Annotated in this window: 59 protein-coding genes and 3 pseudogenes (2 of these 62 only partly in view); 31 read left to right on the top strand and 31 right to left on the bottom strand. The window is 68.8% G+C overall.

From position 1 onward, the window contains the following. Positions 1-759 (bottom strand): annotated as a pseudogene (locus TthTMY_RS09325) (IS4 family transposase); it reaches 337 nt to the left of the window's first position. A 125-nt stretch (positions 760-884) separates the two neighbouring features. Between TthTMY_RS09325 and TthTMY_RS09320 the strand changes: the two are divergent. From TthTMY_RS09320 to TthTMY_RS09310, 3 genes are all read left to right on the top strand, one after another. Continuing rightward, positions 885-1,091: a transposase gene (locus TthTMY_RS09320; RefSeq protein ID WP_096411067.1), complete on the top strand. Its 207-nt coding sequence runs from the start codon at positions 885-887 to the stop codon at positions 1,089-1,091. Positions 1,092-1,423: 332 nt separating this feature from the next. Further along, a complete protein-coding gene (locus tag TthTMY_RS11970) occupies positions 1,424-1,888 on the top strand; it encodes an IS3 family transposase (protein ID WP_418952558.1) in 465 nt (154 codons plus the stop codon). After that, complete coding sequence (locus TthTMY_RS09310; protein WP_223903543.1) at positions 1,770-2,204, top strand: integrase core domain-containing protein; 435 nt, start codon at positions 1,770-1,772, stop codon at positions 2,202-2,204. The genes TthTMY_RS11970 and TthTMY_RS09310 overlap by 119 nt, the downstream gene beginning before the upstream one ends. A gap of 25 nt (positions 2,205-2,229) precedes the next feature. Here the strand turns inward: TthTMY_RS09310 and trmB are convergent, their stop codons facing one another. Next, positions 2,230-3,066, bottom strand: coding sequence for a tRNA (guanosine(46)-N7)-methyltransferase TrmB (trmB, locus tag TthTMY_RS09305; protein WP_096411064.1), 837 nt, complete (start codon positions 3,064-3,066; stop codon positions 2,230-2,232). Positions 3,067-3,140: 74 nt separating this feature from the next. Between trmB and TthTMY_RS09300 the strand changes: the two genes are divergently transcribed. From TthTMY_RS09300 to TthTMY_RS09280, 5 genes are all read left to right on the top strand, one after another. Further along, positions 3,141-3,761, top strand: coding sequence for a DUF4388 domain-containing protein (locus tag TthTMY_RS09300; RefSeq protein WP_096411063.1), 621 nt, complete (start codon positions 3,141-3,143; stop codon positions 3,759-3,761). A 120-nt stretch (positions 3,762-3,881) separates the two neighbouring features. Next, positions 3,882-4,268, top strand: a complete 387-nt coding sequence (locus tag TthTMY_RS09295; protein ID WP_223903208.1) for an ATP/GTP-binding protein — start codon at positions 3,882-3,884, stop codon at positions 4,266-4,268. Then, positions 4,261-4,575, top strand: coding sequence for a CZB domain-containing protein (locus TthTMY_RS09290; RefSeq protein ID WP_096411062.1), 315 nt, complete (start codon positions 4,261-4,263; stop codon positions 4,573-4,575). The genes TthTMY_RS09295 and TthTMY_RS09290 overlap by 8 nt, the downstream gene beginning before the upstream one ends. A 15-nt stretch (positions 4,576-4,590) precedes the next feature. Then, positions 4,591-4,953 carry a roadblock/LC7 domain-containing protein gene (locus TthTMY_RS09285; RefSeq protein WP_096411061.1) on the top strand — a complete coding sequence of 121 codons (363 nt, stop codon included), beginning with the start codon at positions 4,591-4,593 and terminating at the stop codon, positions 4,951-4,953. A 10-nt stretch (positions 4,954-4,963) separates the two neighbouring features. Further along, positions 4,964-5,908: an HD-GYP domain-containing protein gene (locus TthTMY_RS09280; protein ID WP_096411060.1), complete on the top strand. Its 945-nt coding sequence runs from the start codon at positions 4,964-4,966 to the stop codon at positions 5,906-5,908. On the opposite strand, the gene TthTMY_RS09275 is transcribed toward TthTMY_RS09280, so the two are convergent. Genes TthTMY_RS09275 through TthTMY_RS09265 form a run of 3 tightly spaced genes read right to left on the bottom strand, consistent with a single transcriptional unit; the run spans position 5,898 to position 9,351 of the window. Continuing rightward, positions 5,898-7,691, bottom strand: coding sequence for a menaquinone biosynthesis decarboxylase (locus TthTMY_RS09275; protein ID WP_223903207.1), 1,794 nt, complete (start codon positions 7,689-7,691; stop codon positions 5,898-5,900). The two genes, TthTMY_RS09280 and TthTMY_RS09275, sit on opposite strands and share 11 nt — an antisense overlap. 14 nt (positions 7,692-7,705) lie before the next feature. Next, positions 7,706-8,044: a YraN family protein gene (locus tag TthTMY_RS09270; protein ID WP_096411059.1), complete on the bottom strand. Its 339-nt coding sequence runs from the start codon at positions 8,042-8,044 to the stop codon at positions 7,706-7,708. Next, on the bottom strand, positions 8,032-9,351 hold the full coding sequence (locus TthTMY_RS09265; protein WP_096411058.1) for a PASTA domain-containing protein: 1,320 nt from the start codon (positions 9,349-9,351) through the stop codon (positions 8,032-8,034). Before TthTMY_RS09265 ends, TthTMY_RS09270 begins: the two co-directional genes overlap by 13 nt. A 26-nt stretch (positions 9,352-9,377) precedes the next feature. Here TthTMY_RS09265 and TthTMY_RS09260 point away from each other — a divergent pair, with 26 nt between their 5' ends. After that, a complete protein-coding gene (locus TthTMY_RS09260) occupies positions 9,378-9,920 on the top strand; it encodes an NAD(P)/FAD-dependent oxidoreductase (protein WP_096411057.1) in 543 nt (180 codons plus the stop codon). A 66-nt stretch (positions 9,921-9,986) separates the two neighbouring features. Here the strand turns inward: TthTMY_RS09260 and TthTMY_RS09255 are convergent, their stop codons facing one another. Continuing rightward, positions 9,987-10,757: an SDR family NAD(P)-dependent oxidoreductase gene (locus TthTMY_RS09255; protein ID WP_223903206.1), complete on the bottom strand. Its 771-nt coding sequence runs from the start codon at positions 10,755-10,757 to the stop codon at positions 9,987-9,989. A 123-nt stretch (positions 10,758-10,880) separates the two neighbouring features. Between TthTMY_RS09255 and TthTMY_RS09250 the strand changes: the two are divergent. Together TthTMY_RS09250 and TthTMY_RS09245 are read left to right on the top strand one after the other, a co-directional pair. Further along, positions 10,881-11,087, top strand: a pseudogene (locus TthTMY_RS09250) (helix-turn-helix domain-containing protein); the annotation flags it as partial. A 179-nt stretch (positions 11,088-11,266) separates the two neighbouring features. Beyond that, positions 11,267-11,917, top strand: coding sequence for a flavodoxin family protein (locus tag TthTMY_RS09245; protein WP_096411056.1), 651 nt, complete (start codon positions 11,267-11,269; stop codon positions 11,915-11,917). A gap of 42 nt (positions 11,918-11,959) precedes the next feature. Here TthTMY_RS09245 and tsaB read toward each other — a convergent pair whose 3' ends face one another. Further along, positions 11,960-12,508: a tRNA (adenosine(37)-N6)-threonylcarbamoyltransferase complex dimerization subunit type 1 TsaB gene (gene tsaB, locus TthTMY_RS09240; RefSeq protein ID WP_096411055.1), complete on the bottom strand. Its 549-nt coding sequence runs from the start codon at positions 12,506-12,508 to the stop codon at positions 11,960-11,962. A gap of 31 nt (positions 12,509-12,539) precedes the next feature. Between tsaB and TthTMY_RS09235 the strand changes: the two genes are divergently transcribed. The 4 genes from TthTMY_RS09235 to TthTMY_RS09220 are packed head-to-tail and all read left to right on the top strand — an operon-like array spanning position 12,540 to position 18,148. Further along, a complete protein-coding gene (locus TthTMY_RS09235) occupies positions 12,540-13,736 on the top strand; it encodes a carbohydrate ABC transporter permease (RefSeq protein WP_096411054.1) in 1,197 nt (398 codons plus the stop codon). Continuing rightward, complete coding sequence (locus TthTMY_RS09230; protein ID WP_223903205.1) at positions 13,726-14,919, top strand: carbohydrate ABC transporter permease; 1,194 nt, start codon at positions 13,726-13,728, stop codon at positions 14,917-14,919. The genes TthTMY_RS09235 and TthTMY_RS09230 overlap by 11 nt, the downstream gene beginning before the upstream one ends. Positions 14,920-14,974: 55 nt before the next feature. Next, positions 14,975-16,228, top strand: a complete 1,254-nt coding sequence (locus tag TthTMY_RS09225) for an ABC transporter substrate-binding protein (RefSeq protein WP_096411053.1) — start codon at positions 14,975-14,977, stop codon at positions 16,226-16,228. 57 nt (positions 16,229-16,285) lie between these two features. Next, positions 16,286-18,148: an aldehyde ferredoxin oxidoreductase family protein gene (locus TthTMY_RS09220; RefSeq protein WP_096411052.1), complete on the top strand. Its 1,863-nt coding sequence runs from the start codon at positions 16,286-16,288 to the stop codon at positions 18,146-18,148. On the opposite strand, the gene TthTMY_RS09215 is transcribed toward TthTMY_RS09220, so the two are convergent. Then, positions 18,119-18,793, bottom strand: a complete 675-nt coding sequence (locus TthTMY_RS09215) for a DUF58 domain-containing protein (RefSeq protein WP_096411051.1) — start codon at positions 18,791-18,793, stop codon at positions 18,119-18,121. The genes TthTMY_RS09220 and TthTMY_RS09215 overlap by 30 nt on opposite strands. 63 nt (positions 18,794-18,856) lie before the next feature. Between TthTMY_RS09215 and TthTMY_RS09210 the strand changes: the two genes are divergently transcribed. Genes TthTMY_RS09210 through TthTMY_RS09160 form a run of 11 tightly spaced genes read left to right on the top strand, consistent with a single transcriptional unit; the run spans position 18,857 to position 27,246 of the window. Further along, positions 18,857-19,333 carry a DUF456 domain-containing protein gene (locus TthTMY_RS09210; RefSeq protein ID WP_096411050.1) on the top strand — a complete coding sequence of 159 codons (477 nt, stop codon included), beginning with the start codon at positions 18,857-18,859 and terminating at the stop codon, positions 19,331-19,333. A 3-nt stretch (positions 19,334-19,336) separates the two neighbouring features. Further along, positions 19,337-19,594: a glutaredoxin family protein gene (locus TthTMY_RS09205; protein WP_096411049.1), complete on the top strand. Its 258-nt coding sequence runs from the start codon at positions 19,337-19,339 to the stop codon at positions 19,592-19,594. Continuing rightward, entirely contained in the window at positions 19,594-20,430 is an 837-nt protein-coding gene (lgt, locus tag TthTMY_RS09200; protein ID WP_096412997.1) for a prolipoprotein diacylglyceryl transferase, read from the top strand. Before TthTMY_RS09205 ends, lgt begins: the two co-directional genes overlap by 1 nt. Positions 20,431-20,440: 10 nt before the next feature. Continuing rightward, the gene (gene glmU / locus TthTMY_RS09195) at positions 20,441-21,802 is read left to right on the top strand and encodes a bifunctional UDP-N-acetylglucosamine diphosphorylase/glucosamine-1-phosphate N-acetyltransferase GlmU (RefSeq protein ID WP_223903204.1); all 1,362 of its coding nucleotides are present in this window, start codon (positions 20,441-20,443) and stop codon (positions 21,800-21,802) included. Positions 21,803-21,846: 44 nt separating this feature from the next. Next, on the top strand, positions 21,847-22,068 hold the full coding sequence (gene tatA / locus TthTMY_RS09190; protein ID WP_014630132.1) for a twin-arginine translocase TatA/TatE family subunit: 222 nt from the start codon (positions 21,847-21,849) through the stop codon (positions 22,066-22,068). Continuing rightward, positions 22,065-22,805, top strand: coding sequence for a twin-arginine translocase subunit TatC (tatC, locus tag TthTMY_RS09185; protein ID WP_096411048.1), 741 nt, complete (start codon positions 22,065-22,067; stop codon positions 22,803-22,805). The genes tatA and tatC overlap by 4 nt, the downstream gene beginning before the upstream one ends. Before the next feature lie 33 nt (positions 22,806-22,838). Beyond that, positions 22,839-23,906: a bifunctional 3-deoxy-7-phosphoheptulonate synthase/chorismate mutase gene (locus TthTMY_RS09180; RefSeq protein ID WP_096411047.1), complete on the top strand. Its 1,068-nt coding sequence runs from the start codon at positions 22,839-22,841 to the stop codon at positions 23,904-23,906. Continuing rightward, on the top strand, positions 23,906-24,850 hold the full coding sequence (locus TthTMY_RS09175; RefSeq protein ID WP_096411046.1) for a 4Fe-4S binding protein: 945 nt from the start codon (positions 23,906-23,908) through the stop codon (positions 24,848-24,850). Before TthTMY_RS09180 ends, TthTMY_RS09175 begins: the two co-directional genes overlap by 1 nt. Before the next feature lie 23 nt (positions 24,851-24,873). Beyond that, a complete protein-coding gene (locus tag TthTMY_RS09170; protein WP_223903203.1) occupies positions 24,874-26,511 on the top strand; it encodes an FAD-binding dehydrogenase in 1,638 nt (545 codons plus the stop codon). Between the two features lie 4 nt (positions 26,512-26,515). Beyond that, entirely contained in the window at positions 26,516-26,908 is a 393-nt protein-coding gene (mce, locus tag TthTMY_RS09165; protein ID WP_093006576.1) for a methylmalonyl-CoA epimerase, read from the top strand. Beyond that, positions 26,908-27,246, top strand: coding sequence for a VanZ family protein (locus TthTMY_RS09160; RefSeq protein WP_096411045.1), 339 nt, complete (start codon positions 26,908-26,910; stop codon positions 27,244-27,246). The genes mce and TthTMY_RS09160 overlap by 1 nt, the downstream gene beginning before the upstream one ends. Here TthTMY_RS09160 and TthTMY_RS09155 read toward each other — a convergent pair. From TthTMY_RS09155 to TthTMY_RS09120, 8 genes are all read right to left on the bottom strand, one after another. After that, positions 27,200-27,883, bottom strand: coding sequence for an SDR family NAD(P)-dependent oxidoreductase (locus TthTMY_RS09155; protein WP_096411044.1), 684 nt, complete (start codon positions 27,881-27,883; stop codon positions 27,200-27,202). The two genes, TthTMY_RS09160 and TthTMY_RS09155, sit on opposite strands and share 47 nt — an antisense overlap. Positions 27,884-27,887: 4 nt before the next feature. Then, complete coding sequence (locus TthTMY_RS09150) at positions 27,888-28,877, bottom strand: hypothetical protein (RefSeq protein WP_096411043.1); 990 nt, start codon at positions 28,875-28,877, stop codon at positions 27,888-27,890. Beyond that, positions 28,874-31,348 (bottom strand): hypothetical protein, encoded by a 2,475-nt coding sequence (locus TthTMY_RS09145; RefSeq protein ID WP_096411042.1) that lies wholly within the window; start codon positions 31,346-31,348, stop codon positions 28,874-28,876. Before TthTMY_RS09145 ends, TthTMY_RS09150 begins: the two co-directional genes overlap by 4 nt. Further along, on the bottom strand, positions 31,345-32,388 hold the full coding sequence (locus TthTMY_RS09140; protein ID WP_096411041.1) for an LptF/LptG family permease: 1,044 nt from the start codon (positions 32,386-32,388) through the stop codon (positions 31,345-31,347). Before TthTMY_RS09140 ends, TthTMY_RS09145 begins: the two co-directional genes overlap by 4 nt. Further along, on the bottom strand, positions 32,385-33,395 hold the full coding sequence (locus tag TthTMY_RS09135) for an LptF/LptG family permease (protein ID WP_096411040.1): 1,011 nt from the start codon (positions 33,393-33,395) through the stop codon (positions 32,385-32,387). Before TthTMY_RS09135 ends, TthTMY_RS09140 begins: the two co-directional genes overlap by 4 nt. A 55-nt stretch (positions 33,396-33,450) precedes the next feature. Continuing rightward, positions 33,451-33,867 (bottom strand): hypothetical protein, encoded by a 417-nt coding sequence (locus TthTMY_RS09130; RefSeq protein ID WP_096411039.1) that lies wholly within the window; start codon positions 33,865-33,867, stop codon positions 33,451-33,453. 168 nt (positions 33,868-34,035) lie between these two features. Continuing rightward, positions 34,036-35,070, bottom strand: a complete 1,035-nt coding sequence (locus tag TthTMY_RS09125) for an alcohol dehydrogenase family protein (protein ID WP_096411038.1) — start codon at positions 35,068-35,070, stop codon at positions 34,036-34,038. Beyond that, a complete protein-coding gene (locus TthTMY_RS09120) occupies positions 35,067-35,459 on the bottom strand; it encodes an SCP2 sterol-binding domain-containing protein (RefSeq protein WP_096411037.1) in 393 nt (130 codons plus the stop codon). Before TthTMY_RS09120 ends, TthTMY_RS09125 begins: the two co-directional genes overlap by 4 nt. A gap of 45 nt (positions 35,460-35,504) precedes the next feature. Here TthTMY_RS09120 and TthTMY_RS09115 point away from each other — a divergent pair, with 45 nt between their 5' ends. Next, positions 35,505-35,933 carry a hypothetical protein gene (locus tag TthTMY_RS09115; RefSeq protein ID WP_096411036.1) on the top strand — a complete coding sequence of 143 codons (429 nt, stop codon included), beginning with the start codon at positions 35,505-35,507 and terminating at the stop codon, positions 35,931-35,933. Here the strand turns inward: TthTMY_RS09115 and ftsH are convergent. After that, on the bottom strand, positions 35,919-37,775 hold the full coding sequence (gene ftsH, locus TthTMY_RS09110; RefSeq protein ID WP_223903202.1) for an ATP-dependent zinc metalloprotease FtsH: 1,857 nt from the start codon (positions 37,773-37,775) through the stop codon (positions 35,919-35,921). The genes TthTMY_RS09115 and ftsH overlap by 15 nt on opposite strands. A gap of 73 nt (positions 37,776-37,848) precedes the next feature. Between ftsH and TthTMY_RS09105 the strand changes: the two genes are divergently transcribed. Continuing rightward, positions 37,849-39,201 carry a tetratricopeptide repeat protein gene (locus TthTMY_RS09105; protein WP_223903201.1) on the top strand — a complete coding sequence of 451 codons (1,353 nt, stop codon included), beginning with the start codon at positions 37,849-37,851 and terminating at the stop codon, positions 39,199-39,201. 18 nt (positions 39,202-39,219) lie between these two features. Here TthTMY_RS09105 and TthTMY_RS09100 read toward each other — a convergent pair whose 3' ends face one another. Both TthTMY_RS09100 and ruvB read right to left on the bottom strand, forming a co-directional pair. Continuing rightward, on the bottom strand, positions 39,220-40,251 hold the full coding sequence (locus TthTMY_RS09100; protein WP_011172495.1) for a DUF4388 domain-containing protein: 1,032 nt from the start codon (positions 40,249-40,251) through the stop codon (positions 39,220-39,222). After that, positions 40,248-41,222: a Holliday junction branch migration DNA helicase RuvB gene (ruvB, locus tag TthTMY_RS09095; protein ID WP_096411035.1), complete on the bottom strand. Its 975-nt coding sequence runs from the start codon at positions 41,220-41,222 to the stop codon at positions 40,248-40,250. Before ruvB ends, TthTMY_RS09100 begins: the two co-directional genes overlap by 4 nt. Positions 41,223-41,247: 25 nt before the next feature. On the opposite strand from ruvB, the gene panB reads away from it, so the two are divergent. The 3 genes and pseudogenes from panB to TthTMY_RS09080 all read left to right on the top strand — a co-directional run. Further along, positions 41,248-42,033: a 3-methyl-2-oxobutanoate hydroxymethyltransferase gene (gene panB / locus TthTMY_RS09090; RefSeq protein ID WP_096411034.1), complete on the top strand. Its 786-nt coding sequence runs from the start codon at positions 41,248-41,250 to the stop codon at positions 42,031-42,033. A gap of 47 nt (positions 42,034-42,080) precedes the next feature. Then, positions 42,081-43,007: an RluA family pseudouridine synthase gene (locus TthTMY_RS09085; protein WP_096411033.1), complete on the top strand. Its 927-nt coding sequence runs from the start codon at positions 42,081-42,083 to the stop codon at positions 43,005-43,007. Next, positions 43,004-43,868: pseudogene (locus tag TthTMY_RS09080) on the top strand (DNA-methyltransferase); the annotation flags it as partial. The gene TthTMY_RS09085 and the pseudogene TthTMY_RS09080, both read left to right, overlap by 4 nt. On the opposite strand, the gene TthTMY_RS09075 reads toward TthTMY_RS09080, so the two are convergent. The 12 genes from TthTMY_RS09075 to TthTMY_RS09020 form a co-directional block, all read right to left on the bottom strand. Beyond that, positions 43,838-44,995, bottom strand: a complete 1,158-nt coding sequence (locus tag TthTMY_RS09075; RefSeq protein ID WP_096411032.1) for a type I restriction enzyme HsdR N-terminal domain-containing protein — start codon at positions 44,993-44,995, stop codon at positions 43,838-43,840. The pseudogene TthTMY_RS09080 and the gene TthTMY_RS09075 sit on opposite strands and share 31 nt — an antisense overlap. Positions 44,996-45,063: 68 nt before the next feature. After that, on the bottom strand, positions 45,064-46,257 hold the full coding sequence (lysN, locus tag TthTMY_RS09070; protein ID WP_096411031.1) for a 2-aminoadipate transaminase: 1,194 nt from the start codon (positions 46,255-46,257) through the stop codon (positions 45,064-45,066). 48 nt (positions 46,258-46,305) lie between these two features. Next, on the bottom strand, positions 46,306-47,436 hold the full coding sequence (locus tag TthTMY_RS09065) for a deoxyguanosinetriphosphate triphosphohydrolase (RefSeq protein WP_096411030.1): 1,131 nt from the start codon (positions 47,434-47,436) through the stop codon (positions 46,306-46,308). Continuing rightward, positions 47,436-48,662 (bottom strand): beta-ketoacyl-ACP synthase II, encoded by a 1,227-nt coding sequence (gene fabF, locus TthTMY_RS09060; RefSeq protein WP_096412994.1) that lies wholly within the window; start codon positions 48,660-48,662, stop codon positions 47,436-47,438. Before fabF ends, TthTMY_RS09065 begins: the two co-directional genes overlap by 1 nt. A gap of 100 nt (positions 48,663-48,762) precedes the next feature. Then, complete coding sequence (acpP, locus tag TthTMY_RS09055) at positions 48,763-49,005, bottom strand: acyl carrier protein (protein ID WP_096411029.1); 243 nt, start codon at positions 49,003-49,005, stop codon at positions 48,763-48,765. A gap of 32 nt (positions 49,006-49,037) precedes the next feature. Then, positions 49,038-49,775, bottom strand: coding sequence for a 3-oxoacyl-[acyl-carrier-protein] reductase (fabG, locus tag TthTMY_RS09050; protein ID WP_096411028.1), 738 nt, complete (start codon positions 49,773-49,775; stop codon positions 49,038-49,040). Beyond that, a complete protein-coding gene (fabD, locus tag TthTMY_RS09045) occupies positions 49,768-50,685 on the bottom strand; it encodes an ACP S-malonyltransferase (RefSeq protein WP_096411027.1) in 918 nt (305 codons plus the stop codon). Before fabD ends, fabG begins: the two co-directional genes overlap by 8 nt. Then, positions 50,685-51,653, bottom strand: coding sequence for a beta-ketoacyl-ACP synthase III (locus tag TthTMY_RS09040; RefSeq protein WP_096411026.1), 969 nt, complete (start codon positions 51,651-51,653; stop codon positions 50,685-50,687). The genes fabD and TthTMY_RS09040 overlap by 1 nt, the downstream gene beginning before the upstream one ends. A gap of 160 nt (positions 51,654-51,813) precedes the next feature. Next, a complete protein-coding gene (gene rpmF, locus TthTMY_RS09035) occupies positions 51,814-51,996 on the bottom strand; it encodes a 50S ribosomal protein L32 (RefSeq protein WP_096411025.1) in 183 nt (60 codons plus the stop codon). Positions 51,997-52,055: 59 nt separating this feature from the next. After that, positions 52,056-52,592, bottom strand: coding sequence for a YceD family protein (locus tag TthTMY_RS09030; protein ID WP_143584735.1), 537 nt, complete (start codon positions 52,590-52,592; stop codon positions 52,056-52,058). 89 nt (positions 52,593-52,681) lie between these two features. After that, positions 52,682-53,161: a flavin reductase family protein gene (locus tag TthTMY_RS09025; protein ID WP_011172509.1), complete on the bottom strand. Its 480-nt coding sequence runs from the start codon at positions 53,159-53,161 to the stop codon at positions 52,682-52,684. 23 nt (positions 53,162-53,184) lie between these two features. Further along, positions 53,185-53,517: the end of a tetratricopeptide repeat protein gene (locus tag TthTMY_RS09020; protein WP_096411024.1), read on the bottom strand. It continues 1,551 nt past the right edge of the window; only the last 333 of its 1,884 coding nucleotides appear in the window; the start codon falls outside the window, past its right edge; its stop codon occupies positions 53,185-53,187.

Below are 53,517 nucleotides of genomic sequence, written 5' to 3'. Positions count from 1 at the left end.
GGGCCCGAATAGGCCAGATACCAGGGATCCCGACCCCCTGGGTACACCAGGAGGGTGACTTCTACCCCCTCCCCACCGTGTCCGAAAAGGCGGACCTCCTCCCGCAGGGGGTGGACCACACGCCGGTAGCCCTCCTTCAGGGGAAGGCGCTTCCCCCTTGGGGTTCCACCTCCCGGTTCTGCCGCAGGCGGATGAGGAAGCCCATGCCCCACCCCTGGAGCTTTCGCATCAGGGAGACCCGGTCAAAGCCGCGGTCCAGGAGGAAGAGGGGGTATATCCCAGGTCCTGGACGGCGCGGCCCAGGCGGTGGAGGAACTCCTCCTCCACCCGGTTTTGACTGGGGAAAGGGGAGAGGGGGTGAAGAGCGAAGGCCACCACCAGGGCCCTTCCCTTGAGGGGAAGGGCGGCCACCAGGGCTTGGTGCCTACCGTCCTCTGTGAAGGTCCAGTCCACGATGAGGGGGAGGGGGCGGTCTTTGGGGAAACGAGGGACGAGGAGGGGGAGGAGGGCTTCGGTGAGGGCCCAGGGGTCTTGCAGGGTGGGGTGATGGAGGAAGCGCCAGAGGCGATTGAGGCGGCTTTGGGCCAGGGTGGGGAGGGGGGTTCTGCGGGCGAGGTCGGAGAGGGTGGGGTCCAGGGGGGTAGTGAGGAGGGTGGACAGGAAGAGGGCGAGGTTGGAGCGGATGGTTTTCCTGAGGGAGGCGAAGACCTTATGGACCCAGAGGGTGATAACTTGGGAAAGGGGGGTGGTGGGCGGCACACCTTACTTACCCCCCTCTTCTCTTCCCTTGTCAAGCCCCAGCCCTCAAAGTGATGAGAGCTCAGATGTGGACCCCCTAGACTAGACGCCAACTTTGATGTAGGATGACCCCATCCGGGAGGTTAGTGAAGAAGCCCAAAGCGGTACCCCCACAGGTTAAGTTTCAAGCAGCTCTGGAGGCCATCAAGGGGGAGAAGAGCCTGGTGGAACTCGCCCGCATCTACAATGTCCACCCCAACACCATCGTGAAGTGGAAGGCGGAGCTCATGGAGAAGGGGGCCACCATCTTCTCCAACGAGACCCAAGGTCAGCCCGTCAGGGCTAGCTTGTGAAGGAGCTGGAGAAGAAGATCCGTGACCTGGAACAGCTCATCGGCAAAAAGGAAGTGGAGATCGCCCTCCTAAAAAAGCCGAACCTACGCTTCGCGTGACCCTAGGGCAGGGGAGGTAAAGCGGATGACCCTGGGCGAGCGCATCGACCTGGCCCGCGAGGCGCTGGCCCAGGGTCTGGCTCCCCTGCCCATCGTCCTCAGCGCTCTGGAGATCCCTCGGGCCACCTGGTACTACTACCGGAAGCAGAAGGTGGGTCAGGCGAAGCCTAGCTTGGGGCGGACAGGAAAAGGGAGGAGGAAGACCTCCGCCTCAAGGGGGCCATCGAAGAGGTCTTGCTGGAGCACCCCGAGTACGGCTACCGCCGGGTCACCAAGGAGCTCCACAGAAAGGGCATTCTGGTCAACCACAAACGGGTCCACCGCCTACTGCAGGACTTCCACCTCTCCCTGAAGCGCACCGTTCGGAGGCCCAAGCCCAACCCCCTGCTGCAGATCGTCCTCCTGGCCGGGGACAGAGCAGACTTGAGGGCCTCCCTTCTCAGGCAGAGGGAACCGGAGCCCTTTGAGCTCTTGTACACCGACTTCACCCTCCTGCCCTACCGGGGAGGGAAGGCCTGGTTCGTGCCCATCCTGGGTCAGCCGCCTTGGCGGCTACGTTCCCCACAGAACCCGGATGGTGGTGGCCTGGGGTTTAGGGCCTTCTCCCTCGGCGGAGCTGGCCCTGGAGGCGTGGGAGGAGGCCAAGGCCTTTCTCCAGGCCCAGGTGGGGAGGCTCCCCAGGGCCCTGGTGCACCATGACCAGGGGGGACCTTTCCTGAGCCACGACTGGGTGGGGACGCTTCTTCTCAGGGACGGGCAGCGGCTTTCCTACAGCCTGATGGGGGCTAAGGGAAACCCTGTGGTGGAGAGCTTTTTTGCCCGGTTCAAGGGGGAGGGAGGAGACCAGTTTTTGGAGGCCAGAAGCCTTGGGGAGCTAAAGGAGGTGGTGAAGGAGCGCCTACGCTACTACCACGAGAGCTGGCTGCACTCGGGGCTCGGTTATCGGACGCCGAGGGAGGCGATGGAGGAGGCGCTGGGGCAAAGCACACAGGACATCACATGGGAGGCAGGGTGAAAGTGTCTAAGTTTAGGGGGCTGGATCAAGCCTTCTTGACCCTCCGCCACAGTTCGTTCAGGGTCAGGTGGTCGGCCACGGTCATGGACGAAGAATACAAAACAAGAAAGGGTATGAGGACGTAAAACCCCTCCTTCCCCCGGGCCACCTCCAAGAAGACGGCCACACCCCCGGGAACGGGCACCGGGGTCTTCTCCAGGGAAAGGGTTTCCGGGAGCTCTCCTTTGAGCAGGGCGTGGGCCACGGCGTACCTCCTTATGGGGGACCAAGGGGTGGGGTCCTCGGCCACCTTGGTGAAGACCGCGTGGAAGAAGGTCCTTCCCACCTCCTTCCACTTGAGGGCGTACTTGGTCTTCAGGTGGGCCTCGGGGGGCGGCCCCACCTCTATGCGGTAGAGCCCGGTGCGCTCCGCTTCCTCCAGGGCGAAGCCGAAATACTCCTCGTGGTCCGTGGTGAGGAGGAGGGCCCCCCCTTCCCCAAGCCTCGTGGAAAGCCTCCGGAAAAAGGCCTCCTGGAGGAGGCGCCTTTCCTGGTGGCGCTTCTTGGGCCAGGGGTCGGGGAAGTTCACGATGACCCGGTGGAGGCTCCCCGGGGGCACCAGGTTCCTGAGGGCGAAAGGCCCCTCCCCGTGGTAGAGGCGGACGTTTTCCACCCCCTCCCGCTTCATCCGCCGGTAGGCCCTAAGGACGCTCGCCGCCGAGACCTCCGCCCCCAGGACGAGCCAGTCGGGGTGCTCCTTGGCAAGCTCCGCGGTGAAGCGCCCGTCCCCGAAGCCGATCTCCAGGACCAAAGGGCCTTCCCGCCCGAAGAGGTCCTTTAGGGCCGGGGGCCAGGCGGGCAGGAGGGCGGGGCGCACCAGCACGAGGAGGGATTATAGGGAGCCTTCACACCCTTTTCAAAGGGGGGGCGTACCTTGCGTTTCAGGAGGAGGTTGCCATGGCCCTATTCGGAAGCCTGGATTCCATGCCCCTGGGGGAGATCCTCTCCCTACTCGCCCATAAAGAAGGGGCTTTGGAGGTCTGGAACCTCAAGGAGATCCCCCCCACCACCATCTACCTCAAGCCCGGGCGGATCCGCTCCGTTGACCAGCACGGCAAGCCCCTTCCCCCCTTGAGCGCCAAGGCCACCCTGCAGGCCTTGCTCCTGGCCAAAGAGGGAAGCTTTGAGTTCCACCCCGGGGCCAGGCCCAGGCACAAGGAGCGCCTGAACTGGCCCACGGAAAGGGTCCTCCTCTCCCTCACCACGCTCCAGGACGAGCTTGAGCATTACCGCCCCTTCCTCCCCTCCCCCGAGGCCCGCTTCCGCCTGGCGGGGAGCTCCCCCGAGGACCCACGCTTCAAGGAGTTCTTCCAGCTCGCCCTGCCCCACCTCAAGCGGGGGGCCTCGGCCAGGGAGCTCGCCCAGGCCCTCTCCATCCCCCTGGACCAGGTGCGCCTCTACCTCTACAAGCTCCAGGGGCTAGGGGCCGTCCGGCGGGCGGAGATGGGGGCCAGGCCCAAGGACAAGGGCCTCCTCCAGGGACTCCTTTCGGGCCTGAGGAGCCTATGGGCCCGCTAAAGCTCGTGATCTCCGGCCCCGTGGGCGCGGGGAAGACCACCCTGGCCCGGACCCTTTTGGGGGAGGGCTTCCTCGCCACGGAGGCCAAGGCGAGCGAAGACCTGGGCAAGGAGACCAACCGTGGCCCTGGACTTTGGGGTGCTCCAAGTGGGGCCCTACCCCGTCCACCTCTTCGGCACCCCGGGGCAGGAGCGCTTCAGCTTCATGTGGGACGTCCTCATGGAAGGGGCCTTGGGGCTTCTCCTCCTGGTGGCCGGGGACCGCCCCGAGGGGCTCCCCAAGGCCCGCTATATCCTGGAGCACCTCACCACCCGCCACCCCGTGCCCTACCTGGTGGGGGTCACCCGCTTGGACCTGCCCAAGGCCTGGACGCCCGAGGAGGTGGCCCTCTACCTGCGCCTCCCCGAGGAGCGGGTGGTGGGCCTAGACCCGAGGAGGCGGGAGGAGGCCTTTGGAGCCGTGGAGAAGCTCTTAGAACTCACCCTGAAGGAGGGGAAAGATGATTGAGGCCATCGTCCTCGCCCACATGCGGTACCTAGAAAACGTGGCCCGCTTCCTGGAAGGAGGGGAGTTTCCTCCCCTGAGCGCGCCCACGGAGTGCAGCCTGGGCCGATGGTACCGGGAGGCCGCCCCGCGGTACGGGGAAAGGGCCGAGTTCCAGGAGCTCGGCGTCCTCCACGAGGCCTTCCACGAGGTCACCGAGAAGGCGGTGCGGCTTTTTGAAGAAGGCAAGCGGGAAGAAGCGGAGGGGCTTTTGAGCGAGGCTTACCGGCTCTTCGGCAGGATTGAGCACCTTCTCCTTTCTTTGGAGTAAGCGGAGGTTGAGGATATGAATAAGGTAGAAGCGCTTCAGGAACTCATCCAGAACCTCAAGGCGGCCGTACCCGAGATCCGCGGGGTGATGGTGGCCTCCCAGGACGGGCTTCCCATCGCCCACGACTTCCCCGAGGCCGAGGCCCCCCGCATCGCGGCCATGGCCGCCACCTCCTTGGGCCTCGGCAAGCGCATCGCCTCCACCTTGCGCCTCGGGGACTTCCAGGAGGCGGTGGTGCGGGGAGCGGGAGGCTACCTGGTGGTGTACGAGGCGGGGGAGAAGGGGGTCTTGGCGGTGGCCGCCCCCCAGGGGGCCAACCTGGGCCTCATCCACCTCGAGGCCCGCGAAGCGGCCAAGGAGCTGAGAGAACTCCTTTAGGGGGGCCAGGATGCGGGTCTTGGTGGTGGACGACGACCCCGTTCAGCGGCGCCTCCTCATGCGGGCCCTGGCCCCTTTGGAGGTGGAGGTGTGGGAGGCGAGGAACGGGAAGGAGGCCTTGGACCTCCTCAGGGACAGGCTTCCCCACGTGGTCCTCACCGACCTCCACATGCCCGTCATGGACGGCCTGGAGCTCACCCAAAGCCTCAAGGCCCAAGACCCCCTTCTTCCCGTGATCCTCCTCACCGCGGATGGGGAGCGGGAGGTGCGCCTGAAGGGGATAGAGGCGGGGGCCGACGACTTCCTCAACCGGCCCGTGGACCTCGCCGAGCTCCGCCTCCGGGTGAAGGGGCACCTGGAGCGCAGGCGGCTTCAGGAGAAGCTAGAGGACCTGGAGCGGACCCTCCTCGTGCTCATGCGGGCGGTGGAGGCCAAGGACGCCTACACCGCGGGCCACGGGGAGCGGGTGGCCCGGTACGCCCTCCTGGCCGCGGAGGAACTCGGGGCCAGGGAAGAGGAGCGGGAAGACCTGCACATGGGGGCGCTCCTCCACGACGTGGGCAAGATCGCCATCCCCGACCACATCCTCCGGGGAGACCACCCCCTAAGCGAGCACGAGTGGCGGCTCATCCGCGAGCACCCCGTGAGGGGGGACGAGATCCTGGGGCCCCTCCGGGCCCACCCCCGCCTCCGCCCCTACGTGCGCTGGCACCACGAGAAGCTGGACGGCTCCGGCTACCCCGACGGGCTCACGGAGATCCCCCTTCTGGTGCAGGCCCTAAGCGCCGCGGACATTTACGATGCCCTCACCAGCGTGCGCACCTACCGCAAGCCCCTAAAGCCCCACGAGGCCCTGGAGGCCCTGGAGGAGGAGGCGCGGAAGGGGAAGCTTTCCCGGGAGGTGGTGCGGGCCTTCCGGTCGGGGCTTTTGCGAAACCGCCTCCTCAGGGCCTGAAGCCGTACTCCTCCCAGCGGGCGTCCACCAGGGCCTTCACCCTGGGGTCCATCCGGACCCTCTCGGGCCAGACCCTTTGGAAGCCCTCCTCGGGGAGCTTCCGCGTGCCGTCCAGGACCAAGACCGGCCCCTCTACCCCCGGCATCACCCGGGCGTCCCGCTCGGGGTCTATGTTGTTGAGGACGTACCAGAGGAGTTCCTCCGGGCTTAGGGCCGTGTCCTCGTCGGCGAGGAGGAGAAGCCGGATCCCGGCGCTTTGCGGGGTGCCGAGGAGCCTCTCCGCCACCTCCCAGGCCTGGTGGGGGCGGCGCTTCGCCAGCACCACCCCCCAGAGGCCCGGCCACTGCCTCTGGGCCAGGACCTCGGGATCTTCGGGAAGCGTGGGGTGGGCCTTGGGAATAAAGGACGCCTCTCCCCCCTCCTCGGGAAGCTTCCGCGTGCCGTCAATGACGAGCTTCCCCCCGAAGGCGAAGGCCCGGGAGCTGTGGTCCAGGACGTCCACGGGGCCCCTTAGGAGGAGGGTGTCCCGCCCGGGAAGGGCGTGCTTGAGGGCCTCAAGCAGGGCAGCAAACCCGGGCTTGACCGGAACGTCCGCGTCCACGGCCACAATGACCTTGGCGAACATCATCTGCCCCAGGCCCAGCATCCCGTAGGCCACCTTGTAGGCCTGCCCCGGGTACTCCTTGCGCAAAGCCACGTTCACCCAGTTGTGGGCCACCCCCTCGGGGGGCATGTGGTAGTCCACCACCTCGGGGAGCACCAGGCGGAGGGCGGGGAGGAAGAGCCTTTCCGTGGCCTCAATGAGGTAGGCGTCCTCCATGGGGGGAACGCCCACGAGGGTGGCGGGGTAGATGGCCCCCTTCCGGTGGGTAAGGGCGGTGACGTGGAAGCGGGGGTAGAGGTCCACGGGGGTGTAGAAGCCCGTGTGGTCCCCAAAAGGCCCCTCCTCCACCAGGGGCTCCTCGGGGTCAATGTAGCCCTCGAGGACAAACTCCGCCTCCGCGGGCACGGGGAGGTCCACGGTCACCCCCCGGGCAAGCTCAATGGGGGCCCCCCGGAGGAAGCCCGCCAGGTGGAACTCGCTCACCCCCGGCAAGGGAGGGAGGGGTGCGGTGGCGGCGTAGGTGAGGACCGGGTCCCCTCCCAGGGCCACGGCCACCTCCAGCCTCCTCCCCAGCCTCTTCGCCTTCTCCAGGTGGCGGCGGCCCACCTTGTGCCATTGCCAGTGCATGGCGGTGCTCCTTTTGTCCAGGACCTGCATGCGGTACATGCCGAGGTTGAGCTCCCCGGTCTCGGGGTCCTTGGTGATGACGAGGGGCAGGGTGAGGAAGGGCCCCCCGTCCAGAGGCCAGCACTTGAGGACGGGAAGGCGCCCTAGGTCCACCTCCTCCCCCCGCCACACCACCTCCTGCACCGGGGCCTTCCGCACCCGCCTGGGGAAGAAGCCCCGGAGGAGGGGAAGCTTGGGGAGGAGGCCCAGGAGGGCGGAAAGCCCCCCCTTCCCCGGCTCCAGGGCGAGGAGGCGCTCCACCTTCCCCGAAAGCTCGTCCAGGTCCGCCACCCCCAGGGCGAAGGCCGTGCGCGCCCTCGTGCCGAAAAGCCCGATGGCCACGGGGAAGTCCTTGCCCACCACCCGCTCAAAGAGGAGGGCGGGGCCTTCCCCTTTCACCACCCGGTCCGCGATCTCGGCGATCTCCAGCTCGGCGCTCACCGGGACCCTCACCCGGTGGAGCTCCCCCCGGCGTTCCAAGGCCTCGAGGTAGGCCCGAAGGTTCCGAAACACGCCTAAGCTTACCCCTAGAGCTCCAGCACAAGGTGCTCCAGGCGGAAGTCCTTTGGGGTGCCGTGGACGAGGACGGCCTCGAGGCGCACCGGCAGGTCGTCCCGGCCCAGGAGGAAGCGGGCGCTTTGGAGAAGCCTCCGCACCTTCCCCGGGGTGATGGCTTCCAGGGGGGCGCCGAAGCGGCTGGAGGCCCGCTGCTTCACCTCCACCACCACGTAGACCCCGTCTTTTTCCAGAAAGAGGTCCACCTCCCCGAAGGGGGTGCGGCGGTTCCTCCAAAGGAGGCGGTAACCCTTACCGAGGAGGAAGCGCAGGGCCTCCTCCTCGGCCCACCTTCCCCTCAAGGCGCCCACTCCTGGAAAAGCTCCCCGTCCAAATAGAGGCGGAAGCGGGCCTCCCCCAGGACCTGGTAGGTCCCCGAAAGCCTCAGGCCCTCCTCTCCCGGCCCCTCGTAGACCACCTGGGCCCCCCGGGCGTCCACGAGGAGGAGGCGCACCTGCCGGCCTTGGGCCTCGGGGGGCAGGTCCAGGGCCAAAACCACGGAGCGGAGGGGGGTCCCGGGGAAGGCCTCGGGCAGCTGGACCGCCCCCTGGACCGCCACCCTAAGCCGCACCGGGCTTCCGGAAAGGACGGCCTCCCCCGGCCCCGGCACCTGCGCCAGGACCAGGCCCTCAGGCGCCCCCGAAGGCACCTCCTCCACCTGGGGCAAAAGCCCCGCGGCGTTCAACAGGAAGAGGGCGTCCTCCCGCTTCAGGCCCACGAGCCGGGGAACGACCACCGTCTCCCCGGACCGCTCCCCCGCCACCAGGAGGTCCACCCGGGCCCCGTAGGCCATGGGCGTCCCCGCAGGGGGGCTCGTGGCGAGGACGGTCCCCGCCGCCTCCTCGGCCTCCACCGCGGCCACCCGCCCCACCTGGAAGCCGAGTCCTGAAAGCCAGTCCTCCGCCTCCGCCCTGGGGAGGCCCCGGAGGTCGGGGACGGGCACGAGCCGCGCCTGGTTCAGGACCAGGCGCACCACCCGCCCGGCCCGGAGGCGGGTGCCGGGCGGGGGGTCCTGCTCCAGCACCACCTCCTTGGGCCTCGAGGGGTCGTTCCCCTCCTCCACCTCCAGGCCAAGCCCCGTATCCCGGAGGAGAAGGAAAGCCTCCCGCGCGGTCTTGCCCACCAGGTCGGGGACCACGTACTCGGGAGGGTTGAAGTAGCGGTCAAGCCCCTGGGCCAAGAGGAGGAGGCCCAGGCCCAGGAGGAAAAGCCCCGGGGCCACCCGGGACCAAAACCCCCCCCGGCCCCGCCTCGCGGCCCCCGGGCGGAGGGGCCAGGGGGCGAGGTAGGCCACCCCGTCCTCCCCCATGGCCACGTGCTCCGGCCCGAAGCCGAAGGGGGCCAAAGCGGCCAGGACCTCCTTAGGAGGGCGCCGCCCGCTCAGAGGCCGTTCGGGAAAGAAGGCGTAGTACCGCCCCGGCTTGGCCGAGACCTGGGCCTCGAGGAGGCCGAGCTCCTCCAGGCGCCGTATCGCCGCCCGGTAGCGGTAGAAGCGGTCCTTGTCCTGGGGCGTGCGGACGTCAAAGGAGAAGACCAGCCCCCCCTCCACCCGGTAGAGGGTCACCCCGTCCCGGCTCTCCAGCGTCTCCAGAACGGGGTAGCGGTCGTCCAAGAGCATGCGGGGCCGATTATACTACGGGCGGTATGTGGGACGTGATCGTGGTGGGAGGTGGCCCCTCGGGGCTTTCCGCCGCCCTCTTCCTGGCCAGGGCCGGGCTTAAGGTCCTGGTCCTGGACGGGGGCCGCTCCAAGGTCAAGGGCGTGAGCCGGGTGCCCAACTACCCCGGCCTCCTGGACGAGCCTTCCGGCGAAGAACTCCTCCGCCGCCTCGAGGCCCACGCCCGCCGGTACGGGGCCGAGGTCCGCCCCGGGGTGGTGAAGGGGGTGCGGGACATGGGCGGCGTCTTTGAAGTGGAGACCGAGGAAGGGGTGGAGAAGGCGGAGCGCCTGCTCCTTTGCACCCACAAGGACCCCACCCTCCCGAGCCTCCTCGGGCTGACCCGCCGCGGCGCCTACATTGACACCGACGAAGGGGGCCGGACCAGCTACCCCCGGGTCTACGCCGCCGGCGTGGCCCGCGGCAAGGTGCCGGGCCACGCCATCATCAGCGCCGGGGACGGGGCCTACGTGGCCGTCCACCTGGTCTCCGACCTGCGGGGCGAGCCCTACAAGGACCACGCCGTGTAGCCCCCAAGCCCTTCGGGCCTCCCAAGCCTCCGCGAGGGCCATCCGGCCCCTCGCCCCGGTGGGGGCCTACACCGGCCGCCCCGCCATCATGAAGCTCGCCGTCATCCCGCCGTCCACGGGCAGGATGGCCCCGGTGATGAAGCTGGCCTTCTCCGAGGCCAGGAAGAGGACGGCCTCCGCCACCTCCTCGGGCTTCCCCAGGCGCCTCAGGGCGTGGAGGTCCTCCCAGTCCTTCCGGGTCCTCTCCGGGTCCGGGGAGAGGGCGATGGCCTCCAGGACCGCCTCCGTGGCGATGGCCCCGGGCGCCACCGCGTTCACCCGGATGCGGAGGGGGGCGAGGTCCAGGGCCAGGGAGCGGGTGAGGTTCACAAGCCCCCCCTTGGAGGCGTTGTAGGCGGCGTTCTCCTGCTCGGCGAAAAGCCCCTGCACGCTGGCCACGTTGACGATGGCCCCACCGCCCACCTTCCGCATCTCCCGCGCGGCCAAGGCGGAAAGGTGCATGGGGGCGGTGAGGTTGACCTCAAGCACCCTGCGCCACTCGGGAAGCCGCACCGTGAGAGCCGAGCCGGGGGCGGCGATGGCGGCGTTGTTGACCAGAACGTCCACCCGGCCCAGGGCGTAGGCGGCCTCCTCCACGAAGCGCACCCGCTCCCTCTCGTCCTCGAGGTCCACCTGGAAAAACACTCCCCCGATGGCCTCCGCCACCTCCTTCCCCTCCGGGCGGAGGTCGCACAGGGCCACCAAGGCCCCCTCCCGGGCGAAGGCCTGGGCGATGGCCCGGCCGATGCCCCGGGCCCCTCCGGTCACCAGCACCCCCTTGCCAGCGAAAAGGCCCATACCCGAAGGATTCTCCCCCCAAGTCCCCCCGTCAAGAGGGGGGCCCTGAACCCGGACAGACACATGTGAGACTCTAGGGTGGGATAAAAAGAGGGGGACCGACTCCGGAAGGAAGTCCCCCAGGTGCAGCTTACCACGGTTGGCAAAGCGATTTGGCGAGGAGCGAGGAAGGCCCAGGAGCTGGGGACGGCGGGGGCCGGCGATCCCCTGGTCCAGGAACGGCTGCGCAAGCTCAAACAGGTAGAGGCGTTTAGGAGGCATGGGGTAGGCTGGTCCGAAATCCAGGAGCTTGTGGGAATCAGCCGGGCCACCTACTACCGCTGGCGGAAACCTACTACAACCACCGCAGGCCCCACATGGCCCTGGGGGGGCTGGCGCCTTTGGAGTTCTTGGCTAAGATGCAAGAGGAGTTGGTCCCCCAGTCTCAGATGTGTTGACCGATTACATGGGCTGGACAACGGCGGGTGAGCGATGTAAACTAAAAGAGGTTTAGTGCGAAGGTGATATTTATGGGCCTACACGTCCTCGGCGTGAACGCATCGGCAAGGACGGACGGGTTTACGGCGGAGCTTTTGGACGAGGTTTTGGAGGCGGCCAGGCGCAAGGGGGCGACCACCGAGCGCCTGGATTTGGTGCGGCACCCCTTTCCCCTCTGCGCCGGCAACTACTCCGTGGATCCCGCTTCCTGCGGGCCGGAAACCTGCGTCCAGGGGCCCTGGGACGGGTTTGGCAAGGTGGCGGAGCGGATCCTTTCCGCCGACGCGGTGGTCTTCGCCACGCCCGTCTACTGGTTCAGCGTCTCCTCCCGGATGAAGGCCCTCCTGGAGCGGATGACCTCCATGGAGAACCAGGGCCTCCTGAACCTGGGCAAGCCCATGGCCCTCCTGGCGGTGGCGGAGGAGGAAGGGGCGAGCCAGGCCCTCGCCCAGATGCTCCTGCCCCTCTCCTACATGGGCTTCGTCCTCGCCCCCTTGGGCCTGGTCTACGCCCACCATCGGGGCGTGGGGCGCTTGAGGGAAAACCCCGAGCTTTTGGAGGACGCCCGCATCGCCGGGGAGAACCTGGTGCTGATGGCGGAGAGGCTCCGGGGGAGCTCCTTCCAGGAGCCCTTGCCGAGCCACCTCTACCGGGCGCCCGCCTCGAGGGCCGCGGGGGACTGAGGCCGCCTTGGGCTCGCTTGCGCCGGCACGGGCCTTCCCGGTTCAGAGGTAGAGGGGCTCCACCCCCTCGTGGGCGAAGGGGAGGAGCTCGTAGAGGGCCCGGGGGTCGGGGGGAGGGTCCAGGAGGAGGCGGCCTTCCTGCGGGAGCTCCTGGGCCTTGAGCTTCCTCGGGGGGGCCACCTCCTTGGGCCTTCCCCCTTCCAGGGTGTAGGTGGCCCCGTAGAAGAGGCCGTTTCTAGCGGTGAAGAGGGGGGTGAGGGGCTCCCCTTCCTGAAGGAAGGGCCAAGAGGCGGCGAGGAGGGAGCTCACCCCATAGACCCTGGCTCCCAGGGCCTGGGCGAGGCCGAGGCCCGCGGCCAAGGCGATGCGCAGGCCCGTGTAGGAGCCCGGCCCCTCGCCCAAGACCAGGGCGCCGATCTCCTCGCGCCCGACCCCAACCTCCCTCAGGACCTCCTCCAGGAGGCCGAAGAGGACTTCCTCGTGCCGCCGTTCCACCCGCTTGACCCGGCCTACCCCCGCCTCCCCCTGGAAGAGCCCCAGGGAGAGGTAAGGGGTGGCCGTGTCCAGGACCAGCGTCCACATCCTCCCCATCCTAGGGCCTCCTGCTATACTCCGGCAGGGAATGAGGACCTATCCCCTGCACGGGATCTTGGGCGTGGGGGTGCTCCTCGCCCTCGGCCTCTACGCCCAGAGGCTGGGCTTTCTCCCCGCCTGGGCGGCGTGGGGCCTGTGGGCCGGGTACCTCCCCCTTGCGCTCTGGGGGCTCCTTTGGGGAGGGTGGCGGGCCGTGCCCCTCGCCCTCGGGCTTTTGGCCCCTCTTTTCCCGCCTTTGGCCTTTCTCGGGCCCTTGGGCGCCGCCTTGGCCCTGGGGCGGACCCTTCCGGAGAAGGCCCAGGCCGCCTTCTACGGCTGGGCCCTGGTTTGGCCGGCCCTCGCCCTCCTTCTGGTGTGGCAGGTCTTTCCTACCCTCTACGCCTTTTACCTCAGTCTCTTTGACCGGGTGAACTTCCTCAGGCCCGCGGCCTTCGCCGGGCTCCAGAACTACCGGATCCTCCTCGAGGACCCCCTCTTCTGGCGCGCCTTGGGCAACACCTTCTGGTACGTGGTCTTCACCGTGCCCACCGGGCTTCTCCTCGCCACCTTCGTGGCCATCCTCCTCAACACCCGGGTGGCCTTCCTCGGGCTGTACCGGACCCTCTTCTTCCTCCCCTACATCACCGCCCTCACGGCGGCGGCCGCCGTGTGGCGCTGGATCTACCACCCGGAGTTCGGCTTCCTCAACTGGCTCCTCCGCACCCCGGGCCTGGACTGGCTGAACACCCCCACCGGGGTCTTCGCCCTCCTCCTCCGGCCCTTGGGGATAGAGGTCCAGGGGTTTTGGGCCGGGCCCAGCCTGGCCTTCGTGGCCGTCATGGCCATGAGCGTATGGCACTTTTTGGGCTACCAGGTGGTGATCCTCCTGGCGGGGCTCCAGGCCATCCCCAAGGAGTACTACGAGGCCGCGGAGCTGGACGGGGCCACCTTCTGGCAGCGCCACCGCCTCATCACCTGGCCCCTCCTTTCGCCCACCACCTTCTTCCTCTTCACCCTGGGGCTCATCGGGGCCTTCCAGGTCTTCACCCAGGTCTACGTCCTCACCCCCACGGGCGGGGTGCTGCAGGACACCCTGACCCTGGCCTTCTACCTCTACAACAAGGGCTTCCGCGACTCGGACTTCTCCTACGCCAGCGCCATCGCCATGGTCACCTTCCTGATCATCCTGGCCCTCACCCTGGTCCAGCGCCGGGTTCTGGAGAGGCGGGTGAACTATGAGGTTTAGGCTTTCGCTCCTCGGGGTGCACCTGGTCCTTTTGGTGGGCGGGGGGATCATGGCCTTCCCCTTCTACTGGATGCTGGCCACCAGCTTCAAAAGCCCCCAGGAGGCCCTGCAGGCCCAGCCGGTGTGGGTGCCGGAGCGCATCAAGCCCGCGAACTGGTTCAAGGCGGCGAGGCTCGGGGATAGCCCCCTTTGGGGAGGCCTCGGTCCCGGAAGGAGCGCGGAGCTCTTCTTCCCGGGCCCTGAAGGCCTTCCCCCGAGGGCCCTCGTGCCCCGCTCCCCGGGGGCCTTCTTTGACCCGGTGGCGGACGGGACCAAGGTGGAGGTGGCCCGGGGGGAGGGGGGGTGGTGGGTCCGCCTCACCAACACGGGGGAGGCCGGCTTCCGCCGGGTCCCCCTGGTGGTCCTCTGGCCCAAGGGGGTGCCCTTGGAGCCCCCCCTGCCCCCGGACGCCCTCCGCTCCCAGGGGGAGTACTGGCGGCTGGAGTGGGTGAACGCGGTGCCCGGGGCCTTGGGGTACGTGTTCCACAACTACCTCGAGGCCTGGGACGCCGCCCCCTGGGGCCGGTACTTCTTCGTGAGCTTCTTCACTGCCTCCGTCCAGGTGGCGGTGGGCCTCTTCCTCGCCGCCCTGGCCGCCTTCGCCCTGGCCCGCATCCCCTTCCCAGGAAAGGAGGCCGTCTTCGTCCTCATCCTGGCCACCATGATGGTCCCGGGGGAGGTCCTCCTCATCCCCAACTACGTCCTCCTCGCCCGGCTGGGCTGGCTGGACACCTACTACGCCCTCATCGTCCCCTGGCTCGCCTCGGTCTTCGGCATCTTTCTCCTGCGGCAGTTCTACCTCTCCCTTCCCCAGGACCTCTTTGACGCCGCCAGGATTGACGGGGCCGGCTACCTCACCCAGCTTTTCCGCATCGCCTTGCCCTTGAGCCTGCCGGGGCTCGTGTCCTATGGGATCTTCACCTTCCTCGGGGCCTACAACGCCCTGCTTTGGCCCCTCATCGTCACCCAAAGCCCGGAGATGCGCACGGTGCAGCTTGGGCTCCTCGCCTTCGTTTCCGAGGCGGGCTCGGACTACGGCGCCTTGATGGCCGCGAGTGCCTTCGTCATCGCCCCCGTGGTCCTGGGCTACTTCGTGGCCCAGCGGCAGTTCATCCAGGGGATCGCCCGCACGGGGCTGAAGTGAGCTTGACGGGGCCCTGACGGGGGGCAGGGTATACTTTCCCCGGAGGTATGAGGGTATGAAGAAGGCGCTTTTGCTGGTGGCGGCGCTGGGCGTGGCCTTCGCCCAGCAGGCCAAGCCGGAGGACGTGATCAAGGAGCAGTGCGCCAAGGCCAAGGTGGTGGCCGAGCTCTGGCACGGCTTCACCGGGGGGGCCCCCAAGACCGCCTTGGAGAACCTGGTGGTGGAGTTCAACAAGGGCCAGCAGGGGCGGTGCGTCCGCCCCGTGCCCCAGGGGGGGTACCGGGATCTTTCCACCAAGATCAAGGCGGCCTTCGCCGCCGGGAAGGTTCCGGCCATGGCCCAGGCCTACGAGAACAACATCGCCCTCTACCTCGAGGCCAAAGCCCTTCTGCCCATTGAGGCTCTGGGGGTCAGGCTCCAAGGGGTGAACCTCAGCTTCCTGAACGCCGTGCGCTTCGGGGGCGTGGTCTACGGGGTGCCCTTCAACAAGAGCATCCAGGTCCTCTACTACAACAAGGACCTCCTGAAGAAGCACGGGGCTAAGGTGCCGGCGAGCCTCGAGGAGTTCGTGGCCACCGCCAAGAGGCTTTCCCAGGCCGAGGGCGGCCCCGTCTACTGGTTCCAGCCCGACGCCTCCACCTTCGCCTACTTCTTCTTCAACCTGGGCGGGAGCTACCTCAAGGACGGGAAGCTGGTGCTGAACTCCAAGGAGGCGGTGGAGGCCCTCACCCTCCTGCAAAACGGGGTCAAGGAGGGGTGGGCCAAGGCCATCACCTCCGGCTACATCAACCAGAACCTGGGCTCGGGTCCCTACGCCTTTAGCGTGGACACCTCCGCGGGCTACACCTACTACCGCCAGGGGGCCAAGTTTGACCTCGGGGTGGCCACCCTGCCGGGCCGGACCAAGGGCCAGCCGGGCTACGGCCTCGTCCAGGGGACGAACCTGGTGGTCTTCCGCCAGGCCTCTAAGGAGGAGCAGGCGGTGGCCAAGGACTTCCTCCAGTTCGTCCTCTCCCCCAGGGCCCAGGCCGTCTTCGCCACGGCCACGGGCTACGTGCCCGTCACCGAGGGGGCCCTCAAGGACCCCGTCTACCAGGCCTACGCTGCCGAGAACCCCGACTACGCCACCATCGTGCGCCAAAGCCGCTACGCCAAGTTTGAGCCCGCCTTGGCGGAGTGGGAGCAGATCCGCTTTGACATCCTGGGCCAGGCCATCAAGGAGGCCATTCTCAACAAGGCCGACCCCAAGGCCGCCTTGGACAAGGCCCAGAGGCTGGCGGAAGACCTCCTTTCCGGCAAGACCCGCTGAACCTCTTCCTTACCCCCGCCCGAGGCGAAGGCCCCCGGGCGGGGGTAAGCTTTAGGTATGCCCAAGGGCTATCACGACCGCGTGGCCTTCGTGGACCTCTCCACGGGGAAGGTGTGGTACGAAAGCTTTGGCGAGGCCTTCTGGCGGCGCTACCTGGGGGGGAGGGCGTTGGCCGCCTACCTCCTCCTCAGGCACGTGCCCAAGGGGGCCGATCCCCTGGGCCCCGAGAACGCCCTCGTCTTCGCCCCCGGGGTCCTCACCGGCACCCCCATCTCCGGCTCGGGGCGGAACACCGTGGCCGCCAAGAGCCCCCTCACCGGGGGGTACGGGGACGCAGAGGGCGGCGGCTTCTTCGGGGCGGAGCTGAAGAACGCGGGTCTGGACGCCCTCGTGGTCTTGGGCCAGGCGGAGGCCCCCGTCTACCTCCACGTGGAAGGAGGGGAGGTGGCCGTCCACCCCGCGGTCCACCTCTGGGGCAAGGACCCCCTGGAGGTGGAGGCCCTCCTCAAGGAGGCCCACGGGGGGAACACCCGCGTGGCCCAGATCGGCCTCGCCGGGGAGAACCGGGTCCTCACCGCCAACGTCATCCACGACCTGGCCCACTTCGCCGGGCGGGGGGGCCTGGGGGCGGTGATGGGGGCCAAAAGGCTCAAGGCGGTCTCCGCCCGGGCCCACAAGGAGACCCTTCCCGCCTACCACGACCCCGGCCTTCTCAAGGAGCTCGCCCGGCGCATGGCCAAGGAGCGCATGGACCGGGCGGCGGGCCTCGTCACCATGGGTACCGTGGGCACGGTGAAGCCCTTCAACCTCCGGGGGGTCCTCCCCAGCCACAACTTCCTGGATGGCTTTTTGGAGGGGGCCGAGGCCCTGGACGGGACCAGCCTGGACGCCCTCGGCATCCGCATCGGCCGGGACACCTGCTACGCCTGCGCCATCCGCTGCAAGCAGGTGGTGAAGATTGAGGGCACGGGCAAGTACGACGTCCGCCCCGAGTACGGGGGGCCGGAGTACGAGGGGCTTGGGGCCTTGGGCTCCACCTGCGGGGTCACCGACCCCTACGCCGTGACCAAGGCCAACACCCTCTGCAACCAGTACGGCCTGGACGTCATCGGGGTGGGGGTGACCATTGCCTGCGCCATGGAGGCGGTGGAGAAGGGCTATTTGGACGACGAGGGCCTGGGGCTTCGCTTCGGCAACGGGGATGCCCTCATCGCCGCCATAGAGAAGCTGGCGAGGCGGGAGGGGAGGCTTGGGGAGCTTCTCGCCCAGGGGGCGAGGCGCCTTGCTGAAGCCATCGGCCACCCCGAGCTCGCCATGCACGTGAAGGGGCAGGAGGTGCCCATGCACGACCCCCGGTACAAGCGGGCCCTGGGGGTGGGGTATGCGGTGAGCCCCACGGGGGCGGACCACAACCACAACCTCCACGACACCGCCTTCGCCAAGGAGGGGAGGGCCCTGAAGGAGCTCCGCTTCTACGGGGAGGACTTCCAGCCCCTGCCCATAGAGGACCTTTCCGAGGCCAAGATCCGGATGCTCTGGACCAAGACCCGGGAGCGGGGGTTCGTGAACAGCCTGGTGCTCTGCGACTTCGTCCCCTGGACCCCGGAGGAGTGGCGGGAGGCCCTCTACGCCGCCACGGGCTGGCGGCTTTCCCCGGAGGAGATGCTTGCGGTGGGGGAGAGGACGCTCCAGCTCACCCGGCTTTTCAACCTGCGGGAGGGGATCTCCCCGGAGGAGGACCGGCTTCCCGAGCGCTTCTTCCAGCCCTTCCGCCAGGGGAACCTCGAGGCCCGCTTAGACCCCCTGGCCTTCCGGGAGGCGGTCAAGGCCTACCGGAGGCTTGCGGGCTGGGAGGAGGGCGTGGCCCCCGAAAGGCTTAGGGCCTTGGGCCTAGAGGAGTTCCAGAACGCCCTGGCGTAGGAGGGCGGGAAGGGGAGGCTCCCCCACCCGGAGGAGGGCGTAGCGCCCCCGGAGGAGGGCGAGGAGGCGCAGGGCCTTGAGGTGGGCGGCCAGGGCCTCCTTGTAGGCCTCCACCTCCTCCCGCCCCACGGGGAGGGTTTCCCCGGTCTCCACGTCCTTGAGGAGGGCCTCCGTGGGGGGCGGGTCCAGCTCCAGGGGGGAGAGGACCTGCACCAGGACCACCCGCCTGGGGAGGAGCCTGGGCCAGGGGAGGGGGTCAAGCCCGTCGGTGACGAGGACCAGGACTCCCCTCCCGGGGCGGAGGTCCTCGGGGCTTCCCCCCTCGAGGCGGGCCAGGGGGTCCTCCTGGCGGGCGATCTTGAGGAGGAGGGCCGCCACCTCCTCGGCGTAGGGGAGCTTCCCGTGGAGGCGCATGCTTGGGCTTCTGTCCAGGTAGATCCGGAAGCGGGCCCTTTCCGGGGCGGTCTCCAGGCGGGTGTAAAGCCTTCCCGTCTTGGCGTAGGCCCGCCAGTGGACCCTCCGCACCTCGTCCCCCGGGGCGTAGGGGCGGAGCTCGTAAAACTCCCCCCCAAGCCCCTTCCTCCGGGCCAGGCGCTCCCCGGGGTAGGGGAGGTAGGGCTTGGTGGCGATGCGGTAGCGGGCCACGCCGGTGGGGCCATTCTACCGCCTCTTTCCCTTCTCACCCCGCCTTCCGCTACCCTCGGTCCCGTGGACGCCTTCGCCGACTGGCTCTTCGTGGCCCTCTGGGTCCTCGGGGTCCTCCTCACCCTCCTCCCCTTCGTCCCCGCCACCTTGGTGGTCCTCTTCGGGGCCCTGGTGCACGAGCTCCTCGTGGGCTTCCGGGAGCTTTCCCTGGGGACGTGGCTTGGGCTTGGAGCCCTGGCCCTCCTCGCCATGCTTTTGGACAACGTGGCCGCCCTGGTGGGGGCCAGGCGCTACGGGGCGGGACGGGCGGGGCTTTGGGGGGCCTTTTTGGGGGGCGTTTTGGGGCTCTTCTTCGGGGTGGTGGGGGTCTTGGTCCTCCCCTTCCTCCTCGCTTGGCTCTTTGAGTACCTCTCGGGGAGGCGGCCGGAGGAGGCGCTGCGGGCGGCTTGGGGGACCCTGGTGGGGCTCATGGGCGGGGTGGTGGCCAAGGTCCTCGTCCACCTGGCCATGGGGGTCCTGGTCCTCAAGGCCATCTTTTGACGTATGCTTTCCGCCATGGAGCTGGTCTTCGTCACCCGGGAAGGGTGCGGGCTTTGCGAGAAGGCGGAGAGGGCCCTGTGGGCCCTGGGGGTTCCTTACGTGCGGCGGGACGTGGACCGCGATCCCGAGCTCTTCGCCCGGTACACCTTCCGCGTCCCGGTGCTCCTTTGGGGGGAGGAGGTGCTCCTCGAGGGGGCCTTTGGCGAGCAGGAGCTTATGGAGCTTGCGGCGCGCCTGGGGGGTGGAACGTGGACCCGGTGATGGTGCAGATCGGCCCCCTCGCCATCCGCTGGTACGGGGTCCTCCTCACCCTGGCCATCTTCTTGGGCTACGAGCTCGCCCGGCGCCGGTTAAGGGCCTGGGGATGGGACCTCGAGCCCTTTGAGCGCGTGGTCTTCTGGGCCGTGGTCTTTGGGGTGGTGGGGGCCCGGCTCGGGTACGTCCTCACCTCCCCCGGCTACTTCCTGGAGAACCCCCTCGAGGCCCTCTACATCTGGCACGGGGGCCTTTCCTTCCACGGGGCCATCCTGGGGGGGGCCCTCACCTTCTACTACTTCCACCGGAGGCGGGGCTACCCCTTGTGGCCTTACCTGGACGCCGCCACCCCGGGGGTGGCCTTGGGGATCATCGCCGGGAGGATCGGCAACCTCATGAACGGCTCCGACACCGTGGGCCGCCTCACCACCTTGCCCATCGGCTTCACCTGGCCGGAGTGGGCCAGGGGCTTTCCCGGGGTCTGCCCCGGCATTGACGACATCTCCGAGGTCTACCGGTGCGCCGAGCTCCTCCGGGGCCCCGTGCACCTCACCCAGGTCTACGGGGCCGTGGTGGGGCTCATCCTCCTCTTCCTCTCCCTCTACTGGCTTAGGAAGCGGCCCTTCTACGGCTACGCCTTCTGGCAGTTCGTCCTCTGGTACAGCGTCCTCCGCTCCGTGCTGGAGGAGCCTTTCCGCCTGAACCCCTTGTGGCTTCCCGTCTACCGCAACGACGAGCTCGGCATCGGCCTCTTCACCGCCACCCAGGTGGTGAGCCTGCCCCTCGTCCTCCTCTCCCTCTACATGCTGCGCCGGCTAAAGGGGGAGGCGTCTCGGCGCTAAGATGAGAGGCATGCACGCCCACGTGATCCTGGCCGCGGGGCAGGGGACCAGGATGCGGTCCCGCCTGCCCAAGGTGCTCCACCCCCTTTTGGGGAAGCCCATGCTCCTTTACGCCCTCGAGGCCGCCCTGGCCCTCAAGCCGGAGAGGCTCGCGGTGGTGGTGGGCCACGGGGGGGAGAAGGTGGTGGAGGCCCTGGAGGGCTACCCCGTGGAGGTGGTGTGGCAAAGGGAGCAGCTCGGCACCGCCCACGCCCTTCTCCAGGCGGAAGGCCTCCTCCGGGACTTCCCCGGCCCCTTCCTCGTGACCCAGGGGGACACCCCCCTCCTCTCCCCGAAGACCCTCGAGGCCCTCCTCCAGAGGGTGCGGGAGGGGGCGGGGATGGCCCTCCTCACCGTGGAGCTCCCTGACCCCACGGGTTACGGCCGGATCCTCCGCGAGGGGGAGGAGGTCTTGGGGAACGTGGAGGAGAAGGACGCGCCTCCTGAGGTCCGGGCCATCCGGGAGGTGAACGCCGGGGCCTACGCCTTTGACGGCTTCCTCTTCCAGGCCCTTAAAGAAGTGAGGAACGAAAACGCCGCCCGGGAGTACTACCTCCCGGACCTTATCGCCATCTACCGCACCCACGGCAAGAAGGTGGTGGCCGTGCGGGGGGTGGCGGAGGAGGCCCTTGGCGTGAACACCCGGGAGGAGCTCGCCCGGGTGGAGGGGGTGCTCCTTGGGCGGCTTCGCGCCGAGTGGATGCGGAAGGGGGTGCGCATGATCCTCCCCGAGACCATCTACCTGGAGCCCTCGGTGGAGCTTGCCCCCGACGTCACCCTCTGGCCCGGGGCGGTCCTCAAGGGGAGGACCCGGGTCGGCGAGGGGTGCGAGGTGGGGCCTTACGCCGTCCTCGAGGACACGGTGCTGGAACCCGGGGCCAGGGTCCTCGCCCACACCGTGGCCCAGGGGGCCCACCTCCACCCCGGGGCCTCCGCCGGGCCCTTCGCCAGGCTCCGCCCGGGGGCAGTCCTCATGGAGGAGGTCCACGTGGGGAACTTCGTGGAGGTGAAGAATAGCCTCCTCCACAAGGGGGTGAAGGCGGGGCACCTCGCCTACCTGGGGGACGCCGAGGTGGGGGAGGGGGCGAACATCGGGGCCGGGGTCATCACCGCGAACTACGACGGCAAGCGCAAGCACAAGACCCATATCGGCAAGAAGGCCTTCATCGGCTCCAACAGCGTCCTCGTGGCCCCGGTGCGGGTGGGGGACCGCGCTTTGGTGGGGGCGGGGAGCGTCATCACCCAGGACGTGCCCGAGGGGGCCCTGGCCGTGGCCCGGGAGCGGCAGAAGAACCTCGAGGGCTACGCCCTGAGAAAGCTCGGGGAAGGGTAGCCCTCTTCCTCCTCCCTTCAGCCCCGGGGTGCTAGACTTAGGGCATGAACCTCGGCATGCCGGAGATCCTCGTCATCCTCCTCGTCGCCCTCCTCATCTTCGGGCCCAGGAAGCTCCCCGAGCTCGGCCGCGCCCTGGGGCAGAGCATCCGCGAGTTCAAGCGGGGGGCCCAGGAGATCCGGGAGGAGCTGGAGAAGAGCATTGAGGTGAAGGACGAGCCCAAGCCCGCAGCCGTCCAGGAGGCCAAGGAGGAGCCCAAGGCTTGAAGGAAGCCCCCCTGGTAGAGCACCTCGAGGAGCTCCGCGCCCGCATCCTCTGGTCCCTCCTCGCCTGGGTCGTGGGGACGGGCGTGGCCTGGACCTTCAGGGTCCAGCTTCTGGAGTGGTTGAGGAGGCCCTTGGACCTCGCGGCCAAGGCCCACGGCATCCAGGTCAACCTCATCGTCCTGGACATCACCGAGCCCTTCCTCGTCTCCCTGAAGGTGGCCGCCTTCGGGGGGCTTGTGCTCGCCCTTCCCTTCATCGTCTACCAGGTCTGGGCCTTCATTGCCCCCGGGCTCTACGAGCACGAAAAGCGCCTGGCCGTGCCCTTCCTCCTGGGGGCGGGGTTCAGCTTCGCCCTGGGGGCGCTTTTCGCCTACTACGGCTTCCTGCCCTTCGCCGTCCCCTTCCTCCTGGGCTTTTTGGGGGACGTGATCACCCCCCAGATCTCCATCGGCCGCTACATGGGCCAGATCCTCATGATGCTCACCGTCATGGGGGTGGTCTTTGAGATGCCGGTGGTGAGCTACCTCCTGGCCCGCCTGGGGATCCTCACCTCCTCCTTCCTCGCCCGCAACTGGCGCATCGCCGTGGTCCTCCTCCTCACCCTGGCCGCGGTCATCACCCCCACGGTGGACGTGGTCTCCCTCTTCATCGTGAGCGGCCCCCTCCTCGTCCTCTACTGGGTTTCCGTCCTGGTGGCCCGCCTCGCGGAAAGGCAGAGGCCCCAGGAGGCCGCTTGACACCCTGGGGGCGGACGGGCCATAGAATAGGCCATGGACGAGCGCATCCTGGCCCTCCGCAAAGAGGTGGACCGGGTGAACCGGGAGCTCCTGCGCCTCCTCTCCGAGCGGGGGAGGCTGGTGCAGGAGATCGGCCGCATCCAGACGGAGCTCGGCCTCCCCCACTACGACCCCAAGCGGGAGGAGGAGATGCTGGCCTACCTCACCGCGGAAAACCCCGGGCCCTTCCCCGACGAGACCATAAGGAAGCTCTTCAAGGAGATCTTCCAGGCGAGCCTGGACCTCGAGGAGCGCCAGGACCAGAAGAAGTTCCTCTACTCCAGGAAGCACAAGCCCGAGCCCACGAGGGTGCGGGTCAAGGACGTGGTCTTCGGGGAAAAGCCCCTCCTCATCGCCGGGCCCTGCTCCATAGAGAGCGAGGAGCAGATGATGGAAACCGCCCGCTTCCTCGCGGCCCGGGGGGTGAGGGTCTTGCGGGGCGGGGCCTTCAAGCCCAGGACGAGCCCCTACGGCTTCCAGGGCCTCGGGGTGGAGGGGCTTAAGCTTGGCCGCAAGGCGGCGGACGCCTTCGGCATGGTCTTCGTCACCGAGGTCATGGACACCCGGGACGTGGAGGTGGTGGCGGAGTACGCCGACATCCTCCAGATCGGGGCCCGGAACATGCAGAACTTCGCCCTCCTCAAGGAGGTGGGAAAGGCCCGGCGCCCCGTCCTCTTAAAGCGGGGGCTTTCCGCCACCATGGAGGAGTGGTTCTACGCCGCCGAGTACATCCTCGCCCAGGGGAACGAGCAGGTGATCCTGGCGGAGCGGGGGATCCGCACCTTTGAGCGCTGGACCCGGAACACCCTGGACCTCTCCGCCGTGGCCCTCGCCAAGCAGGAGACCCACCTCCCCGTGATCGTGGACGTGACCCACGCCGCCGGGCGCACGGACCTCCTCGCCCCCCTGGCCCGCGCCGCCTTGGCCGTGGGGGCGGACGGGGTGCACGTGGAGGTCCACCCCAACCCCAAGGTGGCCCTCTCCGACAACCAGCAGCAGATGGACTTCGCCCAGTTCGCGCGCTTCCTGGAGGCCATAAGGGACCTCCTCCCCGAGGGGTAATGGGCCTTTTGGACAACCTCCTGAACGCCTTCCTTAAGGCCACGGACCCGAGGCCCCGCTACACCGAGGCCCGCTGCCTCCTCTACAAGAACAGCGTGGGGGGGTGCGACAGGTGCTATGGGGTCTGCCCCAAGGGGGCGGTGCGGCTCGAGGGGTGGCGGGTGGAGCTGGACGAGGTCTTGTGCACAGGGTGCGGCCTCTGCACCGGGGTCTGCCCCGGCGTCGCCCTGGAGTACCCCTTGGGGGGCATCCAGGAGGCCCTGATCCGGGGCAAGGGGAAGCTTAGGTGCTCCAAGGCCGAGGGGAAGGGCGAGGAGGTGTTGTGCCTGGGCCGCCTCACCCCGGGGCTATTGGCCGAGGCGGGAAGCCGCTTCGGCAAGGTGGTCCTCGCCCGGGGGGAGTGCGCCACCTGCAAGGTGGGCGGCCCCCAGGTTCCCGAACACCTGGAGCGGATGGCCGAGGAGGCGAGGCGCTACTTCCCCGTGGAGGTGGAGGTGGTGGAGGGAGAACTCCCAGGGGAAAAGGTGGGAAGGCGGGAGCTTTTCCAGGCCCTCCTGGGAAGCGCCAAGCGCACCGCCGCCGACCTCGTCCCCGAGCTTCCCCTGCCCGCTTTGGAGGAGAAAGAAGGGGAGCTTCCCGCCGAGCTCCGCCTTAGGCGCCTCGCCGCAAGCCGGGCCCCGGAGGTCCGCTGGCCCCGGATCCGGGTGGAGGAGGGGTGCACCCTCTGCCCCGTCTGCACCAACGTCTGCCCCACGGAGGCGGTGAGGCGGGTGAGGGAGGGGGAGGAGTACGTCCTCTACCTCCAGGTGGCGGCCTGCACGGGGTGCGGGGCCTGCGTGGAGAGCTGCCCGCCCCAGGTGATCCGGCTGGAGGAGGCCCCTAAGGAGGAGGTGGGGCAGGAGCTGGAGCTCTTCCGGGGCAAGCCCCCCTGGTACGACCTTTGAACCGGGTATAATGCCCCCAACCTATGGACGCCGACCTTGTGGTGGTGGGCGGGGGCCTTTCTGGCCTTGTGGTGGCCACGGAGGTGGCCCAAAGGGGCAAGCGGGTCCTCCTCCTGGAGCAGGAGCCTTACCTCGGCGGGCAGGCCTTCTGGTCCTTCGGGGGGCTTTTCTTGGTGGACTCCCCCGAGCAGAGGCGCCTGGGGGTCCGGGACTCGGTGGAGCTCGCCTTCCAGGACTGGATGGGGGCGGCGGGCTACGACCGAGAGGAGGACTATTGGGGAAGGCAGTTCGCGGAGGCCTATCTGGAGTTCGCTGCGGGGGAGAAGCGGGCCTGGCTTGCCTCCTTGGGGGTGCGCTTCTTCCCGGTGGTGGGTTGGGCGGAGCGGGGCGGGGGCCTGGCCACGGGCCACGGGAACTCCGTCCCCCGCTTCCACATCGTCTGGGGGACGGGGCCTGGGCTTTTAGCCCCTTTTCTCCGCAAGGTGGAAGCCCTTAAAGCGGAGGGCACCCTCCGGGTCCTCCTCCGCCACCGGGTGGAGGAGGTCCTGGTGGAGGGGGGAAAGGCGGTGGGGGTGGCCGGGGTGGTCCTGGAGGAGGACCCCAAGCCCCGGGGGGCGCCCACGAGCCGCAAGGCGGTGGGGGGCTTCCGCTTCTTGGCCCAGGCGGTGGTCCTGGCCACGGGGGGGATCGGGGCCAACCTGGACCTGGTGCGGCGCCACTGGCCCGCGCGCATGGGAAGGCCCCCAAAGAGGATGCTCTCCGGCGTTCCCGACCACGTGGACGGAAGCGGCCTCTTCCTCGCCGAGCGGGCGGGGGTCCGCCTGGTGAACCTGGACCGGATGTGGCACTACCCCGAGGGGGTGGAGAACCACACCCCCATCTGGACGGGCCACGGGATCCGCATCCTCCCCGGGCCCTCCCCCCTCTGGGTGGACGCCACGGGGAAGAGGCTTCCCCCGCCCCTCTTCCCCGGGTTTGACGCCTTGGAGACCCTGCGGTACCTGCGAAGCACCGGCTTTGACTGGAGCTGGTTCATCCTGGACCTCCCCACCCTGAAGAGAGAGTTCGCCCTCTCGGGCTCGGAGCAGAACCCGGACCTCACGGGGAAAAGCTGGCTCGGCGTGGTGAAAAACCGCCTCCTGGGCCCCGCGGCCCCCGTCCGGGCCTTCTTGGAGCGGGGGAAGGACTTCCTCGTGGCCCAGGACCTCTCCGAGCTCATGCGCAAGATGGAGGCCCTGGCCCCCGGGGTCCTGGACCCGGGGAGGCTTGAGCGGGAGGTGAAGGCCCGGGACCGGGAACTCCTCAACCCCTTCGCCAAGGACGGCCAGGTCCTCATGGTCCACGCCTTCCGCCGCTATCTTGGGGACCGGCTTTTCCGCGTGGCCAAGCCCCACCCCTTCCTCGCGGGAAAGGGGCCCTTGGTGGCGGTGAGGCTTTGGACCCTCACTCGCAAGACCCTAGGGGGAATCCAGACGGACCTTAAGGGGAGAGCCCTTAGGCCCTCGGGGGAGCCCTTGCCGGGCCTTTTCGCCGTGGGGGAGGCGGCGGGGTTTGGGGGCGGGGCCTTCCACGGGTACAAGGCCCTCGAGGGCACCTTCCTGGGGGGGTGCCTCTTCAGCGGGCTCCAGGCGGCCAAGGGGGTCCTGGAAGGGCTAGAATAGCCCTATGCGGCTCCACCACGTGGGCATCGCCGTGGAGGACCTGGAGGAGGCCAAGGCCCGCTACCAAAGCCTAGGCTTCCGGGTGGTGGCGGAAGGGGAGGTGGCCCACCAGGGGGTGCGGGTGGCCCTGCTTCAGGGCGAGGGGGAAGCCCTCCTTGAGCTCCTTTCCCCCTTGGGCCCCGAGACCCCCGTGGGCCGCTTCCTCGCCAAAAGGGGCCCCGGCCTCCACCACCTGGCCTTCGCCACGCCCCGGATAGAGGAGGACCTCGCCCGGCTTAGGGCGGAAGGGGCGAGGCTTATAGATGAGGCCCCCAGGCCCGGCTTCGGGGGGCACCGGGTGGCCTTCCTCCACCCAAGCTTCGGCCTCGGGGTGCTTTGGGAGCTGGTGGAAGTCTAGTGCGCCCCCTTTACCTTCTCCTCGCCCTCCTGTGGATGGGGGCCCTCTGGTGGCTTTCCGACAGGCCCGCCACGGGCGCCGGGCTTCCCCATCCTTGGGACAAGCTCGCCCACTTCCTCGCCTACGCCCTTTTGGGGGCCCTTTGGCGGCGGGGCCTTGGGCGGTTCCTCCCCGCCTTCCTCCTCGCCGCCTTTTACGGGGTGGTGGACGAGTGGCACCAAAGCCTTGTCCCCGGGAGGGAGGCCTTCGGCCTGGACCTGGTGGCCGACTTCCTCGGGGCCTACGCGGGGGCTAGAGGGGCGGGTAGATGGGAAGCTCAAGAAGCCTCCCGCCCTTAGCCTTCGCCGCCTCCACCACCATCTCCGCCACGAGCTCGGGGGCGATCCAGCGGGAGAAGTCCGCCTCGGGCATGGCCTTGCGGTTGGCCTCGGTGTCCAGGGTGCCCATGGGGTAGACCACCAAAAAGCGCACCCCCTCCACCTCTCCCTGCAAGGACCTCAGGAGGCTTGCCAGGGCGGTCTTGGCCATGGTGTAGAGGGCCCTCCCCGGCCCCGCCCCCGTCCAGGCGGGCCCTGCGGCGAAGGCGGCGAAGAAGCCTTCCCCCCGCTTTTCCATGTAGGGGAGGACGGCCTTGAGGAGGTTGTAGGTGGTGCGGAGGTTCAGGTCCAGCATCCAGTCGTAAAGGCCGGGGTCGGCGTCCAAAAACCGCCCGGCGGCGAAGCCCCCCACGGTGTGCACCACCCCGTAAAGGGGGGCTTCCCGCTCCACGAAGCGGGCCAAGGCCAGGGCCTCCTCCAGCCGGGTGAGGTCGGCCACGAAGGTCTTGGCCCCCACGGCCTGCGCCCGCTCCTCCATGCGCTCGGGCCTGGGGTCGGAGAGGAAGAGCCTGGCCCCCGCCCGGTGGAAGGCGGGGATGAGGGCCCGGCTTAGGGCCCCTCCGGCCCCGGTGACGAGAAAGGCCTTCCCTTGGAGCATGCCCCTATTCTACGGGGAGGAAGGCCAGGGCCTTGGGGGCGAAGCCCAAGGAGGGGGTGGCCACCCTTTGGGGCGGGGAGGGGACGAGGTCGTAGACGTAGAGGAGGCTTCCCGAGGCCAGATACAGGTACCCGTCCTGGCCTACGGCCCCTGCGGCGAAGTCGGTGTAGGCCTCCTGGACCGAAGAGGCCCTGGGCTCCAGGACCTGGAAGCCCCGGCCATAGACCGCAAGGCCCGCCACGGGGTCCAGGGCGAGGCGGGGGGTGCCGAAGAAGTCCCCCAGGACCTCCTGGCTTCCCAGGGCCTCGCCCCGGAGGGTGTAAAGGTAGGCCTTTAGGCCCGCCCTCCCCAGGCCGAGAAGCCTTCCCCTGGCGGCGTCTATCCGGAGGTCAAAGGGGTCGGCGTCCAAGGGAGGGCTAAGGGGCTTTTCCAGGGAAGGGGTCCCCTGGGGGTCCTGGGCCGGGCGGTAGCCCAGGGCGCTTCGGGTGAGGTAGGCCAGGAGGTCCAGGCTCCCCTGGGGGAGGAGGGCGAGGCGGGCGGCGGGGTCCAGGCCCGTGAGGTCGGCCTCCTCCAGGTTTCCGCTCCCGTCCAGAGGCCAGAGGAAGGCCCGGGCCACGGCGGGGCAGTGGAGGAGGAGGGCGCCTTGCCCGAGGCGGAGGTACCCCCCCGTGCAGTCCACCCCTGGGGGCAAGCCCTGGTCCGCGGGGGTGCCTCTAGGGGCCGAGGCCTCGGTGAAGCCCGAGGCGTCGTAGGCCTCCACCCGGTCGGGGAAGAGGAGGTAGAGCCTCTGGAAGGTGGGGCTGTAGGCCAGGTCCTGGAGGCCCGGGGTCGTCCACGTCTCCACCGGGGTTCCGGTCCCCCTTTGGAGGTCTTGGGCCCGGTAGAAGCGTACCCCGTCCTCTCCCCCCGCCGCCAGGAGGGCGGGAAGGGGGGGCTCCTGGCTTCCCGTGCAGGCGGTGAGGAGGAGAAGGAGGAGAAACCCAAGCCGCTTCACGGCAGACCTCCCAAGCGCACGCCTTCCTCGTCCATGAGCACCTCCGCCGCCTGCCCCCCGTAGAGGAAGGCGAGGCGCACCTCGCTCTTGGCCGCGTCCAGGGTGAAGCGCATGGCCCAGCAGCACCGGTCCAGGACCAGGACGAAGCGGGGCTTTAGGGGTTCCCCAGGGAGGTTCTGGCTGAGGAGGGCGGCGAGGTGGAGCCGGGTGTTCTCCCGGCCGAGGAAGGTGAGGGTGGGGCCGAAGTTCCGGAGGGCGAGGGCGTAGCCTTCGGGGCTTGTGGGCCTTCGGGTGTAGGTGAGGCTTCCCGAGAGGGAAAGCCCGGGGAGGGCGTTTTCCCCCGAGGCGTCAGGGGGCAAGGGCGGCCAAAGCTCCAGGCCGCCAGAGAAGGCGAGGTCCTTGAGGTAGACCCCCCCGTCCTCCACCTCCGGCAGGTGGAGGTTGGCCGTGAGGCGGAAGGCCACCTCGGGGAGGGCCTGGGTGAGGCCGAGGCGGAGGTTCGTCCCCCGGAAGCCCTCCTGGTACCGCCCGGAGAGGAAGAGGTCCCAAAGGGGCCCCGGGGCGCTTCCCGAGCGGAAGCCCGCCTGGTAGGCGAGGGCGGTGGGGTCCAGGGTGGCCTGGAGGGAGAGGCTTTGGGGGCCGAAGATGGCCTGCCCCGAGGCCTGGAGGGCGTCTTTGGGCCAGTCCCTCCGGGCCTGGAGGGTGTAGGCCTCCTGGCCTTCCCGGTAGGCCAGGGTGAGGCTCGTCTCCAGGGGCCCTTCCCCGTTCAGGCCGTGGCGGTGGGCGAGGTTCAGGCTTCCTGCGGGGAGGGCGTAGGCCCCCTGGAGGAGGAGGGGGTCAAAGAGGGCCTTTGGGTGGTCGTAGCGGAGGCTTGCCCGCAAGGAGAAGGGGTAGGGGGTGAGGCTACCCTCCAGGCGGGTCTCCAGGGGGCCTTCCTCCAGGCCCCGCTTGTGGTAGAGGAGGAGGCTATACCCCTGGTCCTGGAGCCTGGCTTCGGCCTCCAAGGGGAGGTAGCGGCTCCCCTCCAGGTCCCACCCCCCCTTTAGGCTCAGGGCCAGGGGCCTTTCCTGGAAGGCGAGGGCCAAGGTGGCCTGGTGGGTCCTCCGCTGGGGCAAGGCGTCAAAGCGGAAGGGGCTTTCCCCTTCCTGGACGCTCCTCAGGTAGCCCGCCTCGAGGCTGAAGCCCCCAAAGGTTTGGCGCAGGGCGGCCCGGGTGGTCCAGTCCACCTGGCGCTCGGGCTTCCCGTCGGGGTTCTGGGTGGTGTAGTAGAAGCCCCGGAAGCGGTTTTCCGCCTGAAGGCTGGCCCCGGGCCAGGGGACGAGGACGAGGCTTTCCGTGTGGGTGAGGAGAAGCCTGCCCGCCTCGGCGTAGGGGCCGAGGGCCCGGGCGGAGCGGTTTAGGGGGTTGGTCTCCGCCAGGTAGCGCCCAAGCTGAAGCCCTGCCTGCAGGCTGAAGGGGCCTTGGCGGAGAGTGGGGCTTTGCGCCTCCAGCTCGGGGAGGCGCTGGAGGGTGCGGGGCGGGGGGGTGGAGGGGTCGTGGTCCAGGAAGCCCTCGAGCCGCAAGGCGTAGCGCCAGTCCTGGGGGGCGGGGGTGCCGGGGAGGAGGGCCTCGAGGCGGAAGCGGGTGAGCTTCTCCCGGGTGTCGTCCCGCTCTATGAGGGCCGAGACCGAAAACTCCTGGCGCTTTAGGCCGTACTCCCCCCGGTACTGGAAGGTGTCGGGGGGGGTGTGGAGGAAGAAGTAGCGCTCCTTGGCCTCCCCGGTGCCGTAGTGGTCCAGGCCGAAGCCGTAGCCCCGGCCCTGGTAGTAGCGGAGGAGGGTGTAGCCGAGGCCGAAGGCGGCCGCGTAGGGGAGGTCGGCCTTCACATAGAGGCCCCCCTCGTCCTGGCCCACCTCGAGGCGGGGCCGCCTCTCCGAGAGGTAGAGGAGGAGGACGGGCAGGGTGAGGACGGGCTTCTCCTGGACCAGAAGGGTCACGTCCCGGGCCACCACCCGGTCCCCGGGGTAGAGGACGATCTCCCGGGCGCGGAAGGCGTAGTCCGGCACCTCCTGGCCGCAGGAGGCGCACGGGGTGGCGTAGCCCTCCTCCAGAAGGATCGCCCCCGCCGCCCGCTGGCAGAGGGGCCCGGTGAGGAGGAGGTCCTTGGCCTCTATGCGCACCTCCAGGGCGTCAAAGCCCTCGTCCTCGAGGTCCACCTGGAGCTCCTCGGCCTCAATGAGGCGCCCCTCCCGGTCCCGGTAGCGCACCCCTCCCGAGAGCAAGAGGAGCCGCCTTTCCCGGAAGTAGACCACCCGCCTGGCCTCAAGCGTCTCCCCCTCCCGCTCCAGGCGCACGGGTTCCCCCACCAGGACGTAGACCTCCTCCCCCCCTTCCTGCCTGAGCTCCAGCCTTTCCGCCTCCAGGACCTTGATCACCCTCTCCTCTGCGAGAGCGGGAAGAAGGAGGAAAAGGAGCAGGGGAAGCCACCTCACCGCCGCCCTCCCAGGAAGAGGAGAAGGCCCAAGGCCCCGTAGAGGAGGTTGGGCCCCCAGGCGGCGAGGATGGGGTTTAGGGCGTTTTGCTCCCCCATGATCCGCCCCACGCTCCAGGTGGCGTAGTAGAAGAAGGTGAGGACGGCCACCCCCACAAGCCCAAGGCTCCGGCTTCCCCCGAGGAGGTAGAAGGCGAGGCCCACGGCGAAGAGGGCGAAGACGGGGGCGGCCAGGGGTTCGGCGAAGCGGCGGTAGTAGGTGGTGGCCTCGAGGCCCACCCGCACCCCCATCTGGCGAAGCCTTTGCACCTCCTTTTGGAGCTCGGCCAGGGTCATCCGGTTCGCCGGGTTCTGCCAGGGGTCAAAGGTGAGGTCCTTGAGAACCAGCTCCCCCCGCTGAAAGCGCGCCAGGGTCCGGGGGCGGCTTCCCTCGTAGGTGATGCGGGTCCCCTCCTCCACGTGCAGCACCCCGCCGCGGAAGCTTCCCCGTTCGGCGAGGAGGACCTCCTCCCGGGAGAGGACCCTTAGGGCCCCGATGGCCTCCCCTTCCACCTCCCCCACGTAGACCACCCGGCCTTGGGCGTCCTGGAAGGTCGCCCCCGGGGTGAGGAGGGCCCGGGGGCGTTCCAGGACCTCCCGCCTCAAGAGGTCCTGCCCCTTGGCGAGGGCTTGGGGGACGAGGCTCTCCCCGAGGAGGAAGGCGGCGAGGGCGATGGCGGCCCCGAGGAGGAGGAAGGGAAGGAGCAGGCGCTCCCGCCGCACCCCGAGGGCCAGGAGGGCCTTGAGCTCCGCGTCCTCCCCCAGGCGGGAGAGGAGGACGAGGAGGGCGAAGAGGTAGGCCACGGGCGCGCCCCGGGCCAGGGCCTCGGGGGTGCGGAAGAGGAGGTAGCGGAGGAGGGTGTAGGGGTCGGCCCCCTTGGCCACCAGGGGGGCCAGGACCTCGTACACCGCCCCGCCCAGGAAGAGGAGGACGATGACGAGGAGCCCGCCGCCGAAGAGGGTCAGGGCTTCCCGCAAGAGGTAGCGGTCCAGGGTCTTCACCGTAGCCTCCAGGCGAGCGCCCCCGCCAAGGCCCCGTAGAAGAGGTCGGGGAGGTAGGCGAGGAGGGGGCTTACGTCGTAGCGGGCGAGCTGGGCGGCCAGGGTCCAGAGGACGTAGTAGCCGAAGATGAGGAGGACCACCCCCAGGAAGGCCCAGGCGGCCTCCCGCAAGGAGAGGCCTAAGGCGGCGGCGGCCGCCCCCAGGACCAGGCCCCCCAGGGCGTCGGCCAGGCGGCGGTGGAAGGCGAAGCGGGCCTCGGGCTCCACCTGGGCCCGGGCCCAGAGCTCCTCGAGGGGGGTGGAGTCGTAGGGGTCCCGGGAGCCCAGGCTCTCCTTGGGGCGGAACCGGGCGGGGAAGGGGAGGACGCCCTCAAAGGGCCGGACCTCCTCCCCCTCCACCACGTAGCCCCTAAGGCGCCACCCCTCCTCGTCCCAAAGGGCCTCCTCGGCGCTGTAGACCCGGCCCCTTTCGTCCACCACCCGCACCCCCCGGAGCCGGTTTCCCTCTGGCTCGGGGTAGACCTCCTCGGCGAAGTAGACGCCGAGGCCCGGGGGGGCGTAGACCTGGCGGCGCAGGACCCCGGAGGCCCCGCCCTCCCCGTAGAGGATGCGGCCCAGGAGCCCGTCGTAGGCCTCCTGGGACCGGGGCCTGAGCTCCGCCAGGTTGAGGAGGTTGAGGAGGCTTACGGCGAGGGCCAGAAGGACGAGGGGCCTGAGGAGGGCCAGAGGGGGGACCCCCGCGGCGTAGGCCGCCTTAAGCTCCGAGCGGCGGATGAGCCCCGCAAGCCCCACCAGCACGGCGAAGACCAGCCCTAAGGGGAGGGCGAGGCTTAGGGTCCAGGGCAGGCGGTAGAGGACGAGAAGCCCCACCTCCCGGGCCCCCACCCCCCGGGAGAGGAGGACCCCCGAGAGGCTGGAGAGGAGGTCAAAGGTGAGGAGGGCCACGAAGAGGAGGACCCCCACCAGATAAGGGACGAGGACCTCCCGGAGGACGTAGCGCCCCAGCACGGGGGAAGTATACGCAAGGCGGATGAGAAAACGAGGAAGCCCCGCCGCGGGGGGCTTAGGCGGCCTGGGCGATGACGTGGATCACCGGGAGACCGAAGCGCTCCGCCTGGGTGTGGACATCCAGCCTAAGCCACCGGGAAAGCCCCGGGGGCAGGGTGGAGAGGACGATGGCTTGGTAGGCCCCGGGATGGGCGAGGAGCTCCTCCTCTATGGCGAGGAGGGGGGAGATGTCCCCCGCCTTGGCCTCCTCCACGGGGATGCCTTGGGCCTCGAGGGCCCGCTTGGCCGCTTCCGCCTCCTCCTCGGCCCGGCGCCGCACCTCGTTCTCCTCGTAGACCCACCCGGGCGGGGGGACCGCCGGGACCAGGAGGACGAAGCGGGCCTCTGGGTCTTGGGCCAAAAGCTCCTTGAGCTTGGCGGCGAGCTCCGGGCTTTTGGCCGTGCGGTGGGCCACCACTAGGTATCGGGCCATGCCGTACCTCCTTTCCTGTGCTTCCAGTGTAGCGCCGGATTTCATGTTCTCGTTTCAGTAAAGGCTGATGCGCCCCCGAAAAACCCCGTAAGGCCCGCGGCTTTTTGTATACCCCTTTACAACGGGGAAAACCGTGGTATAATGAGGGAGTCAGAGGGCAAAAAGGTTTCAGGGCACGAGGGCAACCTTGGTGGCCTTCCGCTCGTGGAAGAGGCGGTAGCCTTCGGGGGCCTCCTCCAGGGGGAGGCGGTGGCTGAAGACGAAGCTTCCCTTGAGCCTGCCCGCCTTCTGCAGAGCGAGGACCTCTCCGATCCAGCGGGGAACGTTGGCGAGGGCGCTCCTCAGGGTGATCCCCCGGCTGAAGGCGGGAAGCCAGGGGTAGTCCAGCCGTTCCGCCGTGGGCACCCCCAGGCTGGAAACCACGCCCCCCGGGCCTGCGAGGCGCAGGGCGAGCTTCAGGGCCTCCCCGTCCCCGCCCACCGCCTCCACCACCAGGTCCGCCCCCAGGCCCTCGGTCTCCCGGCGCACCCGGGCCACGGGGTCCTCCGCCTGGGGGTGGATGGGAAGGCTTCCCAGGGCCTTGGCCTTCTCCAGGCGGGCCTCCTCCGGGTCTATGGCGAAGACGGGGCCTGCCCCCAGGGCGTGGGCCACCATCTGGGCCATGAGGCCCACGGGCCCCGAGCCCACCACGGCCACGCTCATGCCGGGGGCGAGGAAAGGCCTCACCCCCCCGTAGGCCGTGGTGAGGATGTCCCCGGCGAGGATGGCCTCCTCGGCGGGGAGGTCCCCGATGGGGAAGAGGGTGTGCCGGGCGAAGGGCACCCGCACCCGCTCCGCCTGGGCCCCCGGGAGGTTGCCCAGGGCGAGGCCGAAGCCGAAGACCCCACCCCTGGAGCAGGCGAAGAACTGGCCCTTGCGGCAGGCAGGGCACGCCCCGCAGGCCACCTGGAAGCTCCCCACCACCCGCTCCCCCACGGGGAAGGGCACCAGGGGGCCCTTCTCCACGATGCGCCCCACGAACTCGTGCCCGAGGACCGTCCCCGGGAGGACCCCGGCGATCTTGCCGTGGTAGATGTGGAGGTCGGAGCCGCAGATGGCGGAAAGCTCCACCTCGAGGAGGGCGTCCGTGTCCGCCTCCAGCCTGGGTTCCGGGACCTCCTCCACCGCCACCTGGAAGGGCCCCTTGTAGACCACGGCCCTCATGACACCTCCCGGGCCACTTTGACGAGCTCCTGGGCCGCCTGGGCGTAGGGGGCGAGGGCGGCGATGGTGCCCTTCTTGAGCTCCAAAAGCCCCCGCATGAGGGCGCTTAGGGGCTCGAGGCGCCCCTCCAGCACCTCCTGCCAGGTGGCGAGGTCGGCCTCAATGACGAAGTCCGCCTCCGCCTCCCCCTCCACCGCCCTCGCCCCCCGGCAGGCCCCGTGCCAGAGGTCCAGGACCACGGCCGCCCCCTTGGGGAACCCCGCCTTGGGGTCCGGGCGCACCGAAAGGGCCAAGGAGCCCTCCCAGGTGCTCGCCGCCTTGCGGTAGGCCTCGCTCTCGTTCAGCTTCCGGCAGTACGCCTGGGCCCAGGCCTCGGTGAAGAGCTCCATCCCTTTCCCCTCCTTTGAACCCAGTATAAGCCGTAGACTCGAGGGGTGGTCTACCTCCTGGACCTTTCCGGGGTGTACTGCGAGCCCGTGGAACCGAGGCTCCTCCGCCTCCTCGCCGAGGAGAGCGGAGAGCCCGTCTTTTACCTCTCGGAGGCCTTCTACGCCCTCCTCCCTCAGCTCAAGGCGGAGGGGGCTCAGGCGCTGGAGGCCCTTTTCCCCGGGGCCTCGAGGCTCTACCCCAAGGCCTTCCGCCCCCGGGGCCTCGCCTTCCCCGAGCCCTTCCACCTCGTCTCCGACCTGCCGCCCCCCGAAGGGGTCCTGGCCTACCACGCTCCGGACAAGCTCGAGGCCCTTGCCCTGGCCCTAGAGGCCCTGGGCCTCGCCCCGGGGGAGGCGGTCTACTGGGACGACAACCCCCTTTGGGTGGAGCGGGCCCGGGGGATGGGCGTGCGGGCGGAGCTATTCCTGCCCTAGGTCCTCGGCCCGCTCCACCGCTTGGGTCTCCCGGAGGATCGCCCTCACCCGATCCCCGGGGATGGTCTCTTCCCGAAGGAGCTCCTCGGCGATCTTGTGCACCGCCTCCCGGTGGGTGGCGAGCACCTTCCTGGCCCGCTGGTAGGCCTCGTCCAGGATCTTCAGGATGTCCTGGTCAATGAGGCGGGCCGTCTCCTCGGAGTGGTCCTTCTTCTTGGCGATCTCCTCCCCCAAGAAGACGGGCCCCGAGTCCGAGCCCCAGGCGACGTTTTTGAAGTGCTCCCCCATGCCCCAGTCCAGGACCATCCGCTTGGCGATCCCCGTGGCCCGCTTGAAGTCGTCCTGGGCCCCCGTGGTCACGGTGCCCGTGAAGAGCTCCTCCGCCACCCGGCCCGCCATGAGCACGGCGAGCTCGTCCATGAGGTGCTCCCGGGAGACCAGGACCCGCTCCTCGGGCTTGCTCCAGCGGGCCCCCAGGGCCATCCCCCGGGGGACGATGGAGACCTTCTCCGTCTTGTCGGCGTGGGGCAGGACCTCCCCCACCACGGCGTGCCCCGCCTCGTGGTAGGCCACGGCCCGTCTTTCCTCCTCGGAGAGCTTCAGGGCGGGCCGTTCCAGGCCGAGGACGATCTTGTCCAGGGCCTTGAGGAAGTGCTCCTTGCGGATCCTCTTCTCCCCGTTCCGGGCGGCGAGGAGGGCGGCCTCGTTCACCAGGTTCTTGAGGTCCGCCCCGGAGAAGCCCGGGGTGAGGTGGGCGAGCTCCAGGGCGTCCACGTCCTCGGCGATGGGCTTGCCCCGCATGTGGACGAGGAGGATCTCCTTGCGCTCCTCCAGGGAGGGGAGGCCCACCACCACCTGGCGGTCAAAGCGCCCGGGGCGCAGCAGGGCGGGGTCCAGGATGTCGGGGCGGTTGGTGGCGGCGAGGACGATGACGGAGGTGTCCTTCTCAAACCCGTCCATCTCCGAGAGGATCTGGTTCAGGGTCTGCTCCCGCTCGTCGTGGCCGCCCCCGATCCCCGCGCCCCGCTTGCGGCCGATGGAGTCCAGCTCGTCAATGAAGATGATGCTGGGGGCGTTCCTGCGGGCGTCCTCAAAGAGGCTCCGCACCCGGCTCGCCCCCACGCCCACGAACATCTCCATGAACTCGCTGGCGGAGACGGAGAAGAAGGGTACCCCCGCCTCCCCCGCCACCGCCCGGGCGAGGAGGGTCTTGCCCGTGCCGGGGGGGCCCACCAGGAGGACGCCCTTGGGGATCTCGGCCCCGAGCTCCAGGTACTTCTTGGGGTTCTTGAGGAAGTCCACCACCTCCATGAGCTCCCGCTTGGCCTCCTCGTGGCCGGCCACGTCCTTGAAGGTGGTGTTGACGCGCTTCTCCTTGCCGTAAAGCCGGGCCCGGCTCTGGCCGAACTGCATCACCTGGCCCGCGCCCCCTTGGGCCCGCATGAAGAAGAACCAGAAGAAGGCGATGAGGATGAGCGTGGGGCCCACGTAGAGGAGGACCTGGGGCCAGATGGAGGGGGCCTTGGTCACGATCGTCACCCCGTTTTCCTCCAGGAAGCGGAGGAGTTCGGGGTCTTGGACCTGGGCGGGGGGCAGGGGAACCTGGAAGCGCCGGGAGACCTGGACGCTCCCTTGGGGCGTGGGGAAGCGCTCCGGGGCCTTGAGGAGCCCGTTGATGCGGGTCTCCTCCAGGGTCACCTCCGCCACCTTCCCCTGGCGCACCAGCTCCCGGAACTCCGTGTAGGCGAGGGTGGGGGCCGGTGGTCCGCTTAGGGCCGTGTAGACGAGATACCCCAACAGGACGAGAAGGAGCAGGTTGAAAGGGTTGAATCGCTGCGGCAAGGCCTACCTCCCTTGCCCTATGGTAGCGCCTGGCGGGTGAGAGGACTGAGGCCTGTGGTATCCTCTAGCGGCGATGAAGGGGGTCCTCGAGGCCCTGCACCAGGGGGACTACGACACCGCCATTGACCTCCTCACCCGGAAGGCCCTCTTCGGCCGGGGGAGGGAGGCCAAGGAGGCCTGGCTCCTCCTCGCCGAGGTCTACGCCCTCTACGGGGAGGAGGGGCTGGAGAAGGCCCACCACGCCTTGGAGGAGGCCTACGCCCTGGGAGGGTTGGAGTACGACCCCCTCTACCGAAGCCTCCTCGCCGAGCTCCTCGCCCTGGAGGGGCGGCCCGAGCGGGAGGTCCTTCCCCTCTTCCTCCCGAGCCGGGACCCCCGGGTGCGGTACCACCAGGCCCAGGCCCTCTTCTACCTGGGGAGGCTGGAGGAGGCCTTGGAGGCCCTCGAGGCGGGGCTCCCCCCCCACCTGGCCTGGCGGGCCGAGGGGCTTAAGGGGCGGATCCTGGAGCGGCTTGGCCGCCACGGGGAGGCCGCCTTGGCCTACGAGGAGGGGGCGAGGATCGCCTTGGGGCTTGAGCGCTACTGGCTCCTCCTGGACGCCGCCGCCATGTGGCTGGAGGCCGGGGAGGGGGAGCGGGCCCTTCTCGCCCTGAAGGAGGCGGAGGCGGCGGTGGGGGAGGAGGACCCGGAGGACGCCGCCACCCGCCACTACCTCCTCGCCCGGGCCCACCTCCTTTTGGGCAACCCGGGCCTTGCCCTGGAGGAGATCCGCAAGGCCCTGGCCCTGGAGGAGGAGAGCGGCCACAAGGCCTACGGCACCCCCTTGGTGGAGGGGCAGGCCCTCCTCCAGCTCGGGCGCTACGAGGAGGCCATGGCGAGCTTCCGGGAGGCCCTGGCCCGGGCGGACGCCGGGGAGCGCCCCCACGTTCTCCACGAGATGGGGGTGGCGGCCCTGGACCACGGGGCCTACTCCGAGGCCGAGGAGTACCTCCGGGCCCTGGTGCGGGAGGAGGGCTACCCCTACCTGGCCCAGGCCTACGCCGATCTGGCCGAGGCCCTCTACCGCCAGGGGCGCTACCAGGAGGCGGAGGCCGCCGCCCGGGAGGCCGTGGCCCGGGGGGCGGTGGCCGCGGGGGAGCTGGTCCTGGGCCACGTGGCCTACGACCTCCTCCACCTGGAGGAAGCCCTGGAGCACTACCGCAAGGCGGCGGAAAGCGCCGAGGAGGGAAGCCGGGAGTGGGTGGGGGCCCAGGAGATGGTGGTGGACACCCTGGCCCAGCTCGGCTACCGCTTCCCCGAGGAGATGGTGCGCCGGGGCCAGGCGGTGTTGCCCTACCTCCACCCGGCGGACGAGTGGCACGCCGCCCTCACCGCCTACGTGGAGCGCGCCCAGGCCCTCTTGCGGGAGGGGAAGCGCCTGAACTAGCGCTTCGCTGGGGCGGGATCAGCCCCTCCGCAGGGGCTCCAGGGCCTTCAGGACCTCCTGGCTCCTTAAGGGTTTGGGCAGGTGGAGGAGCCTCAAGGGCCTGAGGAGGAGGCCCGGTGGGGTTTCGCTCACCAAGTATAGGGAGGCGAGCCGCCCTTCTGGGGTGGCCCGCACCTTGCGGGCCGCCTCCACCGCCTTCTCCCCTTGGAGGATCACCCCCTTGGGCCTGGACTTGAGGAGGCGCAAGAGCCCCTCCACGTCCCGGGCCAGAAGGACGCGGAAGCGGTGGGCCTCGAGGAGGTAAAGAAGGAGCCTCCGCACCACCCCGCTTTCCGCCAGGACGGCCACCAAGGGGTCCTCGAGGAGGAGGGTGGAGGGGCGGAGGAGGCCCCTCGCCTTCATCTCGTGGAGGAGGTGGTAGACCTCCTCCTCGGGAAGCCCCGAGAGGAGGGCGATGCTCCTTGCCCGCCGCACCCCGTCCAGGTGCTCCAGAACGCTCCAGGCCTCCGGGGGAAGGGGGTGCCGGGTGGGGTCTTCCACGAGGTGGAGGACCTCGTCCGGGTCCACCTGCCCCCGCCGCCACTCGTCCAGCTTGCGGGCCGCCTCCATGAGGGCCCAGCCGGTGCCGAAGGTGAGGGGGAGAGCCACCTGGCTTCCCTCCACCATGGGCTCCGCCACCACCTCCCCCTCTTTCTCCCCCAGGAGGGTGGCCAAGGCCTCGAGGACCTGGGCGGTGAGGGCCTCCCTAAGCTCCTCCTCCCCGATGAGGCCGAGCTCCAGGGCCAAAGCCCCCAAAGGGGTGCCGGGGTTCTCCCGGTCCTGGCGCTCCACCAGCTCCTGCACCTCCTCCAGGGTGAGGTGGCCCAGGCGGACCAGGTACTCCCCGAGGTGGGGGCCGGGCTCGGTGCGGGCGTAGAGGATCCGCCCCCCGAGGAGGTGGACGCGCCCGTAGATCCGGCCCCGGAAGCTCACCACGGCGCTCTTCCGCGCCGCCTCCAGGGCCCTGAGGAGCTCCCCCAGGTCCAGCTCGGAAAGCGTGGCCCGGATCACGGCTCCAAGAGCGGGCCCACCGGGGGCGGATAGCCCAGGTGGCGGTAGGCCAGTTCCGTGGCCATCCGGCCCCGGGGAGTGCGCTTCAGAAGGCCCTGGCGGATGAGGTAGGGTTCGTGCACCTCTTCCAAGGTCCCCGGGTCCTCGGAGAGGGCGGTGGCCAAGGTGGCGAGGCCCACGGGGCCGCCGCCGAAGCGGAGGATGAGGACCTCCAGGATCTCCCGGTCCCGCTTCTCCAGGCCCAGCTCGTCCAGCCCCAGGGCCGCAAGGGCCTCCAGGGCCCGCTCCCGGGTGATGACCTCCTCCCCTGCCACCTGGGCGAAGTCCCGCACCCTCCGGAAGAGGCGCTTGGCGACGCGCATGGTGCCCCGGCTCCGCCTGCCGATCTCCAGGGCGGCCTCCTCCGTGATCCTCACCCCGAGGAGGCGGGCGTCCCGCATCACCCCCTGGGCCAGCTCCTCGGGGGTGTAGTACTCCAGGTGCTCCACGATGCCGAAGCGGCTCAAGAGGGGCGCGGTGATGAGGCCGGGCCGGGTGGTGGCCCCGATCAGGGTGAAGCGGGGAAGCTCCAGCCGGATGGTCCTCGCCGCCGGACCTTGGCCGATGACGATGTCCATGACGAAGTCCTCCATGGCGGGGTAGAGGTGCTCCTCGGCCTGGCGGCTCAAGCGGTGGATCTCGTCAATGAAGAGGATGTCCCCTTCCTCCAGGGAGTTGGCCAGGATGGCGGCGAGGTCCCCGGGCTTCTCTATGGCGGGCCCCGAGGTGACCCGGAGGTTGACCCCAAGCTCGTGGGCGATGACGTGGGCCAGGGTGGTCTTGCCCAGGCCCGGGGGGCCGAAGAGGAGGAGGTGCTCCAAGGGTTCTTTTCGGGCCTTGGCCGCCTCGAGGTAGACCCGGAGCTTTTGCTTCAGGCGCTCCTGGCCGATGTACTCGTCCAGGGTCTTGGGCCTAAGGGCGAGGTCTTCCACGCTCTTCCATGATAGCCTTATTCCCGTGCGGCGCACGGTGAAGGACTTCCGCAACGCCAAGGGCCAGCGGCTCGTCTACCTCACCGCCTACGACTACCCCACGGCCCGCCTGGCCGAGGCGGCCGGGGTGGACGCCATTTTGGTGGGGGACTCCTTGGGGATGGTGGTTCTGGGCTACCCCTCCACGGTCCCCGTCACCTTGGAGGAGATGCTCCACCACACCAAGGCCGCCCGCAGGGGGGCCCCGGAGACCTTTCTCGTGGCCGACCTCCCCTACCTCGCCTACGCCACCCTGGACCGGGCCCTCTTCGCCGCGGAGCGCCTCCTCAAGGAGGGAGGGGCGGACGCGGTGAAGCTGGAGGGGGGCGAGGAGGTGGCGGAGATCGTCCGGGGCCTGGTGCGGGCGGGGGTTCCGGTCCTAGGCCATGTGGGCCTCACCCCCCAGACGGCGAGCCAGCTTGGCGGCTACAAGCTCCAAGGCCAGCGCCCCGAGGAGGCGGAGCGCATCCTCAAGGGGGCCTTGGCCTTGGAGGAGGCCGGGGCCTACGGCGTGGTCTTGGAGATGGTGCCCGCCCGCCTGGCCAAGGAGGTCACCGAGAGGCTTTCCATCCACACCGTGGGGATCGGGGCCGGGCCCCACACGGACGCCCAGGTCCTCGTCTTCCACGACGTGGTGGGGCTCTACGGCGACTTCAAGCCCCGCTTCGTGAAGCGCTACCTGGAGGCGGGCAGGCTCATCCAGGAGGCCTTGAGCCGGTACGCGCAGGAGGTCCGGGAGGGGGTCTTCCCCGGGGAGGAGCACAGTTTCTAAAAAACGCCGCTGAAGACCCGGCCCCTTAAGGGTTAGAATGGGCCTTCGTGGTGCGCTTTCGTAGGGAAGGGGTGCGTCTGGACCAGGCGGTGGCGGAGGCCCTCTCCGTGAGCCGGGCCAAGGCCCAGGCCTGGATCCAGGCTGGGCGGGTCCGGGTGGGGGACCGGGTGGTTCTCAAGCCCGCCTACCGGCTCAAAGGGGAGGAGGTGGCGGTGGAGCCCGTGGAGGAGGCTCCCATGGTCCTCCCCGAAGACTTGCCCATTCCCATCCTCTACGAGGACGAGGACGTCCTGGCCCTGAACAAGCCCCCGGGCCTCCTGACCCACCCCGCCCCCGGGGTCTACTCGGGCACGGTGGTGAACCTCCTCCTCGCCCGCTACTACGGGCCCGTGGAGAAGGGGCCTCCCGAGCTCGTCCGCCCTGGGATCGTCCACCGCCTGGACAAGGACACGAGCGGCGTCCTGGTGGTGGCCAAGCACGGGGGGGTCCTCGAGGCCCTCTCCCGGGTCTTCCGCGACCGCCTGGTGATGAAGCGCTACCTGGCCATCACCGAGGGCCACCCCCGGGAAGGGGTCCTCGTCGCCCCCATCGGGAGGCATCCCCGGGAACGGCACAAGATGCACGTGGGCGGCGTCGCCGCCCGGTACGCCGAAACCGAGTTCCAGGTCCTGGCCACCGCAGGCCCTTACGCCCTGGTGGAGGCGAGACCCCACACGGGGCGCACCCACCAGATCCGGGTCCACCTCAAGTACCTCGGGGCCCCCATCCTGGGGGACGAGCTCTACGGGAGAAAGAGCCCCCATATCGCGCGCCAGGCCCTCCATGCCTACGAGCTCCGCATCCCCCATCCCCGCACGGGCCGGATCCTGGAGCTCCTCGCTCCCGTGCCCCAGGACATGGCCCGAGCCTGGGAGGCCCTGGGGGGGAGGTGGCCGGAGGAGGTGGTGCGGGAGGGGTATACTGGGGCGCAATGAGCTCCCTCGCGAGGCCCGAAGAGGTCCTTTTAGAAGGGGAGGGCGCCCCTTCCGGGGTTCACCGCCTCCACGTGGGGGACGCCCGGGAGGTGCTGGCCTCCCTCCCCGAGGCCTCGGTCCACCTGGTGGTGACCTCCCCGCCCTACTGGACCCTGAAGCGCTACGAGGACGTTCCGGGGCAACTCGGCCACGTGGAGGACTACGAGGCCTTCCTGGACGAGCTGGACCGGGTGTGGCGGGAGGTCCACCGGGTGCTCGTTCCCGGGGGGAGGCTCGTCGTCGTGGTGGGGGACGTGGCCGTAGCCCGGCGCCGCTATGGGCGCCACCTCGTCTTCCCCCTCCACGCCGACATCCAGGTGCGCTGCCGCAAGATGGGCTTTGACAACCTGAACCCCATCATCTGGCACAAGCACACCAACGCCAGCCTCGAGGTAAAGGGGCGGGGCGTCTTCCTGGGCAAGCCCTACGAGCCCGGGGCCATCGTCAAGACGGAGATTGAGTACGTCCTCATGCAAAGGAAGCCCGGGGGGTACCGCAAGCCCACCCCAAAGCAGCGGGAGAAGAGCCGCCTTCCCAAGGAGGACTTTCACCGCTTCTTCCGCCAGATCTGGGACGACATCCCCGGGGAGAGCACTAAGGACCACCCGGCCCCCTTCCCCTTGGAGCTCGCCGAGCGCCTGGTGCGCATGTTCAGCTTCGTGGGGGACGTGGTCTTTAGACCCCTTCGCCGGGACCGGGACCACCCTCATCGCCGCGGCGAGGTGGGGGAGGAGGGCTTTGGGCGTGGAGCTCGTGCCAGGCTATGCGGCCTTGGCGCAAAGACGTTTCGCTCAGAAGGTGCTCGGGGAGGTGTTGGAGGTGAGGGGGCTGATAAGTTCGGACTCCTTCCCTTTTTTATTAAGTTCGGACTCCTTCCCTTTTTTATCTTTCACCCGCAGAGGGAACGGTATCTCTAAATCACTTAGAATAACCTTGAGTTTTCTGAGAATGCTTTCAGATGAAAGGTGAACAAACAAGTATTCCCCGGAGCTGAGTTTTCTGAATGCACTTTCGTCGTAAAGCTTTCCGCTTTTCGTCTTGCGAGAAGGCGTAGGCACGATGTCCTTCTTGCTCCGTAGCCTTTTTATTACATCTTTTTTGCCCAAGTGTATGGCAGTTTCTACCAAAGCACAGTAAAACTCGCGCCAACTTTTGACGAAGAATTTTTCCCCGTTTATCTCAACGGTTAAGCCGGAGGTTGCTGGATACCTTTTTAATTTTTCTTTAAGTGCCTCTGTGGGGTCGGTAAGACTCAGGTCTAAAAGTTCTTGTACAAGTTCCCCAAAATTTAGCTCTGCAAGCTCCCGTTCGTTGGCGGAAAGTTCATTCTCCATAGCCTTTCGGAGTCCTTTTTCGTTGCGTTGGTATTCCTCTTCAAGGGCTTTTCTAAGTTTTTCTTTAACTTGGGCGAGGCTTTGCCGGGTTTGGATTTCCTTCCGGATGGTTTCGGCTATGTCGGCAAGATCGGAAGGCGCCTTTTCGTTTTCCCAGAAAGACTTGGAAAGAGTTTTTTTCAAGTACTCAGCGGCGGACGGATTGTCTAGATCAAAGTAAAGGACGCGTTTCTCGGGTGCCTTGGCCTCAACCTTGTTGTTATCAAAAAACTCCCAAAGCTTCCCGTTGGTGAGAATAGACCAACGGATTCCTTCACCGTTGGCGTAGTTAACTACCTGGGTACGGTCGTCGTCAGTGGGCGTTTTATCTAGGGCCTTGACTTCTACAACCAGGACCGGCCTGTCTTTTTTTAGGCGAAGCACAAAATCTGGCCGATATTTAGCCCCTGTATCTTGGGGTACGACCTCATAGGGATTCCATATATCCCAACCAAGGGCTTGGAGAACCCGTAAGATTATAGCTTGTGTTGTAGCCGCTTCGTTTATACCGCGCCAGCTTTCAAGCTTGGCGACAATGTCCTTAACAACCGTGGTCAGGGTTTCGTTCTCGCCCATCACCGAAAACTATACTGCAACGCCTCCCCTCGGAAGCGTGGGTGGAGGCTCGTAAGAGGATTGGGAGGCTAGACCACGGCCAAAAGCCACTTCAAGGCCCGCCCGAGCCGCCGCACGCCCTCGGCGATCCCCTGCCGGTCCAGGGTGGCGTAGGAGAGCCTCAGGGTGTTCTCCCCGCCCCCGTTGGCGAAGAAGGGGCCTCCCGGCACGAAGGCCACGTTCTCCTCGAGGGCCTTTTGGAAGAGGGCCTCGGCGGAAAGGCCCTTGGGGAGCTCCATCCAGACAAACATCCCGCCCTTGGGCCTCGTGTAGCGCACCTCCTTGGGCACCTCCCGGTCTAGGGCCTCCAGCATGGCCTGGGCCTTTTCCCGGTAGACCCTGCGGACCCGTTCCAGGCGTTCGGATAAGCCCTCCTTTAGGAGCTCGTGGACCAGCATCTGGTTGAGCATGGGGGTGTGGAGGTCGGCCCCCTGCTTGGCCTGGACGAGCTTCTTTAGGGCCTCCGGGTGGGCCACGGCGAAGGCCACGCGAAGCCCGGGGGAGAGGACCTTGGAGAAGCTTCCCAGGTAGATGACCCCGGGGTAGCCCGCCTCCCGGGCGAGCTCAAAGAGGCTTGGGAGACGCGCCTCCCCGAAGTAGAGCTCCCGGTAGGCGTCGTCCTCCACCACCACGAGGCCCCGCTCCATGACCCTCTGCAAAAGCCGCTTCCGGGCGGGAAGGGGCATGAGGCCCCCCGTGGGGTTCTGGAAGGAGGGGATGAGGTAGAGGAAGCGGGGGCGCTCTCCCTTGAGGACCTCTTCCAGGGCGTCCAGGTCTGGGCCCTCCTCCCCGGTGGGCACCGTGAGGAAGCGGGGGCCATGGAGGCGGAAGGCCTGGATGGCCCCCAGGTAGCTTGGGGCCTCCAGCAGCACGGGGCTTCCCTCGTCCAGGAAGACCTTGCCCACGAGGTCCAGGGCCTGCTGGCTTCCCGTGGTGATGAGGACCTCCTCGGGGGCCACACCAAGCCACGCCGCCACGAAGGCCCTTAGGGGGGCGTAGCCCTCGGTGGGGCTGTACTGCAGGGCGACCTCGCCCTTCTCCCGCAGGATCCGCGCCGCGGCCTCCGCCGCCTCCTCCTTGGGGAAGAGCTCGGGGGCCGGGAGCCCCCCGGCGAAGCTCAGGACGCCGGGGCGCTGGGTGAGCTTGAGCAGCTCCCGGATGGTGGAGGCCTGGATCCTTCCCGCGCCTTTGCCGAACGCCTTGGACCAGCTTAGGGGTTTCACCCCTATAGTCTACCCCGCCTCCCTTCCTCTCGCCGGAACGCGCCGCCCTCAGGGGGAGAGCCTGCGGTAGGCCTCGAGGGCGAAGCGGTCCGTCATCCCGGCGATGTAGTCGCACACCGCCCGCTCCAGCCCCTCCTCGGGGATTTTGGCCTGCACCTCCCGGGGAAGGAGCTCGGGGTAGCGGGTGTAGGCGGCGAAGAGGCCTTCCAGCACCGCCTCCGCCTTGCGCCTTTCCCTGAGGACCTCGGGGTGGCGGTAGAAGCGCTCCATGAGGAAGGCCTTGAGCGCCTTGAGGGCCTTTTCCGCCTCCTCCCCCAAGGCGGCGAGGCGGCTTGGGTGGCGGCGCACGGCCTCGGCGCTTTGTACGCCCGCCTCCTCCACCTGCCGGTGGGTGGCCTCTATGGCGGCGGTGATGAAGTAGCCGAGGAGTTGCCGCACCAAGACGCGGCGGTCCAACTCGGGAAGCCTCAGGAGGTCCAGCCCCTCCTCCAGGGCCAGGGCCTGGAGGAGCTCCACTTCCTTGAGCTCCTCGGGGTGGAGGAGGCCCGCCCTGAGCCCGTCGTCCAGGTCGTGGGCGGCGTAGGCGATGGCGTCGGAGAGGTCCACCACCTGGGCCTCGAGGGTCCCCTGCCCCTCGTAGAGGGGCTTGAAGCCCGGGCTGTAGGCGGCCTCGTGGGTGGCGATCCCCTCCAGGACCTCGTAGGTGAGGTTGAGGCCGCGGAAGCCGGGGTAGCGCACCTCCAGGTGGGTGAGGATCCTTAGGGCCTGGGCGTTGTGCTCAAACCCCCCGTGGTCCTGCATGAGGGCGTTCAGGACGTGCTCCCCCGTGTGGCCGAAGGGAGGGTGGCCCAAGTCGTGGGAGAGGGCGATGGCCTCGGTGAGGTCCTCGTTGAGGCCGAGGGCGCGGGCGATGGACCGGGAGACCTGGGCCACCTCCAGGGTGTGGGTGAGGCGGGTGCGGTAGTAGTCCCCCGCCCAGTTGGGAAAGACCTGGGTCTTGTACTCCAAGCGGCGGAAGGCGGTGGTGTGGAGGATCCGGTCCCGGTCCTTCTGGTAAGGGGTGCGGTAGAGGGACTCGGGCTCGGGGTGGGCCCGCCCCCGGGTGTCCCGCGCCTTCTGGGCGTAGGGGGCGAGGCGGCTGGCCTCCAGCTCCAGAAGGGCTTCCCGGGAAAACCGCATCAGACCCTCTTGAAGACCAGGACGGCGTTGTGGCCCCCGAAGGCGAAGGAGTTGGAGAGGGCATAGTCCACCTTGGCCTCCCGGGGCTCGGGGACGAAGTCCAGGTCCAGCTCGGGGTCGGGGTCCTCGAGGTTGATCGTGGGAGGGATGACCCCGTGGTAGAGGGCCTGGACCGTGGCGATGGCCTCCACCGCCCCCGCCGCTCCCAGGAGGTGGCCGATCATGCTCTTGGTGCTGGAGACCATGAGCCTTTTGGCGTGGTCCCCGAAGACCCGCTTGATGGCCAGGACCTCCGCCCGGTCCCCCACGGGGGTGGAGGTGCCGTGGGCGTTGATGTAGCCCACCTGTTCGGGGGCGATGCCCGCGTCCTTCAGGGCCCGAGCCATGGCCAAGGCGGCGCCCTTCCCCTCGGGGTGGGGCTCGGTGATGTGGTGGGCGTCGGCGCTGCGGCCAAAGCCCGCGAGTTCGGCGTAGATGCGGGCCCCCCGCTTCTTCGCGTGCTCGTACGCCTCCAGGACCAAGACCCCGGCCCCCTCCCCCATGACGAACCCGTCCCGGGAGAGGGTGAAGGGGCGGCTCGCCTTCTCGGGCTCCTCGTTCCTGGTGGAAAGGGCCCGCATCACGGCAAAGGCCCCGATGGCCATGGGGGTGATGGCGGCCTCCGTTCCCCCGGCGAGGACGACGTCCGCCTCCCCGAGCTGGATCATGCGCAGGGCGCTTCCCAGGGCGTCCGCCCCCGTGGCGCAGGCGGTGACCACCGTGGAGGAAGGCCCGGTGAACCCGTAGCGCATGGCGATGTGGGCCGAGGCCATGTTGGCGATCATCATGGGGATGAAGAAGGGGCTGATGCGGTTTGGGCCCCTCTCCAAGAAGACCTTGCTTTGGGCCTCCCAGGTCTCCATCCCCCCGATCCCCGTGCCCACCAGGGTCCCCACCCGCTCGGGGTCAAGCGCCTCGGGCTTTAGCCCCGCGTCCTCCAGGGCCAGGTGGGCGGCGATGAGGGCGTACTGGACGAAGCGGTCCAGGCGCCTAAGCTCCCTTTTGTCAATGTAGGCCTCGGGGTCCACGTCCACCTCGGCGGCGATGCGCACGGGGAGGGCCGAGGCGTCAAAGCGGGTGATGGGCCTGACCCCGCTTTGGCCCGCAAGCTGGGCCTTGTGGAAGGCCTCCTGCCCCACGCCGATGGGCGTGAGGGCGCCTAGGCCGGTGACCACCACGCGTCGCATGGGCGTAGTATACCCGGGAACGCCCCGGGAAAAAGGAAAGGCGGGGCGCCCTTCGCGCCCCATCCGCGTCGCAAGCCCCTTGTACCCTTGCCGGGGCCCCCTAGCCCAGCTTGGTCCTGATGTACTCCACCGCGTCCTTGACGGTGCGGATCTTCTCGGCCTCCTCGTCGGAGATCTCCAGGCCGAACTCGTCCTCCAGGCCCATGATGAGCTCCACGGTGTCCAGGCTGTCCGCCCCCAGGTCCTCAACGAAGCGGGCCTCGAGGGTCACCTTCTCCGGCTCCACCTGGAGCTTGTCCGCGATCACCGCCTTCACCTTCTCAAAGATCTCCTGCTCCGTCATGGAAAACCTCCCGGGGGGATTTTAGCACGACCTCAGTGGGGGGTAAGCCCCCCGTCCACGCACAGGGTCTGGCCGGTGATGTAGCCCGCCCTCTCCGAAACCAGGAAGGCCACGGCCTCGGCCACCTCCTCAGGGCGGCCGAAGCGCCCGGCGGGGATCTCCCTCAGGTAGGCCTCCTTCACCGCCTGGGGGAGCCTTTCCGTCATCTCCGTCTCAATGAAGCCCGGGGCCACGGCGTTCACCGTGATCCCCCGCTGGGCGTACTCCTTGGCCACCGCCCGGGTGAAGCCGATGAGCCCCGCCTTGGAGGCCACGTAGTTGGCCTGGCCCGGGTTGCCCAGGAGGCCCACCACGCTGCTGATGTTCACGATGCGGCCGAAGCGGGCCTTCATCATGAGCTTCACCGCCTCCCGGGTGGTGCGGAAGACGGCGGAGAGGTTGGCCTCGAGGACCGCCTCCCAGTCCTCGTCCTTCATGCGCACGAGGAGGGTGTCCCGGGTGATGCCGGCGTTGTTCACCAGGGTGTCCAAGCCCCCTAAGGCCTCCGCCGCCTGGTGGACGAGGGCCGTGGCCGCCTCGGCCTCCAGGAGGTTCGCCCCGAGGACCGCCACCAGGGGGCTTCCCCGGCGCCTTGCCTCCTCGGCCACCGCCTCCGCCTGCTCCCGGTTCTTCCCGTAGTGGATGGCCAGGGCGAAGCCGTCCTCCGCGAGCCTCAGGGCGATGGCCCGCCCGATGCCGCGGCTTGCTCCGGTGACGAGGGCCTTACGCATCTTCCACCTCCAGGGCTTTCCTCAGGCTTTCTGGGTCCTGGACGCTTAGGGCCTGGGCCTCCTTCAGGGTGCGGAGGACGAGGCCCTTAAGCACCTCCCCGCTTCCGAACTCCAAAAAGCGCTTGACGCCCCTCGCCTCCATGTCCCTTAGGATCTCCACCCAGCGCACCGGGGCGGTGATCTGCTCCAGGAGAAGCGCCCGGATCCTCTCTGGGTCCTCCTCGGGCCTCGCGGTGACGTTGGAGTAGACGGGGAAGCGGGGGCTTTTCAGGGGAACCTGGGCCAGGTCCTCGGCCAGCCGCCTTCGCGCGGGGGCCATGAGGGAAGAGTGGAAGGGGGCGGAGACGGGGAGGAAGACCACCCGGGCCCGCCTCTCCTTGAGCCTTTCCGCGGCCTCCTCCACCGCTTGCTTCCTCCCGGAGATCACCGTCTGCTCCGGGGCGTTGAGGTTGGCGACCTCCACCCCCTTAAGGCCCTCCAGAGCCTTTTGGACCTCCTCCAGGGGAAGCTTCAGCACCGCGGCCATGGCCCCTTCCCCCAAGGGGACGGCCTCCTGCATGTACCTGCCCCTGAGGCGCACGAGCCTTAGGGCGTCTTCCAGCTCCAGGGTGCCCGCGGCCACGTGGGCCGTCCACTCCCCTAAGGAGTGCCCGGCGGCGAGGGCGGGGGGCTTTCCCCCCGCCTCCAAAAAGGCCCGGTAGGCGGCGTAGCCTGCGGCGAGGAGGGCGGGCTGCTGGTTCTCCGTGAGGGTCAGGGCCTCCTCGGGGCCCTCCCACATGAGCTTGAGGAGGCCGGGTAGGGCGGCCTCGGCCCGGTCCAGGACCTCCCTGGCGGCGGGAAAGGCCTCGTAGAGGGCCTTGCCCATCCCCACCCGGTGGGAGCCCTGCCCGGGGAAGAGGGCGGCGTACATCAGGCCCCCCCCCAGGTGAGGACGGCGGCGGCCCAGGTGAGCCCCGCCCCGAAGGAGACCAGAAGGACGTGGTCCCCTTCTTGGATCCGCCCCTCGTCCACCGCCTCCTTTAGGGCCAAGGGGATGGAGGCCGTGGAGGTGTTGCCGTAGCGGTCCACGTTCACCGCCACCCTTTCCCAGGGAAGGCCCAGGCGCTCCCGGGCGGCGTCAATGATCCTGAGGTTCGCCTGGTGGGGGACGAAGAGGCGGATCTCCTCGGGGGTGAGGCCCGCCTTCTCTATGGCCTCGAGGGTGGCGGTGTTCATCACCCGCACGGCGAACTTGAAGACCTCCCGCCCGTTCATGTAGAGGCGCCTTTCCATGGAGGTGCCGTCGGGCAAGCGGGGGGCCACGCAGGCGTGGTAGAGCTCCTTGCCCCCCGTGCCGTCCGCCCCTAGGACGAAGGACTTAAAGCCAAACCCCTCCCTGACCCTGCCCACCACGGCCGCCCCGCCCCCGTCCCCGAAGAGGACGGCGGTGGCCCGGTCGTTCCAGTCCAGGATCTTGGAAAGGGCCTCCGCCCCCACCACCAGCACCTTGCGGGCAAGCCCCGCCTCCACCAGGGCGTGGGCCTGGGCCAGGGCGTAGATCCACCCGGGGCAGCCCGCGAGGAGGTCGTAGGCGAAGGCCTGGAGGCCGAAGCGGGCCTGCACCAGGGCGGCGGTGTCGGGGAAGAGGGCGTCCGGGGTGTTGGTGGCCACGATGACCCCGTCCACCCCCTCCAAGGCCCCGGGGTGCCTCCTTAGGAGGTCCTCCACCGCTCTAAAGGCCAGGTCCGAGGTGTACTCGTCCTCCGCGGCGATGCGCCGTTCCTTGATCCCGGTGCGGGTGACGATCCACTCGTCCGAGGTGTCCAGGTAGGCCTCAAAGTCGGCGTTGGTCATGACCCGCTCGGGGACGTAGGCCCCTAGGGCCAGGATCCCGCTCATGCCCGACCTCCCGTCATGGGCTTTACTATACCCAAAAAGGCCGGAGGCCCCGGCCGCGGCCGGGGCCTTCTAAGCGCCCCGCCAAGGCTTAGGCGGAGGCCCCAAAAAGGCCTCTTCCGGTCCTCGTTCGGGCATCCCGTGCGGCGAAACCCATGGAGGCTCAGACCTCCAACACCTTCCGCCCGGCGTAGTAGCCGCACTCGGGGCAGACGGTGTGGGGGGGCTTCATGGTCTTGCACTCGGGGCAGGGGACCAGGGTGGGGGGGGTGAGGGCGTGGTGGCTCCGCCGGGCGTCCCGGCGCGCCTTGGAGGTCTTCTTCTTGGGTACAGGGTGCTTCGCCATCTTCTCCTCCAGACTCGGGGGCCTAGCCCCGCTAAACCCCAGGTAGTATAGCAGAAGGCCTAGAGTTCCGGAAGGAGGTCCTTGAGGCCGAGGAAGGGGTGGAAGGCCTCCGGTTCGTGGCCGCAGTCCTCCACGTTGCGGTCCGCCCCGCACACGGGGCAGAGGCCTTTGCACCCCTCCTCGCAGAGGACGGTGTAGGGCATCTCGGTGACGAAGGCCTCGGTGAGGAAGGGGAGAAGGTCCAGGTCGGGGAGGCCGAAGGCGTAGAACTCCTCCTCGCCCTCCTCGTGGAAGACGACCTCCTCGAGGCCAGGCTCGTAGTGGAGGAGGTGCTGGAAGTGGGCGTGGATCCGGGTCGGGGTGGGCTTGAGGCAGCGGCGGCACTCCATGAGCACCACCCCCTCCACCTCCCCGGAGAGCCAGTACTCGTTCCCCCCCACGGAGGAAATGGCGACCCGCCAAGAGGCCTCCCCTTGCAAGGGGAAGCGTTCCTCCCCGACCACGAAGGCCTCCTGGACCACTCCTTGGGCGCGGGCCGTTCCCCCTTCCTTCAGGAGGCGGGCCAGGTTGATGCTGGTGGTGGTCGTGTAGTCCATATCCTTAAAAGTATAGCGCCGAAGGGGCGTTTTTTCTAGGGCGGGGACGCTTTAGGCCCCCGCCCCGGTAAAGGGGGGTTGCCGTGGCCTCAGCCCCCGTAGAACCAGCCCGTGTCCCACATGACCAGGGGCTTCTCCTCCCTTCGCACCCCCGCCTCCACCACCTCGGCCACCACCAGGCTGTGGTCCCCGCCCGGGTAGAGGTGGCGCACCTCGGCCTCCAGCCAGTAGGGGAGCTCCGTGAGGAGGGGGAGGCCGAAGGTGGGGGAGGGCTCAAAGGGGTGGCCGTTCAGCCGGTCCCCTTCCCGAACCGTGGGCTTGAAGAAGTCCTGGGCGATGGCTTTCTGGTCGTGGGCCAGGGTCATGAGGGCGAGCTTCCCCGTGCGCTCCACCAGGGCGTGGAGGTGGCTGTCCCGCTTGAGCCCCACCGCCACCAGGGGGGGCTGGAAGGAGGCCTGGGTCACCCAGTTCACGGTCCCCGCGGCCACCTCGTCCCCGTCTTTGGCGGTGAGGACGTAAAGCCCGTAGGTGAAGCTCCGCAGCACCTTCTTCTTGGCCTCCAGGTTCACGCTTCCACCTCCCTTCCCTTAGGTTAGGGCTCCAGGAGCCAGTTGACGAAGGCGTTGACCACGTCGGTCTCCGCGAGCCGTTCGGGGTTTTCCAGCACGGCCTGGAAGAAGGCCCGGAGGGTTTCGGGGTCGGGGTCGCGCAGCACCTCCTGGACGCTCCTCCCGGCCACGGGGCCCTTCGCCAAGGGTTGGGTGAGGCGCTCGGTGGTGGCCAGGGGGGCGGCCTCCGTCAGGGCTTCTCGGGTGCGCTCCAAAAGGAGCCGCTCCCCGTCCTCCCCCAGGGCCTCCTTGGGGGTGAGGAGGGGCCTACCCGAGAGGTCCCGCACCTCGAGGCCCAGGGCGAAGAGCCTGCGGGC

This window comes from Thermus thermophilus (assembly GCF_019974155.1).
Taxonomy (GTDB): Bacteria; Deinococcota; Deinococci; order Deinococcales; family Thermaceae; genus Thermus; species Thermus thermophilus_C.
The sequence above is the reverse complement of the archived record's forward strand: the minus strand, read 5'-3'. Positions and strand labels throughout refer to the sequence as shown.

Excerpts from the sequence above, each read along its gene's own strand:
- glmU (WP_223903204.1), top strand. The coding sequence starts at position 20,441 with ATGCACGCCCACGTGATCCTGGCCGCGGGGCAGGGGACCAGGATGCGG.
- TthTMY_RS09265 (WP_096411058.1), bottom strand. The coding sequence starts at position 9,351 with ATGCTCTTGGACGACCGCTACCCCGTTCTGGAGACGCTGGAGAGCCGG.
- TthTMY_RS09030 (WP_143584735.1), bottom strand. The coding sequence starts at position 52,592 with ATGGACTACACGACCACCACCAGCATCAACCTGGCCCGCCTCCTGAAG.
- TthTMY_RS09075 (WP_096411032.1), bottom strand. The coding sequence starts at position 44,995 with ATGGGCGAGAACGAAACCCTGACCACGGTTGTTAAGGACATTGTCGCC.
- TthTMY_RS09280 (WP_096411060.1), top strand. The coding sequence starts at position 4,964 with ATGCGGGTCTTGGTGGTGGACGACGACCCCGTTCAGCGGCGCCTCCTC.
- TthTMY_RS09065 (WP_096411030.1), bottom strand. The coding sequence starts at position 47,436 with ATGCGGTTTTCCCGGGAAGCCCTTCTGGAGCTGGAGGCCAGCCGCCTC.
- mce (WP_093006576.1), top strand. The coding sequence starts at position 26,516 with ATGCGGCTCCACCACGTGGGCATCGCCGTGGAGGACCTGGAGGAGGCC.
- acpP (WP_096411029.1), bottom strand. The coding sequence starts at position 49,005 with ATGACGGAGCAGGAGATCTTTGAGAAGGTGAAGGCGGTGATCGCGGAC.
- TthTMY_RS09175 (WP_096411046.1), top strand. The coding sequence starts at position 23,906 with ATGGGCCTTTTGGACAACCTCCTGAACGCCTTCCTTAAGGCCACGGAC.
- TthTMY_RS09040 (WP_096411026.1), bottom strand. The coding sequence starts at position 51,653 with ATGAGCGGGATCCTGGCCCTAGGGGCCTACGTCCCCGAGCGGGTCATG.
- TthTMY_RS09230 (WP_223903205.1), top strand. The coding sequence starts at position 13,726 with ATGAGGTTTAGGCTTTCGCTCCTCGGGGTGCACCTGGTCCTTTTGGTG.
- rpmF (WP_096411025.1), bottom strand. The coding sequence starts at position 51,996 with ATGGCGAAGCACCCTGTACCCAAGAAGAAGACCTCCAAGGCGCGCCGG.
- TthTMY_RS09255 (WP_223903206.1), bottom strand. The coding sequence starts at position 10,757 with ATGGGCCTTTTCGCTGGCAAGGGGGTGCTGGTGACCGGAGGGGCCCGG.
- TthTMY_RS09130 (WP_096411039.1), bottom strand. The coding sequence starts at position 33,867 with ATGGCCCGATACCTAGTGGTGGCCCACCGCACGGCCAAAAGCCCGGAG.
- tsaB (WP_096411055.1), bottom strand. The coding sequence starts at position 12,508 with ATGGGGAGGATGTGGACGCTGGTCCTGGACACGGCCACCCCTTACCTC.
- tatA (WP_014630132.1), top strand. The coding sequence starts at position 21,847 with ATGAACCTCGGCATGCCGGAGATCCTCGTCATCCTCCTCGTCGCCCTC.
- fabD (WP_096411027.1), bottom strand. The coding sequence starts at position 50,685 with ATGTACGCCGCCCTCTTCCCCGGGCAGGGCTCCCACCGGGTGGGGATG.
- TthTMY_RS09155 (WP_096411044.1), bottom strand. The coding sequence starts at position 27,883 with ATGCTCCAAGGGAAGGCCTTTCTCGTCACCGGGGCCGGAGGGGCCCTA.
- TthTMY_RS09205 (WP_096411049.1), top strand. The coding sequence starts at position 19,337 with ATGCTTTCCGCCATGGAGCTGGTCTTCGTCACCCGGGAAGGGTGCGGG.
- TthTMY_RS09180 (WP_096411047.1), top strand. The coding sequence starts at position 22,839 with ATGGACGAGCGCATCCTGGCCCTCCGCAAAGAGGTGGACCGGGTGAAC.
- TthTMY_RS09125 (WP_096411038.1), bottom strand. The coding sequence starts at position 35,070 with ATGAGGGCCGTGGTCTACAAGGGGCCCTTCCAGGTGGCGGTGGAGGAG.
- fabG (WP_096411028.1), bottom strand. The coding sequence starts at position 49,775 with ATGCGTAAGGCCCTCGTCACCGGAGCAAGCCGCGGCATCGGGCGGGCC.
- TthTMY_RS09220 (WP_096411052.1), top strand. The coding sequence starts at position 16,286 with ATGCCCAAGGGCTATCACGACCGCGTGGCCTTCGTGGACCTCTCCACG.
- TthTMY_RS09105 (WP_223903201.1), top strand. The coding sequence starts at position 37,849 with ATGAAGGGGGTCCTCGAGGCCCTGCACCAGGGGGACTACGACACCGCC.
- TthTMY_RS09170 (WP_223903203.1), top strand. The coding sequence starts at position 24,874 with ATGGACGCCGACCTTGTGGTGGTGGGCGGGGGCCTTTCTGGCCTTGTG.
- fabF (WP_096412994.1), bottom strand. The coding sequence starts at position 48,662 with ATGCGACGCGTGGTGGTCACCGGCCTAGGCGCCCTCACGCCCATCGGC.
- TthTMY_RS09290 (WP_096411062.1), top strand. The coding sequence starts at position 4,261 with ATGATTGAGGCCATCGTCCTCGCCCACATGCGGTACCTAGAAAACGTG.
- TthTMY_RS09285 (WP_096411061.1), top strand. The coding sequence starts at position 4,591 with ATGAATAAGGTAGAAGCGCTTCAGGAACTCATCCAGAACCTCAAGGCG.
- TthTMY_RS09300 (WP_096411063.1), top strand. The coding sequence starts at position 3,141 with ATGGCCCTATTCGGAAGCCTGGATTCCATGCCCCTGGGGGAGATCCTC.
- lgt (WP_096412997.1), top strand. The coding sequence starts at position 19,594 with ATGGTGCAGATCGGCCCCCTCGCCATCCGCTGGTACGGGGTCCTCCTC.
- TthTMY_RS09260 (WP_096411057.1), top strand. The coding sequence starts at position 9,378 with ATGTGGGACGTGATCGTGGTGGGAGGTGGCCCCTCGGGGCTTTCCGCC.
- TthTMY_RS09235 (WP_096411054.1), top strand. The coding sequence starts at position 12,540 with ATGAGGACCTATCCCCTGCACGGGATCTTGGGCGTGGGGGTGCTCCTC.
- TthTMY_RS09120 (WP_096411037.1), bottom strand. The coding sequence starts at position 35,459 with ATGGAGCTCTTCACCGAGGCCTGGGCCCAGGCGTACTGCCGGAAGCTG.
- TthTMY_RS09225 (WP_096411053.1), top strand. The coding sequence starts at position 14,975 with ATGAAGAAGGCGCTTTTGCTGGTGGCGGCGCTGGGCGTGGCCTTCGCC.
- TthTMY_RS09245 (WP_096411056.1), top strand. The coding sequence starts at position 11,267 with ATGGGCCTACACGTCCTCGGCGTGAACGCATCGGCAAGGACGGACGGG.